This window comes from Oricola cellulosilytica, assembly GCF_019966575.1.
GTDB classification, from domain to species: domain Bacteria; phylum Pseudomonadota; class Alphaproteobacteria; order Rhizobiales; family Rhizobiaceae; genus Oricola; species Oricola cellulosilytica.
Map to the genome: position 1 here is coordinate 309,449 of NZ_JAINFK010000005.1, position 57,671 is coordinate 367,119.

Sequence of the window (57,671 nt, forward strand, 5' to 3'; positions counted from 1 at the left end):
TTGTCTCGTATCCAGCGGATGTCGAGCATGGCTCAAGTCCTGTCGAAAAAGAATTCTGGGAAATGGCAGGTGCATCGCCCGAAAGAAGGCGATGGTCAAGGGCGGCGCCTACTGCAACGTACTCAGGATGATTCAGATACGGCAGCGGCCTCGGCTTCGCGCTCAAGTCGTTTTCGTTCGACATAGCGCGCCGCCAGGATCGAGAGTTCGTAGAGCAGGATCGTCGGAACGGCGAGACCGAGTTGGGTCAACGGGTCGGGAGGCGTCAGGATGGCCGCCGCAATGAAGGCGATCACGATCGCGTATTTGCGCTTGTTCGCAAGCCCCTCGGTGGTGACAAGGCCTGCCCGCGCCAGGAGCGTGATCGCAACCGGCAACTGGAATACGAGACCGAAAGCGAAGATCAGCGTCATGATCAGGCTGAGGTATTCCGAGACCTTAGGCAGGTGCTGAATCGACGCCATTCCCTCGCCGCCGGTCTGTTCCATCGACAGGAAGAACCACATCGCCATGGGGATAATGAGGAAGTATACCAGCGCGGAACCCAGCAGAAAAAGGATTGGGGTCGCAATCAGATACGGGAAAAAGGCACTGCGTTCGTTTCGATAGAGGCCCGGCGCCACGAACCGGTAGATCTGGGATGCGATCACCGGAAATGCGAGAACCAATCCACCGAACGCGGCAATCTTGATCTTGGTGAAGAAAAACTCCTGCGGTGCGGTGTAGATGAACCGCACCTGGTCGTTGGAAAGTTCTAGCCAGTCAACAGCCCACTGAAACGGCACCACCAGCAGATTGAATATCTCCGTCGCGAATGTGTAGGAGATCACGAAAGCGATAAAAAAAGCCCCGACGCACCACATCAGGCGGGTGCGCAACTCGATCAGATGCGACATCAACGGCGCAGCCGTGGCCTCCATCTCGTCGTCTTCGGTCGCAGCGCTCAAGTCTTTTCTCCGGTGTCCGCGCCCTTGGGCCTGGCAGCACCGCGCGCACTACCCGTGGCCTTGGCCGCCGTTTTGGACTTGGGAGAGGAACCCGTTCCGGTCGCCGGTTTCATCGACGATCTCACACTTGTTGCCTTGGTAGTGGCCGGTTTCGCCGCTCCATTACCCTTGGCTGGAGCCAAACTGCCGACTTTCTCTTTTGCGGATTTTGCCGGCGTCCGCGCTCTGGATCCGCTCGCCTTCCGCCCGCCTGCCCTGGACGCCGGCCTTTCGACCGGTTTTCCAGCCTGCTCCGACATTGTGGGTTTTTCCGGCTTTTTCTGCGCAGCACGCATCTTGTCGCCCGAATTTGCCAGGGAGCGGTCAGCGGCGCTCGTCGGCTTGTCACTCTTGTCGAGATCCCTGGTCGCGCGTTTGAGGTCCTCGTTCAGGTCTTCACCGACCTTGCCGAGCGGATTGAGCGCGCTCTTGATCTCGTTGCGCGGATCCAGACCCTTCATGTCACGAGCAAGACTCCGGACGTCGTCCAGTTCCGCCTCTTTCAGCGCTTCGTCGAACTGCTTGCGGAAGTCTCCCGCCATGCGCCGCATGCTGCTCGTCGCCTTGCCGAAGGTGCGAAGCATTTTCGGCAGGTCTTTCGGGCCAACCACAACGATCAGCACGATGGCAATGACCAGTAGTTCACTCCAGCCAAAATCCGGCAGCATATCGGGTGTCCATAATTCCTGCGAGCGCACAAGCCGTAAGGCCGGTGCGCGCAGGAAATCCTAGGCGTTTCAGCTCTTTTCGTTGGCGGCGGTTTTGGTGTCGACCGATTCCTCGGTTTTATGCTCAACCGTCTTGGGCGAATCGTCCTTGGCCTCGGCGGACTCGTCGGACAAGCCCTTTCGGAAGTTCTTGATGCCCTTGGCGACGTCGCCCATCAGTTCCGGAATTTTGCCGCGACCAAACAGCAGCAGCACGATGACCAGCACGATGACCCACTGCCACCAGCCTGTAATACCCATCTAAGACGTCTCCTCAAGCAAGCGTTGTCACCGGACACTTAGGCGCTTTCGTCGTCAGATTCAAACAGCATTATGTCCCGCTTCCGAACATTTATGACGACATCCTTTACACCCGGCGGAAGCTCGTCGGCGCGGATCCGTGCCCTCACCCGCTGGTCGGTTCCCGGTACCGCGAGAACCAGCGCTTCGGTCGACCCAAGGAACCGCCTGCTGACGATCCGGCCGGGGATGTGGCCGCTTGGCAAAACGTCACCATTGGCGCGCACATTGAGACCGACGGTCCGGATGGCAACCTTCAAGGAACTTCCGTCCGGGTAGCCGCGACAATCGAAAGCTCCGATCGGGGTTTCGGCCACGCCCTTGTGGCTGGTTGCGTCGAAAACGTTCAGCTCCGCGAAAAAACCGGCGACAAACAGGCTCTGCGGTCCGTGATATATTTCCTGGGCCGTCCCCGACTGGACAATTTCTCCGCGATTGAGCAGTGCGATGCGGTCTCCCATTCGCATCGCCTCCTCGGCGTCGTGGGTGACGACGATCGCCGTCGCTCTGGTTTCGCGGAGAATTGCCAGCGTTTCGGCACGCACGCTGTCCTTGAGACGGGTATCGAGCCCCGAGAAAGGCTCGTCCATCAGAATGACCGAGGGTCGGGGTGCGAGCGCGCGCGCCAAGGCAACGCGTTGCTGCTCACCGCCCGAAAGGACATGGGGAAAGCTTCGCGCATGGTGTTCCAGACCCACCCGGCGGATTGCCGCCATCGCTTCGCGGTGCGCGTCGGCCGGCTTCATGTCGTGCAGCCCGAAACGCACATTGTCCAGAATGGACATGTGCGGAAACAGCGCGAAATCCTGAAACATGAGTCCGACTGAGCGCTCCTCCGGGGGCAGGAACGTCGCCGGCCCGGCAATCAATTGACCGTTCATCGTAACCCGGCCGGAGGTCTGCGCCTCAAGGCCTGCGGCGAGCCGCAGCAACGAAGTCTTGCCGGATCCCGACGGACCGAGCAGACAAAGAATTTCGCCAGGGTTTGCGACCAGCGAAATCCCTTTCAGGGTGTGCACGGCCCCGTAATGGAGATGAATGTCCTCGAACGCCAGCTCGGCGGCAAAGGAAACACCGGTGCGCGGAAAAGAGGGGGTCTGGGCCTGAGCCATCGAGATCGAACAAAAGAACCATGGACGCGCGCCCGGAATGGACGCGCATCGTGTCAATCATCGCCGCCCTTGGGTGTCAACAGACCGAGTTCCTCGAGATCGATGTCAGTCAGCTCGTCTTCTTCTTCCGTCAGTTCGTCTGAATTGACACCCGGCATCGGCATGGAAAAGTTTGCCGGCATCCGCGACGATAGCAACCCGGCACCCTTCAACTCCTCCATTCCAGGCAGATCGCGAACTTCGCTCAGGCCGAAATGATCAAGAAATGAAGGTGTCGTACCGTAGGTGACCGGACGACCGGGGGTCTTGCGCCGCCCCCGCATCTTGATCCAACCGGTCTCCATCAGCACGTCGAGGGTTCCTTTGGATGTCTCCACGCCGCGAACCTCTTCCATCTCGGCGCGTGTAACCGGCTGGTGGTAAGCGATGATTGCCAGCACCTCCAGCGCCGCGCGAGACAATTTGCGCTGCTGGGTCTCCTCACGCTGCATCAGGAATCCGAGATCTCCGGCCGTTCGAAAAGCCCAGGAATTCTCGATACGGAAGAGGTTTACACCGCGCTTTTCGTAGAAAGACTGAAGCTCTATCATCAATTCATGCACGTCGACGCCGTCCGGCAACCGATCCGCAAGCGCCCTTTCAGTGACAGGCTCGGCAGAGGCGAAAACCAGCGCCTCGGCCATGCGCATCGCCTCTGCCTCCATAAGCTTCCGGGCCGGATTGTTGGCATCAATCGACACGACGTTTCCGTCATCGGCCATCGGCTCCGAAAAAATCCCGTCGTCTATCGCCTCGGTGCCCCGCCCGTCGCCCATGTCGTCCATGCTGTCGGTCATTGTTCAGTCTCCGTGGGGGGAACGTCCCGCATGTACAGTGGGGCGAACGGCGCGTCCTGGCGCATTTCGACCACCCGCTCACGCACCAGTTCGAGACTGGCGGCGAAAGCGCTGGCCACCACAGTGCGTCGCATCTCGGGACTAGCCACATACGCAATTATGTAGCTGTCCAGCGCAGTCCAGTCGCTCATCTCGCCGATCAAATTCCGCAGCATGTCCCGCGCTTCGGTCAGCGACCAGACTGCGCGCCTCGCGATCTCGACATGGTTGTCCGCTCCCCGCTGCCGCTGCTGCGCGTAGGCAGTCAGCAAATCATAAAGGGACGCGCGGAACTCGTTCGTTTTCTCGACGATGACGGTTTCCGGCATTCCGCGGGCGAAAACATCCCGGCCAAGCCGGTTCCGGTTCACGAGCCGCGCCGCAGCGTCACGCATGGCCTCAAGCCGTTTCAAGCGAAACTGCAGCAACGCGGCCATTTCCTCGCCGGACTGCTCCCCCTCGATCTCGGGTTCGGGAACAAGCAGCTTGGACTTCAAAAATGCCAACCATGCCGCCATCACCAGATAGTCTGCGGCAAGTTCGAGCCTGAGCGCGCGGGCCTTCTCTATAAAGGTGAGATATTGCCGCGCCAGTTCGAGAACCGATATCTGGGTTAGGTCGACCTTTTGGCTTCGCGCAAGGTGAAGCAGCAAATCGAGCGGACCTTCGAACCCCTCGACATCGACCACCAGCGCCGGCTCAACCGTGGCACGTTCGGTGTTTTCCTCTTCCCAGACAGCATCCATGGGTACGGGAGAACCCTTTGCCCCCTGTGCACCCGCCCTGTTTGTCTGGTTCGATATGACCACCTAGGCCGCTCCTAAAGATCGATAGGCCGTTAAATGCCGAAACTCACGCGGCCGCAGCCAAAAACCCGGCCAACTCGTTTCTCAGCTCCGCTATATAAGCGGCGTCGCCCAGATGGCCATCACTTGACCCAAGATGTCGTAGCGCTCGGGCTGCTCGGTTGGCCGCCTCACCCTCCAGAACCGGTGTTTTCGAGGCAACCGCCAGCATCTCCTCCATCATGCCGTTGCAATGTAGGACAACATCGCAGCCAGCGCCAAAGATGCTTCCGGTCCTGGCTGCGAAATCCCCAGAAAGTGCTTTCATGGAGACATCATCGCTCATCAGCAGGCCGTCAAATCCGATTTCTTCGCGGATAATATCCCGGACAACTGTCGGCGATGTCGTTGCAGGCTGCTCCGGGTCAATCGCCGAGAAAACGACGTGTGCGGTCATGGCCATTGGAATATCCTTCAGTCCCCGAAAGGGAGGGAAGTCGTGGCTGCGCAGATCGTCGAGCGGCGTATCGACGACCGGGAGAGCTAAATGGCTGTCGGAAAATGCCCGTCCATGACCGGGTATATGCTTGATCACCGGCAATACTCCACCCGCCATGAGCCCGCGAGCCGCTTCGCCGCCTAGCGTCGCTACCGTCTCCGGTTCATATCCGTAGGCACGATCCCCGATAACGTCGTGCGCTCCTTTGACGGGAACGTCGAGCACCGGAAGACAATCGGCGTTTATTCCGAGCGGCAAGAGATCTGCTGCGTGAAGGCGCGACATCACCCATGCCGCACGCCGGCCTGTTTCGGGATCGCGCTTGTAGAGTGCGCCGATCGAGGCACCGGATGGATAGGGTGGCGCAATCGGTTCGCGAATCCGCTGAACCCGGCCGCCCTCCTGATCGATGAATACGGGTGCGTCCTCACGACCCGTCAGATCGCGGAAACGCGCCGTCAGTGCACTGATCTCTTCTGGCAACCCGACATTGCGTGCAAAAAGGATCAGGCCCCAAGGTTTTTCCTCGCTGATAAACGCGACTTCATCCACCGTAAAACGGACGCCGGCACAGCCGATTATCATTGCTTTTGATTCGCTCATGTTCACACCGTAGCCTGATTGCCCTCAAACCAAAAAGGGCGGCCCATGGCCGCCCCCCGAGTTCGGTGCCCCGGATCTTATCTGGCCACGAAGCAACTGCCGCCGGCTTGCTTGAACCGCTCACAGAGTGCGACGGCGTCGCTACGGCTTGTCGCTGCGACGCGGACCCGGTGAAAAGTCCCACGACCCTCGATCTCAGCTTCCTGGATATTGATCGACCGCCCACCCAGAACGGTCGAATACCTCTGTTTCAGATTCGCAGCAGTCGACTGCGCGAGAGCTGCGCTCGGAAGCGATGCGATCTGCACCGAATACTCGCTGGCGTGCGACGCTGCAGCAGATTGCGCAAGCGGTGGGGGGGCCGCCTCAGGGCGTGTAGCAACCGCAACCTCCGTTGCGGGCTGGTTGACGATCGTGACGGGCTGCTCAGCAGGCCGCTCCGGAATCACTCGAGGAGCGTTGAACCGTCGCGGAGCTTGGGCCAGCGCTGGCTGCTCACCGAGCGGCTGTTCCTCGCCGGAGGCAATCAGCGCATCAGTTGAGGCGGCATCGCTCGTGACGGTCGGCGGTGTTTCCGCCAGCCCCGCCGGCGCGGTCGGCGTATTTTCGTCCGGGACCGCGCCCGCAATCTCCGGTTCCGCCGGTTCGGGTTCAATTACCTCCGATACCGCGGTTGAAAGAGCCGCAGACGCATCCTGCGGAGGCGTTTCAACCGCTTCGGCCTCCGGGACATCACTTTCTTTTACAAATTCGGATGCCTCCCCGGCCTGCGTGAGCGTCGGCGACGCTCCCAAGCTTGGTGACGGAGCTGCGGAGTCGGGAGCCTTCGCGACCAGTGTGCCGTCCGGTTTCACGACGACGGTGCGAACGCGCCGCGGCGCAAGCGCACCGGAATTGTCGCGCGCCGTGATCGTCTGGCCGTCATCCGCTTCAGGTGCCAGCCTGTCTTCAACCTTCACACCTTCGCTGAGGCCGGAGGGCAGGATCGCTGAACCGCCGTCGCTCAGGTCAATCGGCTCCTCCGAAGTCGACACCAGGGTTTCCTGCATCGGAGCCTCCGGCGCATTTCCGTCGACCTCGCCATAAACTGCCCGGTCCTGGTTCGGCACCTTTGCCCCTCCCGGATCGTCGGGCACTACCTTCACCGGATCAGGGTCGGCCTTGACCAAAACCGGTTCGCCCTGGCCACCGGTTCCGCCGCCGGAAAGACCGAACGCGCCGATCGTGCCAAGAATGGCGACGCCACCCACGATGGCGGCGATAACAAGCCCCCGCCGCGACCGCCCTTCGTCCCGAGAGCGTTCGCCCTCGCCTTGGCTTGCGGAAAATCCGGCATTTTCGTCCTTTTCCCCGGCTGCCAGGTCGTGCTGCGCGTACTCGAAATCGCGAGCGAGGTCATCCTCAAACGCGTTCATGTCGATGTCGAGATGTTGTGCGGCAGTTGCCGCTCCGGCCGGCGCAGCGAACGCCGCGCGGCGAAATTCATCGTGCTCTGCCTCGCCACCATCGTAATTGTCGAACCCCGCCAGGGCCGCGTCGAGTTCGCTCTCTATATCCTCCGCCTCCGTGCGAATTTTTTCTACAGAAGGAAGTTCGGGAAGATCGAGCGGTGCCATTGGTTCCACGCCGCCAATCGGCATCTCACTGGTCTCCAGTTTCGGAGCGTCATCGCGCCGATCAGGCGTGCCATCGAAACCGAAAGAGGCCGCTTCGGTTATTTCGGAATGTTGCGGATCAATTTCCGCAGCCGCCGTGTCGCCTTCGCTAATCGCCGCCTCATCTGACTCATCGAATGAAAGTTCCAGATCGCTCATCAGCGCGGTCTCGAACTCATCGAAAATCGCGAAATCATCCGCATCGGCTTCAACGTCATCATCATGGCCGCCATCGACAAGGTCGCGCTCCCAATTCGAAGCGTCGTATGAGGCAGGCTGCGGATCCTCGGGCTCGTCAAGTGAACGCCATTCGCCAGCGGCCCCTTCCGGGTCGGACACGGATTGCGGGATGTCGCTCGACACGTTGCCGGTCTCGCCCTCGACTTCGGCAGGTTCGCTCGTCCAGGCCTGCGCCACCGGCGTTTTTTCCCCGATACCGCCGAGCAGTGCGAGAAGTTCATCCTCAAGGACATCGGCAGAACCATCGGCACGTGATTGCGCTGAATCAGGATTACGCACTTCCAAGCCGTCACGCGAAAACGTCTCTGCCGAATGAACTGGCGCATCAGCTTCCGAGGCCACATCCCGGGCTTCCGCCTTACCGTCATCGGGCTCGTGGGGCTCGGCCGGTGCAAACGCGGAAATCTCCGCCCCACTGTCTAGATCGGAGCCGTCCCCTTCAAGCTCGCGGAGCAGAGCATCTTCCAGATCGATCTGAGCATCGCCAGCTTCGTGATCCGCAACTTGCTCGTCACTCTCCTCCGAAAAACCGATTATCTGGGAAAGCTCAAATAGAGGATCATCCCGGCGAATGTCCCCTGTATCGATATCGTCGACGTCCAATTTGCGATTGGTAGCGTCCGTCATGTCTGTACCCCGTACGCTTTACCCCCAGGGACCTCGGCCCCCAACGTGGCTCCATGCCAGCGTATTGTGGGTAAATGGTGACAGGGTACTACCGCATTTCAGCAGGAGAATCAGCCCCAACGATCGCAAGTCCGGACCGCAGCACGTTGAGAACACCCTGCACCAGACACAATCTGGCACGGGTCAAGTCTGTATCGTTAACCTTAACAAAGCGTAAGTCGGGATTGTCGGTCCCCTTGTTCCAATGAGCGTGAAACACGCTCGCGACATCGTAGAGATAAAACGCGATCCGATGCGGCTCATGCGACTGCGCTGCCGCCTCGACGACACGAGGATACTCCGCCAGTTTCCGAATGAGCGCGATTTCCGTCTCGTCTGTTAGCAGATGTATCTTTTCAGGGTCCGCTGACATCTCCTTGCCGAACTGCTCCGCCGCCTGGCGGAATATCGAATGACAGCGCGCGCTGGCATATTGGACGTAGAATACGGGGTTATCCTTAGACTGCTCCGTTACCTTGGCGAAATCGAAATCGAGCGGCTCGCTATTTTTGCGGTAGAGCATCATGAAGCGCACCGGGTCGCGCCCGACTTCATCAACGACATCACGCAAGGTTATGAACTGCCCCGACCGTTTGGACATCCTCACCGGTTCGCCGGCACGAAAAAGCTTTACCAACTGGCAGAGCAGCACCGCCAGCGTCACCCGCCCGCCGGAAACCGCGCGGGCCAGTGCTTCAAGCCGCTTGACGTAACCGCCATGATCCGCGCCAAGCACGTAGATCATCTCGTTGTAGCCGCGTTTGTACTTGTCGATGAAATACGCAACGTCCGCCGCGAAATAGGTATACGTACCGTCCGACTTGACAAGCGGACGATCGATATCATCTCCCACCGCCGTCGAACGGAAGAGCGTCTGCTCGCGATCTTCCCAGTCTTCCGGCAATTGCCCCTTCGGTGGCGGCAGAGTGCCCTTGTAGACATGTCCGTTGAGCGTCAGTTCGTTTATCGCCGTCCGAATCCGCCGCGCACCGTCTTCATGCAGCGAGCGCTCAGAGAAGAAGACATCATGATGAACGTTCAGCGCAGTGAGGTCTTCGCGGATCAGCGACATCATCGCTTCGATTGACCGGTCTCGCACGATGGCAAGCGCCTCGTCTTGCGGCATCTCGGAAAGCTCGGAGCCGAACTCCCTGGCAAGCGCCTCGCCGACCGGCACGAGGTATTCGCCAGGATAGAGCCCCTCGGGAATTGCGCCGATATCCTCCCCCAGTGCTTCGCGGTAGCGCAGCATCACCGATCGGGCAAGCACATCGATCTGAGCGCCCGCGTCGTTGATGTAATATTCCTTCACCACCTCATAGCCCGCGAAGGCAAGCAGATTGGCCAGGGCGTCGCCAACGACTGCGCCGCGGCAGTGGCCGACATGCATCGGACCCGTCGGATTGGCGGACACATATTCCACGTTGACGCTCTTCCCGTCACCCATCGCCGAACGGCCGAAATCGGCTCCAGCAGCCAGCATCCGAACCAGCAATTTGAACCAGAACCCGTCGGCGAGCCGCAGGTTGACGAATCCGGGCCCAGCCAGTTCGGCGGTTGAGACATCGTCGTCTTTGGCGAGGACGGCGGCTAGCCGTTCACCGAGTTCGCGCGGCGCGATACCAGTCTGCTTGGACAACACGAGCGCAGCATTGGTGGCAATATCGCCATGGGCTGGATCGCGGGGCGGTTCGATGCCAAGTTTGGAAAAATCGAGTTCACCGCCGTCCCGGGAACGTATCTCAAGCGCGTTGACGGCCTTGATGACCCGATGTCGGAACTCGGTGAAGATATTCATTGTGACTTTCCTGGATGGACGACAAACCGCTGCGGGTTCGGAGGCGGTGGCTACCGCAATTCCGGGGTGCGGTCAAACAAGCGCCGGTGCTCCGAGAGCGCGAATGTGTCCGTCATGCCCGCCAGATAGTCGGCTACATGGCGTTCAATCGACTCCACACGATGGCGCCGCAACTCTTCGCTCCAGACACCGCCCATTCGCTTGGGGTCTGCGCGAAAGACCTGGAACAAATCGCGCACTACCTGCTCCGCATCCGCACGCAGCCGCATAACCGAAGGATGACGGTACATGTTGGCGAACATGAACGCCTTCAACTCCCTTTCCAGCGCAGCCATATCAGGGGAAAAACTTCCAAGGGTCTCCCCAGCCGCATAGATGTCGATCACCGATTCTGGTCGAACGCGGTCAATGTTCTTCTGCGTTTGCCTGATCACGTCTTCCACCATCCGGGTCATCAGCCTGCGCGTCGTTTCGTGACCGCGTCGCGCGTCGTCCAGTTCCGGATAACGCCCGTCCACCTCATCGAGAATGTCGCGCGTGAGACGGACGTCGCGAAGCATTTCAAAGCTCAGCAAGCCGGCCCGCAGGCCGTCATCGATGTCGTGTGTATTGTAGGCAATATCATCGGAAATCGCAGCAAGCTGTGCCTCCAGGCCCGCGCGGCAAGCAATCTCCAGATCCTGCACTTCACAATAGCGCAAGACAGTATCTGGTACCGGTTCAGCAGGCGGTCCGTTGTGCTTGACCAGTCCCTCCAGCGTTTCCCATGTCAGATTGAGACCGTCGAAATCGGCGTAGCGGCGCTCTAGTTGTGTAACGACCCGCAGCGCCTGGGCATTGTGATCGAAGCCTCCATGCTCAGCCATGCAGGCGTCGAGCACATCCTCACCTGTGTGACCGAACGGCGTGTGACCGAAATCGTGGACCAGTGCAACCGCTTCCGCGAGGTCCTCGTCAAGCCGGAACGCGCGGGCAAGCGCGCGGGCAATCTGCGCAACTTCAATCGTGTGGGTGAGCCGGGTGCGGTAGTGATCCCCCTCGTGGCTGAAGAACACCTGTGTCTTGTGCTTCAGGCGTCGAAAGGCGGTTGAATGGACGATCCGGTCGCGGTCGCGCTGGAAATCAGTCCGCGTTCGGCTTGCAGGCTCGTCGACCACACGCCCCCTGCTTCGCGTTGGGAAGCTTGCAAAAATCGCACGCTGTCCGCCACCAAAACCGATATCCTCGAATCCCTCAATCGCCTCCGGGGTCATGACCGCTCCATATTGTTCTCGTTCCTCGACGATGTTGACGACGGGACCACCACTTCATACCTATTGCGCAGTAGTCTTCCATACCCTTGGAGACAAACAGATCGGAAACCCCATGACCGCCCACGCAACCGATATCGCCCCAAGGAACGTGACCGTCACCGACGCGTGCGCAGCGCGGGTGGCGAAGATCGTTGAAGGCGAGAGCGAGAACACCGTGCTTAGAATTTCCGTCGAAGGTGGTGGCTGTTCTGGTTTTTCCTACAAGTTCGATCTCGTTCCCGCTGCGGAAGACGATGATGTCGTACTTGAAAAAAACGGCGCAACCCTAGTCATTGACCCTATTTCGATGGTTTATCTCGCCGGATCCGAAATCGACTTTGTCGACGATCTTATCGGTCAGTCGTTCCAGATCAGAAACCCCAACGCCGTCGCGAGTTGCGGCTGCGGAACCAGTTTTTCAGTCTGAAAACTGAGGGTCGGGCAGCGCACCCCGCGCAAATTGGAAGCGATAGACTCGCTGGCCAGCTGAGCCCGGATTTGCTGGCGTCAAATTCCCGGCGTTGAAAACGTTTGCCGAACATGAAAGCTTCGCAAGCTGCACCCGCGAGCAAAGGAATCTGTCGGCACATGAAGATTGCGACTTGGAACATTAACGGCGTCAAAGCGCGCCTCGACACAGTGTTGAGCTGGCTTGAACAGAGCCAACCTGACATTACCTGCTTTCAGGAAATCAAGTCGGTCGACGAGAACTTCCCGCGAGAAGCATTCGAAGCGGCAGGATACCATTTGGAGACACACGGCCAGAAGGGATTCAACGGGGTAGCAATTCTCTCGAAGTTTCCGTTTGACGAAGTCAATTGCGGCCTTCCCGGCGACGACGACGATGAGCAGTCGCGTTTCATCGAGGGCGTATTTTCCACCGACCGTGGTGTACTGAGAATCGTTTCGCTCTACCTGCCGAATGGAAACCCTGTCGACAGCCCGAAGTTTCCGTACAAACTGTCCTGGTTGGAGCGCCTCCACGCGTGGGCGGAGGCGCGGCTGGAACTGGAAGAACCTCTGGTTCTCGCAGGCGACTACAATGTCATCCCCATGCCGAAGGATTGTCACGATCCGGCAGTATGGGAAGGCGATGCCCTTTTTCGCCCAGAATCGCGCCGGGCTTTCCGGCGTCTCGCGAATCTCGGCTTCACGGACGCTGTCCGCGCGGTGACCGACGAACACGGAGTATATACGTTCTGGGACTATCAGGCAGGCGCGTGGCAAAAGAACAACGGTATTCGCATCGACCATCTGCTCCTCTCACCAGAGGCAGCGCGACATCTCGAGGGTGCCGAGATCGAAAAATACGTGCGCGCCTGGGAGAAGCCGTCCGATCACGTACCTGTCGTCATCGATATCGCGGCTTAGGGGGCGCGGGACCAGCTAGGCGCGATTTCGCGATCGTGATATTCTTGGGTCGAGGAGGACGACCTGATGTCGAGAATCCGCTCGCTATTCGTGTCAGCCGCAATCGCACTTCTGTTGGCCGCGCCTCCAGGCATCGCTGGCGAAAATTGCACGTGTCGCGGCAACGGTGAGGACGTGGAGGAAGGCCGGGTTGTTTGCTTGCGCACCGCAAGCGGTGAAAAGCTTGCCCGCTGTGAGCGAGTGCTCAACAACACCTCCTGGAAAATTCTTCAGGAGGATTGTCCTGTTGCCGCCTCGCCCGCAAGTCGCGGAGCCCTCGGCATCTCCAGCTAGATCAGTTTGCAGCCTGAACCACGGACCGGCGGTCGGCCTCCGAAGCAAGCGCGAACGCTTCTTCCTGCAAGGTCCGGATCCAGTGAAGGTCAGCGCCCTGAGCCTTGAAGAGCGCACTGGTGAGAATCGCCAAACCCTGCTTCGTTCGCCCGGAATCGAACAGTGTCTTGCCCAGCATCGCTTCCGCTCCGACGTGGCCCTTCTGCGCCGCAAGCTTAAACCACCGAGCGGCCTGGAGGGCATCGGCTGCCCCACCTTCGCCCATAAGATACATCCGGCCGATCTCGAACTGCGCGTTGGGATCACCGAACTGGCTTGCAGACTGCAGGTAAAGTTGCCGGGCACGCAACGGGTCGGCGGTAATGGGTGAATTCGGAATCCCGCGCCTCAAATAACTTGCGAGGGAAAAGAGCGCACTGGAAACGAACGTCTCGTCACCCGTCCCGGGTACCGCGCCATCATTCACGAGGCCTTCGTAAAGCTGATAGGCCTGATAATCGTCTTCCCGCACCCCATCGCCCGATGCATACATCGTTGCGAGCTTCCAGCGGGCTCCCGCATGCCCCTGCTCCGCCGCATCCCGGTAAGCCTTCAATGCCTCGTCCTTGCGCCCGTTCTTGTAGGCGGAGAATCCGAACCGGAACCGGCTCCACGGACTGGAAGGCCCGGCGTCCGCAACCTCTTGCGCCAAGGCAGGCACAGGCGTCATCGCACCGACACCAATCCCAGCCACCGCAACGGCGGCCATTGGCGCGATAACGGCGCTCAGCATTCTGTTTTTCGACCGGCCAATGGTCATCTTCTCACTCGATACTCTATATGTCGGCGTAACAATGTTTCTCGGCCGCACCACCCGGATGGGTCAGTGCGCCCTTTCTCGCGTCGCCAACAGTCTGGGCGTATTTCCAAAGCACGCCGGATGTGTAGTCCGTTTCGCGCGGCTTCCATTCCGTGCGGCGCGCAGCAAGCTCGTCGTCGGTCAGATCGACTTCGATCGCTCCCTTCACCGCGTCGATCGAGATGATATCGCCATCACGAAGGAGCCCGATCGGACCGCCGACTGCGGCCTCGGGGCCCACATGACCGATACAGAAACCGCGTGTCGCACCGGAAAAACGGCCGTCGGTTATGAGCGCCACCTTGTCGCCCATGCCCTGCCCGTAGATGGCTGCGGTCGTCGCCAACATCTCACGCATTCCCGGTCCACCCTTGGGACCCTCGTAACGGATAACCAGCACCTCACCTTCCTTGTAGGAGCGATTGCTGACCGCCTCGAAGCATTCCTCCTCGGAGTCGAAACAGCGGGCGGGTCCCGAAAATGTCTGACTCTTCATTCCCGCAACCTTCACGATCGCACCGTCGGGAGCGAGATTGCCCTTCAGTCCCACCACACCACCCGTTTTGGTGATCGGCTTGTCAGCCGGACGGACCACATCCTGCTCCGCATTCCAGGCAACGTGCTCCATGTTTTCGGCTAAAGTACGGCCCGTCGCTGTAATGCAGTCACCGTGAAGATAGCCGTGATCGAGAAGTGTCTTCATCAGCAAGGGAATGCCGCCGGCCTCGAACATGTCCTTGGCAACATATTTTCCGCCGGGCTTGAGATCAGCGATGTAGGGCGTCTTCTTGAAGATTTCCGCCACGTCGAAAAGATCGAACTCTATGCCGCATTCGTGGGCGATCGCCGGAAGGTGCAGGGCGGCGTTGGTCGACCCCCCCGAGGCCGCGACAACGGAAGCGGCGTTTTCGAGAGCCTTACGGGTTACGACGTCGCGCGGACGAATGTTCCGGGCAATCAGTTCCATCACCTTCTCGCCCGACGCGAAGGAAAACCGGTCGCGCATTTCGTAGGGTGCGGGCGCCCCGCAAGAATAGGGAAGCGCCAGACCTATAGCTTCCGCCACCGTCGCCATCGTATTGGCGGTAAATTGCGCCCCGCACGATCCGGCCGAGGGGCAGGCAACCTGCTCGATCTCCGCGAGATCCTCGTCGGACATGTCGCCAACCGAATGCTGTCCGACGGCCTCGAAAACGTCCTGCACCGTAATCTGGCGCCCGCGGAAGCTGCCCGGAAGGATCGACCCCCCGTAGATGAATACCGAGGGAACGTTGAGGCGCACCATTGCCATCATCATTCCCGGCAGGGATTTGTCGCACCCGGCAAGGCCCACCAGCGCATCGTAGCAGTGGCCTCGCATGGTTAGTTCCACGGAGTCGGCAATCACGTCGCGCGAGACAAGGGACGACTTCATTCCCTGATGACCCATGGCGATCCCGTCGGTCACGGTGATCGTGCAGAACTCGCGCGGCGTTCCATTGGCGGCGGCGACGCCTTTCTTGACGACTTGCGCCTGACGCATGAGCGAAATATTGCATGGCGCGGCCTCGTTCCAACAGGAGGCAACCCCGACAAGCGGCTGATTGATCTCCTCAGTCGAAAGACCCATCGCGTAAAGATAAGAGCGGTGCGGCGCTCGCGCGGGACCGACAGTCGTATGGCGGCTGGGCAAATTGGCTTTGGAAATAACTTTGGCGTCCATCAATTCAATCCTGGCCCGCAGGCGCGGTACTTTCGTTGGGTACGAGCGCACCTTCACGGGAAAAGTGCGGATGCGCCCGCTTTGTGGCGGCACGGGGGCATTATATGCCGGAAGCTTTCTAGGGTATTTCTTCGCCGAAATGTGTTGCCAATTCGTCACAAATTCCGCGATTTCACGAAACTTGTCGCAGCGCAACCGACGGATATGACAAAAAAAACCCCGCCGGAATGCAGCGGGGCCTAAAGGGAAATTATGCCGATAGTCTTACCAATTGACCTTGAAGTTTGCCCCTACTGCGTATGACCAGTCTCCGTCGACCGAATAAGCAAACGTGTTCCCCGTTCCCGGTGTCAGCGGCGTGGGGTCGGCTGCAACAGAGCCGGCTGCCAAGTAGCTGATCGCCCCACCCAGCCTCAACTCCGTTCCTCGTTCGCCCTTCAGTGACACGCCGCTAGCCACTGTCCACGTATCGGTATGTACATCCTCGGTCGTTGAAACGCCTTTGTCCCAAGTCAAGCTGACCGAACCGGCGACCATCTCGTTGAACTGCCGCGCGAGACCGCCACTGACGGTCCATCCATCTTGCCAGAAATACTCCAAGACTCGAGCTCCCCCAATGGGAGCTGGGCCAACGATCGTGTAGTTTAGCGTTTGGAGCACTGACCAATCAGTCCACTTCACCGAAGCAAAGGCAAGCGTTCCCGCAGCGATGCCAGTCTGGAACTTTGCCTCAATCGACTGCGGAAGGGTACCGTTACCGAAGGTAGGAAACACACCGGCTACCGTAGTAAATGACCCTTGCGAGGTGTTGGGTGTGTGGTCAACTGCCGACCGGTATATGACTTGCCCGCGCAAAGCGATTTCGGGAATTTCGTAAGCCGCACCAATGCGGTACCCGAGCCGATACTCATCATTGAACGCTAACGTCGCCCGAGATCCCGCAAGAGGTGTCAAAGGGGCAAATTCGACGGTCTGGGCGTATTTGAAATCCTGCGCAAAAACACCACCAATGAGCCAAACTCGCCCCTTCCCAGCTTGGAAATTGGCACCGCAGGTCAACCCAAATTCATTCGACGTGAAACCTTCGCTGACCGTTCCGGTTCCGTCTGCGTATCCGGCCGTAATCGCCTGCGTGCCGTAGGTTGCGCCGGCTCCAAACGACTCTGTATACGTTCCGGCACAAGAGCCGCGCTCCGACAACTGCAATTTGAATGCAGCTGACGGCACCACGTAGCTGTCGCTAAAATTGCCATCGGTACCGCTTACCGTTCCACCCAAGAGCGGGGATGTAATAGTATCATATCCCCGACGAGGCGAAACGATCACAGCGCCCGCACGCATCGAAAAATTCCCCTCTTCGAACAAAATATCGGTATCTGCGGTGCCGCGGTTAAAGCCGCCGGCCTGCCCGGCGCTTGCCGTTGCTGTCGCGCAGGCAAGCGCTATCGCGATCTTCTTAAAAGTGTTTGGCATTCCCGTCCTCCGCCAGTCGTCGGCACGTTCATGCGGGAAACGAGGCTCGGATTTCAAGCACATTTTGGACAGATCTTTGCCGCAATCGCGTCGCGCATGCGTTGAAGAGAAATCGTGGGGCGAAAATCGCAAATCTTACGTTAACGTCAAATAGGTTTACGTTACGAAAGGACCGCGAAAATCCGCCCGAAATAGCGTAATTTTTACCTCGCCGTGCTATAAATCGGACCCAAATTCGGAATGTTGCAAAACTGACACATTCCGCCAGTTTGTGAGCTAACGGCCCGGCCGACATCGATCAGAGGCCGCCGATTTCCTCGATCCGGGCAAGCGCCGCCCTGAGCGAATCACGTTCAGGCACCGCAGCGGCGAGTTTCTCGCGCTCGCCGGTGACAACTTCCGGCTTGGCGTTTGCAACGAATTTTTCGTTCTTCAGCTTGCCCTCGAGCTTGGCGATATCAGCTTCCGCCCTCGCGATCGCCTTTTGCAGGCGCGCACGTTCCGCTTCAACATCAATCAAGCCTCCCAAAGGCAGACAGGCTGTCGCTTCACCGATCACGATTTGCGCCGATCCGGGAGGAACGTTGCTCTCCAGCACAATGTCCTCAACGCGCGCCAGTTGCTTCAGCGCCGGATCGTTGCGCAACAGGCGTCCGCACGTTGTGTCATTGGCGTTGACCACGACCAGGGGAGCGGTCGCCGACGCCGGAACGTTCATCTCCGCGCGAACCGAGCGAATACCGGTGACCAGTTCAATCAGCCAATTGATTTCGTCGGCGGCGTCGCGATCTTTCAGTGTGGGCGATGGCCAGGCCGCGTGACAGACAAGAGTCTCCCGGCTATCGGAGGTAAGCGCCCAAAGCTCTTCCGTCATGAAGGGCATGAACGGATGCAAGAGCTTGTAGATACCATCCAGCACATATGCCGCGCAGGCCTGCACTTCCGCCTTCGCGTCCTCGTCGTCACTGTTGAAGACAGGTTTCAGCAGTTCCAGATACCAGTCGCAGAACGTGTTCCACACGAACCGATAGGCTGCGCCGGCGGCATCGTTGAACCGATAACCGTCGATGCCCGCGGAAACGTCACGCGCCGCGCGAGTGAATTCGGTCAGGATCCATCGATTTATCTGAAGCTTTGCGTTTTCCGGTTTGAAGGAAGGATTGGTTTTCACCCCGTTCATCTGGGCGAACCGCGTTGCGTTCCAGAGCTTGGTGCCAAAATTGCGATAGCCGGCAATGCGGGAGGGATCGAGTTTCACATCCCTGCCCTGCGCCGCCATGATCGCGAGAGTGAAGCGAAGAGCGTCCGCGCCGTATTCGTCGATCAATTCCAGCGGGTCGATGACATTGCCCTTGGACTTCGACATCTTCTGCCCGAACTTGTCGCGTACCAGCGCGTGAACATAGACCGTTTCGAATGGCTCGACCGGCTTCCCCTCGCTGTCCTTCATGAAATGCAGACCCATCATCATCATCCGCGCAACCCAGAAGAAGATGATGTCAAAACCGGTAACGAGCACGTTCGTTGGATACCACGTCGCGAGTTCTTCGGTCCGTTCCGGCCAACCAAGTGTTGAGAAGGGCCAGAGCGCCGACGAGAACCACGTATCGAGCACATCCTCGTCCCGGGTCAGATCGACGGCTCGACCATAATGAGCTTCCGCCGCCGATCGGGCTTCCTCCTCGCTCTTCTCCACGAAGACTTCCCCGTCCGGTCCGTACCAGGCGGGGATCTGATGTCCCCACCAAAGCTGGCGTGACACGCACCATGGCTGGATGTTCTCCATCCAGTTGAAGTAGGTATTCTCCCACGTCTTCGGTACGAATTTGGTGCGGCCCTCACGGACCGACGCAGTGGCAGGCTTGGCCAGGGTCCCGGCATCGACATACCACTGGTCCGTCAGATACGGCTCTATCGGCACGCCGCCTCGGTCGCCATGGGGCACCTGGTGCTTGTGCGGTTCGATCTTGTCGACCAGTCCGCGCGCCTCCATCAGCGCCACGACACCCTTGCGTGCCTCGAAGCGGTCGACTCCATCGAGCGCCGCAATCGTCTCCGAAAGCTCAGAGACCTGATCCAGGTCATTGAGAAAATCAGGGTTCTCCTTAAGCGAAATCATACCGTCCGGGGTCAGAACGTTGACGGCCGGAAGGTTCTGCCGCTTGCCAACCTCGAAGTCGTTGAAATCGTGAGCAGGCGTCATCTTCACTGCTCCGGTCCCGGCTTCAGGATCGGGATATTCGTCGGCCACGATGGGAATGCGACGGCCGACAAGCGGCAGGATCACATGTCTTCCGACAAGCTCCCGGTAGCGCGGATCGTCAGGATGCACAGCAACCCCGGTGTCGCCGAGCATCGTTTCCGGCCGTGTCGTCGCGACCACCAGATAATCGCGTGCTTCATACCCGGCCGGATCGCCGTCGGAGGGTTTCCAGGCGGCGCGATTACCCTCCTCGTCGAGATTGAACGGATGCTCGTAGGTTGCGCCATCGGCCAGCGGATAGCGGAAATGCCAGAGATTGCCCTCGACCTCGATCTGCTCGACCTCGAGATCCGAGATCGCCGTCAGCAGCTTCGGATCCCAGTTCACCAGGCGTTTGTCCTTGTAGATCAAACCTTCCTTGTAGAGGCGAACAAAAACTTCCAGAACGGCCGCGGACAAGCCGTCATCCATGGTGAAACGCTCGCGCGACCAGTCGCATGACGCGCCCAGTCGCTTGAGCTGGTTGAAGATCATCCCGCCGGACTCGTTCTTCCACTGCCAGACGCGCTCGATGAACTTCTCGCGGCCCATTTCCCGCCGGCTCGCGTTCTCGCCCGATTGCGCCAGCTGCCTCTCGACCACCATCTGGGTCGCTATGCCGGCATGATCCATGCCCGGCTGCCACAATACGTTGAAGCCCTTCATCCGGTGATATCTGATCAGTATATCCTGGAGGGTATTGTTGAGCGCGTGGCCCATATGCAGGGAGCCGGTGACGTTCGGCGGCGGAATGACGATGCAGTATGGGTCGGCGCCTTCCGTCGCCCCCGCACCCGCCCTAAATGCGTCCGCCTCTTCCCAAGTTTTGGCAATTCTCGGTTCAACGCTGGCGGCGTCAAAAGTCTTATCGAGCATGAGGAATGGTCCGCAAACAAGGTCGGTAGTGTCGCGCTCGTGTAAAGCCGCCCCCAACCGCCTGTCAACAAAGGGCGTCGCCGGTGATCCGCTCAGGCGCCGCGCGGCTCTCCGCGGGCAATTCGCTCAATTTCAGCGCGAACGAGCCGCTCTACCAGCGAAGGCAAATTATTGTCCAGCCATTCCTGAAGCATGGGCCTCAGCATCTCCTCCGCAACCGAGTCGATATCGACCCGCGTGCGCTCCAGGCGTCGGGAAAAATCGGAGAAGGACTGAGTGACGGCTTGCGTCACAGCACTCGACATCAACGACGGAACTTCCTGGGACTTGGCCACATCTTCGCGTGTCCCCTCCTCCAGGGATCCCCGCAACAGGCTTGCGACTTCCTGAAATGCGCCGTTGTCGGACTCCGAAAATCGCGATCCGTATTTTGCCCGACGCTCCGCAATGAGCAGATCTCTGTCGAGCCCGCTGAACTCTGCTTCGAGCGCGGCCTCGATCTCAGAAATATCCGGCTCGGGAAATGGGCTCTCAAGAGGTTGCCGCTCGGAAGCCTCAGCGCCGTCACGGCCGACCGCTGCTTGCCCGGAGGTGCGTTTTTGACTTGCAAGATAATCCTCAATCGCCGCGGTGATATCGTCCCCAGGCGTTGCTACCGTCTGAAGCGGCTCGCTTGAGGAGCTTCGTGAAAACTCCCCGAATACCGGAACGGCTGCTTGATCTCCCGCATCATTCGCCGGTGCGGGCACAACGGTCGCCGGCGCAAACTGCATGCCCGTGTCGCCGGGCGCTTTCTCGACCCTCTCTGTTGTGACGCCCCGGCTTTTGCTTTCGCCAGCATCAATGATCCGGCGGATCGAAGCCAGAATCTCGTCCATTGATGGTTGTTCGCGAAGTGCGTTACTCTGTCCCATCGATTTTCCCCAGCGTGCCGTAACTACGGCGAATCACGCTGCAACGATAACTTATGACTTGCCCATTGAGAATCCTCGGGGGCGCAAGCGCGAGCGTGACCCACAGCAATTACGCGGCAAATTTATTGCAGCGACGGTAGACGTCCGTCAGGCGGCAAACATGCGAATCGCGGTTCCCTTCGGGAGTGCGGAGTGATCTGCACAACGCCGACACCACGTCCAGAACGGTCGTGCGGGCGGTCAGCACGCTAAGCGCTTCGGATCAACCGACCTTTCTCGACCAAACGAAATTGCCCAGAGCGAACCCGGCGGCACGCAAGTTTTTTCTGGAGCAGCGGAGCGCGCAGCTTCCAATTTGACCCGGCAGTTCGATTGGAATTCGGCGGAGTTGCCGCCGCGCTACCTTACCGGTTCAAAATACGAAAGCCGGCTCCTTTTGAAATCCGGGCAGCGGCTTTACGCTCAGATTGAAGGCCCTTCGGCCGGAGATATTTTTGCCGTCGCGAACGAAGAGGTTAGCGAAGGCCCCTAATCCGTGCCCCACGACCGCGACCATCCGTCCGCCATCCTTGAGTTGATCGAACAGCGCCTCGGGCACCTCCTCGATTGCTCCGCCGATAAAGATGACGTCATAAGGGCCCTCGGCAGGATAGCCCTCACGCAACGGCCCGGTCACTACGGCCACATTGTCAAAGCCGTTATCGACCAGAACCTCAGTAGCACGCCCAGCCAGATCCTCGTCGCTTTCGAGGGCAATCACGGCGCCGCCCAGCTTGGAAAGGACCGCGGAGGAATAACCGGTGGCGCAACCGATATCCAGAATCAGATCATCCTCCTGCACATCGGCAAGCTGGACGAGCTTTGCAAACGGCGAAGGCTCCATGAGATACCGTCTCACCCCGTTCGTCGTTGCCAGTTCGATGTCGTCGTCGATGTAGGCGAAGGGTTTGCGCGCGTCGGACACAAACTCTTCCCGCGGAACGGCAAGAAGGGCTTCCACAATCCTCAAATTGGTGACGTCGGTCGTCCGTACCTGTGTATCCACCATTGATTGGCGCAAATCGGCGTAATTTTGCCCCATGGCTTCAAACCCGTTTCTCTTTTCCGGTCCATGCCTCGGCGAGACCTCGCCGAGCGATCACAATGAACTTTGGCTTCTATGGTCTGTGCAACCGACGATCAAGAGCAATGGACAATAAGGTGTCGACCGCAATTGCCAACATATCTTTACCAAGCAGCACGGAGCTTCGGGAAACCGCATTTGAGACCGTAGCGCACCCTCACTGACACTCCAGAACCAACGCGCAGTCGAAATGCGCCTCGACGTTTGCCGGAGGTTGTGGAGGCCTCGCCCGGAATCGAACCGGGGTGCAAGGATTTGCAGTCCTCTGCGTAACCACTCCGCCACGAGGCCATTCCATGGATGTGGTGTATGGCGCGTCCTGTTAACAGAGGGATTTTCGCCCGGCAAGCGTCCTTATCATTGGCGTCCCTGTTTTTCCTTCCGACCGAAGAACTTCACGGCAAGCTTGCGCCGCCAACGCCGCACGGCGGGAATATCCTGGGAGAGGACAAGTACCCCCAGAGGCAGCATCCAGAAGCCGACAACGGGCAGAAAGCCGACGACGCCACCGATGATCAGGAAAGAGCCGAGAACCATTCGCCCCTGCCGACTGCCCGGTACAGGCATGTCGCGGCCAAACACCCGAATTTTTCGCCGGCGAGGCTTTCCGGACTGGGGCGACGCTTCATCGGATGTCTTAGTCATCTCAAATCGACGCCCACGAAAAAGAAAGGTCGCCGGGCCGGGCTTGATTTACGCTCGAGGAGTAATTGCACATGTCTCTCATCACGGTAAAAAAAGTTTCTTTCTCGCCTTGGCAAATCGGAACGACCTTTGATATAGGCTCGCTCCAGCTTGAGCGCTATTCCCCGGTAGCTCAGCGGTAGAGCAACCGGCTGTTAACCGGTTGGTCGCTGGTTCGAATCCGGCCCGGGGAGCCACCTCTCGATGGACGGTCGCCATGTCAACGCATTGGCGGCCGTTTTGCATTGCCCCTCCACATGTCCGTTCCATTTCTGCTGATCCAGAGCGCAGGCTACTGCGTAAGGCGCTGCAATAATTGTTTGCAAGTGATTGGTGAACGACATTCCCGCCGGTGAACCCCGCCACGCTCCCATAATCGTCTGGTTCCGCAACGATTTGCGGACTGGAGACAATCGTGCGTTGTCCACGGGGTCTAGAACCGGCGTACCGGTAATTCCGCTTTACATACTTGAGGACGAAGAGGACGGTTCAGCAACCCTGGGAAGCGCGCAGAAATGGTGGCTGCATCACTCCATTGAAGCGCTTGCTTCGCGACTGGCGAGTATGGGCACTCCTCTGATACTGCGCCGCGGGCGGGCGCTCGAGGTTCTTCACTCGGTCGTTTCCGTTACAGGCGCTCGGACGGTTCTGTGGAATCGTCGCTACCTGCCGTCACATTTAGCGCGCGACGCGGAGATCCAGCAGGCCCTTCAAATCGACGGTGTGACAATTGAAAGCTCCGAAGGGCACATTCTCCATGAGCCGACACAGATGCGTACCGTCTCGGGGGGGCCGTACCGGGTTTATACACCGTTCTGGCGTGCGTTCTCCAGCGGCATGGAGCCACGCCCGCCGCTAGCGCGGCCTGAAAGCCTGATGCCCATTGGCATGTCACTGCAGTCCGATCGTCTCGAAGACTGGGGGCTATTGCCCAACGGACCGGATTGGTCTGCCGGCATCGCCGCGCAATGGACGCCCGGCGAAGACGGTGCCATCACACGCCTTGACGCCTTCCTGGCAAAGAGGCTCGCGGGCTATGGTGAAGACCGTAACGTTCCTTCGATTGACGGCACGTCGCGCCTGTCCCCCCACCTGGCGTTCGGCGAGATAACGCCGTTTCAGATCTGGCACGCAACGGAAATGTCCCGGGACGAGGTCCCGACAGCTGACCTTCAGACATTCCGCAAGGAGCTTGTGTGGCGCGAATTCTCCTATCACCTCCTGGTCAACTGTCCGGATCTGCCGACCGCGAATTACAATTCCGATTTTGACAAGTTTCCGTGGAGAGAACCGGGCGACCTCCTGTCCGCCTGGCAGCGCGGACGCACCGGTTACCCGATCGTCGATGCAGGCATGCGTCAGCTCTGGCAGACCGGCTGGATGCACAATCGTGTACGCATGATCGTCGGTTCGTTTCTGGTCAAGCATCTGCTGATCGATTGGCGCCACGGCGAAAAATGGTTCTGGGATACGCTGGTCGACGCCGATCCGGCATCCAACAGTGCCAGTTGGCAGTGGATCGCGGGTTCCGGCGCCGACGCATCTCCCTATTTCCGCATCTTCAATCCGATATTGCAGGGCGAGAAATTCGACCCCACCGGAGAATACGTCAAACAGTTTGTCCCGGAGCTGGCGGATATTCCGGCGAAGTACATCCACAATCCTTGGGAGGCTCCCGCTTCCGTACAGAGTGAAGCGGGTGTGAGGCTGGGAGAGACCTATCCCCGTCCAATCGTTGAACATCGGCGAGCACGCGAGCGTGCGCTCAACGCCTATCACGCGATGAAAGGAAAAACTGCTTGACCGTGAATTTCGTTGCGCCGCTGAAGGCGGAAACCAGGGGGGCCAGAAAGAAGATTGCCGTGATAGGCAGCGGCATATCGGGCCTGGCCGCGGCATGGTCGCTTTCCAAGCGTCATGACGTCACCCTCTATGAGGCCGAAGACCGACCCGGCGGCCATACGTGTACAGTCGATGTAGACTATGACGGCTCGCAAATAGCCGTGGACGTCGGATTTATCGTCATGAACGCCCGAAACTATCCAAATCTGACCGCCCTGTTCGAGCACTTTGGTGTACCGGTCGAGAACTCGAACATGAGCTTCTCACTCTCGCTCGACAACGGATGGCGTGAATGGTGCGGCGAGAACCTGCTTACGCTGTTCGCCCAGAAGCGCAATCTGCTATCACCCTCATTCTGGTGGATGCTGAAAGAGATCCTCCGCTTCAACCGCCAGTGTCTCGTCGACCGCCAAGCCGGCCATTTGGACCGGATATCGATCGGTCAATATCTAAAGGCGCGACGATTCTCCGCGCGCTTCCGAGACGATTATCTGATCCCTATGGCGGCGGCCATCTGGTCGACGCCGCGGATCAGAATGCTGGACTTCCCCGCGCGGTCCTTCGTCAACTTCTTTGAGAACCATCGCCTGCTCGAGACAACGCCGCCGAGTTGGCAAACCGTCTCCGGAGGTTCGAGGACGTATCTCGGGAGGGTGTTGTCGGACTTTGAGGGCGCGCTGCTTACGGGGACACCTATCCGATCCGTGAAGAAGGTTGTTGGCGGAGTGGCGGTGACAAACATGTCAAGATCGACAGCGCTCTTCGACAGTGTGGTTCTGGCTTCGCATACGGATCAGAGCCTCGCCATGCGCGGCAGCGACGCGTCTGACGAGGAACGTAGCATCCTCGAGGCAATTCCTTACAAGTCGAACCGGGTCGTTCTCCATCGCGACCCATCGTTCATGCCACGTCGCCCGGGAGCCTGGGCCGCTTGGAATTACCTGCGCGACGCGAGCACCGGTGACGAGAGCGAAATCTGCGTCACCTACTGGATGAATCGGCTTCAAAATCTGGACAATACCAGGCCGCTCTTCGTAACGCTCAACCCCGTCCGCGATCCGGCGCCGGGAACGATTTTCGGCGAGTGGATCTTCGACCACCCCCAGTTCGACGACAGTTCGTTCGAAGCCCAATTGCGGCTCAATCGGATCCAAGGTAAAGGCGGAATCTGGTACGCAGGCGCATGGACTGGCTACGGCTTTCACGAAGACGGTCTGCGATCCGCCCTGGAGGTCGCATCGGCGCTAGGCGGCGTCATACCCTGGCGGGTCGATGCCCCCGCTGCCGCTCCCTCAAGTGCTCATCTTCCGGCGATTCAAGCGGCAGAATAGGCAACGATGATGGAGACCGACCACGCAGCCTTTTTTCCTCCGGTTCCGGAGGCCGCGCGCCTCTATCCCGGGAAGGTCATGCATGCCCGGTTGATGCCGTTCGGCCACCGGTTCACGTACCGTGTCTTTTCGCTGCTCATAGATCTCGATCGACTTTCCGAAGCGGAGGGAATGTCCCGTCTTTTTTCCGTCAATCGCCGCAATTTCGTTTCGTTTCATGAACGCGACCATCTCGACGAGAAGGCTAACCGGGACGGACTTCGGTCATACGTCGACCGGTTGTTGGGAAATGCGGGCGCCAATCCTGCCGGACGCATACAGCTCCTCTGCTATCCACGCATCTTCGGCTATGTCTTCAACCCCCTCTCAGTCTATTACTGTTACGGTGGGGACGGGACGCTCAGCGCGCTGATCTACGAGGTGCGCAATACCTTTCGTGAGCGCCATACCTATGTGTGCCCGATAGAGCCCGGCGAGATTACGGCTAGCGGCCTGCGCCAGGAGCGCACCAAGATCTTCTACGTTTCACCCTTCATCGATCTCGGCACCCGATACCTCTTTCGGATGACTCCGCCGGGCGATACGGTACGCCTCCGGATACTGGAAACCGAGGGCGGCAAGCCGCTCCTTTCAGCCACGTTTAGCGGCGAAGCAGAAGACCTGACGACAGCCAATTTGTGCCGTCAATTGATCCGCTTGCCGTTCATGACGATGAAGATTCTGCTCGGGATCCATTGGGAGGCCCTGAAACTCTGGATCAAGGGCGCGAAATTCCACTCACGCGGCACGCCCCCCGCGCCAGTCAGCTATCGCGACGCTGGGCATGGGTTGGACCCCGCCGAATGATGAAGTTAGTTTGTTCCAATGACTGACAACGACGAGGTTGCCATTCGGGGACGTGGCGAAACCATCGCGGACGAGCTGATCAGTAATGCCGTGCACATCACCCCCGAGAACATACGCCACTGTCTTCGCGGAATTCCGCTGAAGGCGCGCCTCGCCCTTGGGGCTATCACACAGCTTCCGTTCGGATCCTTGATACTTCGCCTGCCCGACAAGCGAGTGATGAAAATAGGCGGAAACAATCCCGGCCCCGATGCGGTCGTGATCCTGCATAACTGGAATCTGCCCAAGCGCGCTATCTCCGCATCCACCGTGGGTATCGGCGAAAGCTACATGGATGGAGATTGGGAAAGTCCGGATGTGACCACCTTTCTGGAGCTGTTCGTTGCCAACGAAGATCTCGGTTACAAGATCGCCGAGGCAAGCCCGATTGTCCGCGCCGTCCACAGTTTCCGCCACTGGCTTAATCGCAACACCAAGACAAGGGCGGCGAGGAACATCTCCGCGCACTATGATTTGGGCAACGAATTCTACAGCCACTGGCTCGACCCGAGCATGACCTATTCCTCTGGACTGTTTTCGGAAGGTGCACACGATCTCGAAAGCGCGCAGGCGGCCAAGTATCGAGCTCTCGCTGAGGCCACCGGGATTCGGCCTGAGGATCACGTTCTCGAAATCGGTTGCGGCTGGGGCGGCTTCGCGGAATTCGCGGCTCGCGAGATCGGCTGTCGCGTGACAGGACTCACCCTCAGTCGCGAACAGCTCCGTTTCGCTAACGAACGCGTCTACGCTGCGGGCCTCTCGGACAAGGTGCGCCTGAAGTACCAGGATTATCGGGACGAGACAGCAACATATGACAAGGTGGTTTCAATCGAGATGTTCGAGGCTGTCGGCGAAAAATATTGGCCGAAGTATTTTTCCAAGGTAAGCAGCGTGCTGGCTCCGGGAGGGCGTGCCGGCCTTCAGATCATAACCATAAATGAGAAGGCCTTTCCCGATTACCGGGCGAGCCCGGATTTCATCCAGCGCTATATCTTTCCAGGCGGCATGTTACCGACGCCACAAGCTCTGCACCGCCTCACATCTGAAAATGGCCTGGCCCAAATCGGCGAGCGCATCATGGCCCAAGACTATGCACGCACCCTCAAGCTGTGGCGCGAGCGGTTCTGGGAGGCTTGGGACACGATCAGCGCGCAGGGTTTTGACGAGCGTTTTCGCCGCATGTGGGAGTTCTACCTGCACTATTGCGAAGCAGGCTTCCGCGACGAGTTCATTGACGTCCGGCAACTCGTCTACGCGCGAACGTAGCGCGAGGCCGATGCAGAGGCCGCAATTTATTATCCCGTTCGAGTTTGCGCCGCGGGCGTGGTGTCCCGAAAATCGAGTTGACGCTTGTGCCATCCCGTCATGCGCTTCATAAGCCAGAAATATACCGGATGCGGCAGCATTCGCAGAAACTTCAGCGTGTAGGTGAACCGGCGGGGGAACGTTATTTCGAAGCCGCCGCCTTCGATACCGGCAATCATCTGATCGACGGCCTTCTCGACAGGCATGAGCGCCGGCATCGCGAAGTCGTTCTTCTCCGTGAGGGGGGTATCGATGAAACCCGGATTCACGATCTGAATACGGATGTTCATCTTTTCGAAGTCGAACAGCAGCGATTCCGCCATATGAGTGAGTGCAGCCTTGGATGCGCCGTAGGCCGATGCAGCGGGAAGCCCGGAGTACCCGCTTACGGACCCCACGAGGACGACCTGCCCCCTACCGGCAGCCTTCATGCGTTCAATAAGCGGCACAAGACCGTTCAAAACTCCAAAAACATTGATCTGGTAGGTCTTGACGAAATTTTCGATCTTCATCGCCTCGCCGTGCGTCGGAAAGTAATTTCCGGCGTTGAAAACCGCCAGTCGGATCGGCCCGACTTCGCTCTCGATCCTATCCACTAACTCGGCCATCGCCTCGCGATCGGTAACATCACAGGCAAATGGATGGATCGAACCGTTCATCCCCTCAGTCCCGTCTGCAAGCGACTGGAGCTTGTCCTCCCCGCGTGCGGTGGCCGCGACAGTGTAGCCCCTACGCGCCATCTGCAGTGTGAGTTCCCTCCCTATCCCGGAACTCGCACCTGTGATCCAGGCCACACCTTCGCCGGCCATTACGCGATAGAGCGTCATCTCACAAAGCTCCCTTTTGAAACCAACACCCGCTGCCGGCCCTGCGTGGCAAAAAAACGAATTCGATTGCTGATTTTCGCGGGGTTTCAGCCCAAGCCAATAATGTCGCTTATCCGCTGGTGCAACGGGCCAGTCAGCCGCAGAGGCCCGTCAGTGACCGCAAATCCGATGCACGCTCGGCCGGCTTCCGCAATCGGCCGGTGGGAAACGGCATCGTCTGCAATCGAAATATCACCGCGTCCATACCGTCCCCGGTTGTCGTTGAAAGCACCGTCCAACACCAGCGTGAGCTCTATCCCCTCATGGGTGTGGGCCGGGATTGGACGCCCCGCCTTGAGCCAGAACATCGAAACGTGACAGCCGTCGATATCGCCAAGTTCGAATTCCCGAAAGCCGGGCATTTTCGTCCGCCAGGGGATCGTGTCGACGGTATGGCCTACGAATTCCTGAAGCGCCTTCGGAAGAATCGCGCAGCCCGCTTCCTGGGAGCGGGACGTATCGGAACCCCTTGCCTCCTGAGTCGAGGATGCGAAGACGGTGTCCAGCATAGTTTCCCGCGACGCAAGCGCAGCCGGAATTTCGCTGAACAGGAATTCACCCGCCGCGCTTTCAACTCCGCTGAGGAGCGCACGGCTGGGCGCCGACAATTCCAGGTGCGACGATACCAAAACCTCCACAGGTTTGGGCAGCCTACCAGCCGCGTACCGCGCGAGTAACGCGTCTAAATTCTCGAACTTGTGCTCGACCATGACGTCACATCGATTTTGGACGAACTCCGCCCACCCGTTTGTTTGACATCGATACGCGGGCTGATGCAATCCGGATCACTCTGGAAACGGATGTGGCAATATCATTTTTTCCAACGTGTTCAGGGGCATTAACTGCCGGTTCTCGCAAAGAAATGTGCCTTGATGCGCTTCCTGCAAGACCATAGTGTCCGGGGAAATCGAAAGGGACGGATCATGCATGACTCGGTGATCGGCGCAATCGGCAGCACACCACTCATCAAACTCAGGCGGGCATCCGAGGAGACCGGTTGCACAATTCTCGGCAAGGCGGAATTTCTCAATCCCGGGCAGTCGGTCAAAGACCGTGCGGCCCTCTACATCGTCCGCGATGCGGAGCAGAAAGGACTCCTGCGCCCCGGCGGAGTGATTGTCGAGGGAACGGCAGGAAATACAGGCATCGGCCTGTCGATGGTTGCCAAGGCTCGCGGCTATCGCACCGTGATTGTTATCCCGGAGACGCAGACGCAGGAAAAGAAGGACGCGCTACGCCTCGCGGGCGCCGAACTCGTGCAGGTCCCGGCGGTACCCTACCGCAATCCCAACAACTACGTCCGTCTCTCGGGCCGCTTGGCCGAGCAGATCGCAGCCAGCGATCCGAACGGCGCAATATGGGCGAACCAGTTCGACAATGTGGTCAACCGTCAGGCGCACGTCGAAACGACAGCTTCCGAAATATGGCGCGATACCGACGGCAAAATCGACGGCTTCATCTGCGCGGTCGGATCGGGCGGAACGCTGGCCGGCGTCGCAGAAGGGCTTCGCGCCAGCAACAAGGATGTGAAGATTGGCATCGCTGATCCGATGGGTGCGGCGCTTTATTCCTTCTACACGACCGGCGAACTGAAGTCCGAGGGATCGTCGATCACCGAAGGCATCGGCCAGGGCCGGATCACCGCGAACCTTGAGGGCTTTACACCGGACTTCGCCTACCAGGTCCACGACAATGAAGCATTGAACATCGTCTTCGCACTGGCCCAGGAAGAGGGCATGGTGATGGGCGGATCGACTGGAATCAATATCGCAGGCGCCATTCGAATGGCGAAGGAACTGGGCCCCGGCCACACCATTGTGACGATCCTGTGCGATTATGGCATTCGCTACCAGTCCAAGATGTTCAACCCCGAGTTCTTGCGCTCTAAACACCTGCCGGTTCCGGAATGGATGGAACATACGGCCAATATCGACGTACCCTTTCAGGATGTTGCATGATGCCTCGTGAGGTGAAGGCATTGTTTCGTGACGATGCTTATCTTTCAACGGCAGAGGGAACGGTTTCTGCAGTGAACGATCGCGGCGGGATAATTCTTGATCAGACATGCTTTTACGCTACCTCAGGAGGCCAGCCCGGTGATACGGGGTTCCTTGAACGCGCCGACGGCTCGAAAATCGCGATCTCGGCAACCGTGTGTGGCGAGAACAAGGACGAGATAATCCATGTTCCCTCGAACAATCAGCCTCCGCCGTCAGTTGGCGAGAAGCTGGTGACCCATATCGATTGGGACCGCCGTTACAAGTTGATGCGTATGCACACCGCCTGTCACTTGCTAACGGTCGTGTGCCCCTACCCGATCACGGGTGCCTCGGTAGGCGAGGAGGAAAGCCGCGTTGACTTCGATATTCCCGAGATGGACGGCGACAAGGCAAGCGTCAGCGCTGCCCTGATGAATCTGGTATCTGCGAACCATCCGGTGTCCACGAAATGGATCACGGAGGAAGAGTTGGCTGCCAATCCCGCCCTGATCAAATCGAAGAATGTCCGACCGCCTTCCGGCGCCGGCCGCATCCGCCTCGTATGCATCGGCGACGCGGCTTCGGTCGATAGCCAGCCCTGCGGCGGAACGCACGTCACCGAAACGCAGGAAGTGGGCGACATCCATATCGGCAAGATCGAAAAGAAAGGGCGCGAAAACCGCCGTTTCCGCATTCGCTTCGGGCCGCTGCCCGCAAATTGACAGGCTGGAACATGAGCAAGAAAAGCCCCTTTGTCGTCTCCGCCGAATGGCTGGTGAAACACCTGAAGGATCCCGGCCTCTCGATCATCGATGGCTCCTGGTATCTGCCCGCTCAAAACCGTGACGCACGCAATGAATACGATCAGGCCCATATACCTGGCGCGGTCTTTTTCGATCATGACGAGGTGGTCGACCCTGACAGTGCGCTGCCGCACGCCCTGCCCTCGCCCTCGACCTTCGAACAGCACGTGAGTGCAATGGGAATAAACCGCGAGGACACGATTGTCGTCTATGACGGCCCGGGCATGTTCACCGCGCCCCGGGTCTGGTGGATGTTTCGCGTGATGGGCGCCGATAAGGTCTTCATTCTCGATGGCGGCATCGACAATTGGAAAGCGAACGGTCACATCGTCACCGACAAGCCGACCAAGATTGCGCCGACCGCTTTCGTACCGAAGCCCGACTTGTCGCGCGTTGCCACCTTCTCCGACATGTCGGCAATCGTCGGCGATCCGACGTTCCAGATTGCCGATGCGAGGAGTCCCGGCCGCTTCAGTGGAGAAGAGCCCGAGCCACGAACCGGAGTGCGATCCGGCCACATGCCCGGCGCTCGCAACGTGCCGGTAATGACGCTATCTAACAACGGCTATTTGAAAGATTTGGAATCCCTGCGCAAAACGCTAGAACAGGCGGGAGTAGACCCGAACAGGCCGGTGGTCACCACCTGCGGATCGGGGGTTACGGCAGCCGTGATATCGCTGGCTCTGGAGTCGCTTGGCGCCGTCGATCACCGGCTCTATGACGGATCATGGTCCGAATGGGGCATGCGTGACGACACGCCTGTCGAAACAGGCCCGCCAAAAACATGACTGGATCTATGAACGCCAGGTCGGTGCCCCTCGAAACCACCGTCACCTTTCTCGAGATGACCAGTCCCCCGGCGAAACGCTACGCCCTGCCTCTCGGTGTCAACGCCGTCGTCTTGCGGGCCGAGAAGCCCCCGCTGCCCTTCTACCGCTACCTGCAGTTCCACGTCGGATATCCGTGGAACTGGGAGCAGCGCCTGCGCATGAACGACGACGCGCTGGCGCGTCAGGTCCATGCCGACGCAACTGAGATCTACGTTCTCTACCTGGACGGCGCCCCCGCAGGCTTTTTCGAAGTGAACCGGCGGGATCGGACGCGCCCGGATCTCGCCTATTTTGGCCTCATGCCGCATGCGAGCGGCCGCGGTCTCGGCCGCTGGTTTCTGGGCCGAGCTCTCGAGGCATGCTGGTCGGACGATGCGACTAAGGTGACCGTCAATACCTGCACACTAGACCACCCCGCCGCACTGCCTCTTTATCAAAAGTTGGGGTTCCAACCCTATCGCCAGGCACCGGGCCAGGTGACGCCGCTTGCGGCCCTCGAGCTGCAAAAATTGGCTGAACAAGGTGTGGTCCAGCGCTGAATCGTGGTTCAGGGCTAGATGACGGCTTTGGCATGAAATCGCCTGACGTAATGCGCGTCAGGAATCGGGTGGCCGCCGAGACCCTCGTGCGCCAAACATTCGCGGGTATTTCATCGTGAGCAAGGTTGGAGCGATGTCCGCAATCCGTTTCCTGCCAATCGAAACCGGGACCGCGCGCGCCCTCCAGCGAGGCGGGCCGGATGCCTACGGGCGACCGCCGGAAATTGCGATATCCCGGGGCACGGAACGCCTTGCCGCCTTTGCATGGAGAATATTGCAGCTGGTGAGGAATACCTCATCCTTGCCCATCGCCCCTTTCCGGAAGCGCAGCCTTATGCGGAAACAGGCCCGATCTTTCTCCACAGGCGTGAATGCGAGGCAGCCGCCCCAAGCGGCGATTTACCCCAAATCCTGCGCCAATCCGAAGAATACATTCTAAGGGGCTATGGGGCCGATCAGCGAATCCGTTACGGCTCAGGCAAGGTCGTCTCGCGCGCGCAGATGATCTCCTACGCCACCGCACTCTTGGGCGATCCCGAGACCGCTTTTGTCCATGTACGTTCCGCGTCTAACAATTGCTATCAGGCACGCATCGAGCGTGCCTGACAGGATTTTCGCAGTCAGGCGACCTTGAGCAGTTCCTGCGGCGCGGCCATTTCATAGCCGAGCGCCTCGGCAACCGCCTTGTTGGTGATCCGTCCACGATGCACATTGAGGCCGTTGCGAAGGTGCACATCGTCGACAAGCGCCTTCAGCCCCTTGTTGGCAAGCATCAGCCCGTAGTGCAGCGTCGCGTTGTTCAGCGCATTGGCCGAGGTGACCGGGACTGCACCCGGCATGTTGGCGACACAATAATGCACGATGCCATCGATTTCGTAGGTCGGTTCGGAATGCGTCGTCGCCTTCGAGGTTTCGAAGCAACCGCCTTGGTCGATCGCGACATCGCAGAGCACAGCACCCTTCTTCATGCCGCCCAGCATTTCGCGGGTGACAAGTTTCGGAGCCGCAGCGCCGGGGATCAGAACCGCGCCGATAACGGCATCGGCTGAAAACACTTCTTCTTCCAAAGCTTCGACGGTCGAATAGCGGGTATGAACCCGGCCATTGAAAATGTTGTCGAGTTCACGCAGGCGCGGCAGCGAACGGTCGAGAATGGTCACGTCCGCACCCAGTCCGACGGCCATCTTGGCGGAATTGATTCCGACGACACCGCCTCCGATGACGGCGATCTTCGCCGGCAGTACACCTGGGACGCCGCCCAGCAGAACACCGCGGCCGCCATTGGCCTTCTGAAGCGCGGTCGCCGAGGCTTGTATCGCCAACCGCCCGGCGACCTCGGACATCGGTGCCAGCAGAGGAAGACCGCCACGCTCGTCCGTCACCGTCTCGTACGCGATTGCAGTGCACCCGCTCTCGACCAAGCCCTTCGTCTGCTCTGGATCCGGCGCGAGGTGCAGATAGGTGTAGAGAATCTGACCCTCGCGAAGCATCTTCCATTCCGAAGACTGAGGCTCCTTGACCTTTACGATCATGTCGGATTGCGCGAAAACATCTTTGGCGCTGTCGACGACCTTGGCGCCCGCTGCGGAATATGCCGCGTCGTCTGCGCCGATACCTGCCCCGGCATTGGTCTCAATGATTACCGTGTGGCCATTTGCGACATACTCTCGAACCGACCCTGGGGTCAGCCCCACCCGGTACTCATGATTTTTGATTTCCTTAGGGCAACCGACGCGCATGTCTCTACTCTCCCGTGGCATTGCGAATGCTGATCCGTCGGGAATGATCCCGTATTTGCCCTCGAATGTCCTTGCAAAAGCATGTTGGCACCACCAGCATGCTCGAATATAATTGCGCCAAACGGGACGTTATTCGGGGAAGCTTGCGGCAATGGATTTTGATGCAATCGATCTCGCCATTTTGACGACGCTTCAACGCGACGGCCGCATTTCAAATGCCTCGCTTGCCGAAACCGTCGGCCTGTCGCCTTCAGCCTGTTCGCGGCGCCTCGATCACCTGGAGAAATCGGGCGCAATCCGGGGCTACCACGCCAGGGTCAGCAACAGCACCCTCGGCCACACAATGACGGCCATCGTACATATCTCGCTGTCCGGCCAGTTTCAAAAGACGCTGCGCGACTTCGAAGAGGCCGTAAAGCGCTGTCCGAATGTCCTCGTCTGCTACCTGATGAGCGGGGAATACGATTACATCTTGCGGGTCGCAGCAAAGGATCTTGCGGACTACGAACGGATACACCGCGACTGGCTTTCCGCTCTCCCTCATGTGGTGAAGATCAACTCGTCCTTTGCGCTTCGTGAAATCATCGATCGGCCCAACGTCGGAATCGATCCTTCTCTTGCCTGAGCGGTCTTCGCAGCCGCAGCACACATTTCGCCGACGCAGCGAGATATTTTGTGAAGTCAGTAAGGTTCCACTTTATGGTGTAGTTACAAGGGTCGCGGGAGGACACCTGTCCAAGAGAGCAGATATTATCTCCCCGCCGGGTGAACGCCTTTGGGAGGATATCATGACGATTTTCAGAACGTTGCTTTGCGCGTCAGCGATACTCGCGTGCACGGGGGTGGCGGCCCACGCTCAAGCGGATCTGGAGCGGCTGAGCCAATTCAAGTCCACGGGCACGACGGAATTCAAGGTCATCGAACAAGACGGTTCCAAGGCCGACGCGATACGTAAGACCCTTGAGCGCATAACGCTTCCGCAGGGCTTCAAAATTGACTTGTACGCGATTGTGCCGGATGCCCGACACATGGCCGTGGGACCGCAGGGCATCGTTACTTTTGTTGGCACACGGAAGACCGAAGTCTGGGCTGTAACCGACCGCGACAAGGATCGCGTCGCCGATGAGGTGAAAAACTTTGCCCCGTCGCTCGCCAAAGCGATACCCAACGGCCCGTGTTTCTCAAAGGATGGATTCCTGTATCTCGCGGAGCAAAACCGCGTGCTGCTTTTTCCGGCCGCCGAGTTTTTCTATGAAAGTCCCGACGTCGCGGCTTTCGCCGTGATCGAACAAGGCGAACTGATCCCCCCGGAAGCTGAGAGCTACAACCACACTGCGCGAGTCTGTCGCGTCGGCCCTGATGGCAAGCTTTACATCTCGCTCGGGCAACCACTGAACGTCGCCGCCCCCGAAGATCTTGACAGGAACACAAAATGGGGTATCGGCGGCATAATTCGTCTCAATACGGATGGCACCGGACGCGAGGTTTATACCTACGGTGTCCGAAACTCGGTCGGCCATGATTTCCATCCGGTTACGGGCGAGCTCTGGTTCACTGACAATCAGGTCGATGGAATGGGAGATGACATTCCGCCCGGAGAACTCAATCGCCAAACCGCCGCCGGGCAGAATTTCGGTCATCCGTGGTATGGCGGCGGAGACGTGCGCACCAACGAATATAAGAGCGATGAGGTGCCTGTCGAGGTCGTGATGCCAGCGGTCGAAACGATCGCGCACGCGGCCGATCTCGGAATGACCTTCTACACCGGTGACATGTTTCCGGCCAAATATCGTAACGCCATCTTTTCCGCCCAGCACGGGTCGTGGAACCGCACCGAACCGGTCGGCGCGCGGGTGATGGTCACCTTCATCGACGATGAGGGCAATGCGAAAATGGAACCATTCGCGGAAGGCTGGAAGGACGAGAACGGAGAGTATCTGGGCCGTCCTGTCGATGTTGCGCAACTTCGAGACGGTTCTTTGCTCGTGTCCGATGATCTGGCCGGCGCACTCTATCGCATTTCCTACGAGGCGCCATGAGGGGCATTTCGTGTTATCAAGCTTCGGCGGGAGGGAGCAGCGTGCAACGCACAGTGATCTGTGCGTTGTTCGCCGTGCTGGCTGCGTCGGGTCTCGCCAATGCGGCGGACCCGACGGCCGGCCGCGAAAAGGCATCCGCCTGCAGCACCTGTCACGGCATCGACGGCATCGCCAAGATACCGATCGCACCGCATATCGCTGGCGAGAGTGAGGTCTATCTGCAGACTCAGCTCAAGGCATTTCGTTCGGGGAAGCGCGAACATGAGATCATGAGCATTATAGCGAAGGATTTGAGCGACGAGGATATTGCCGATCTGTCGGCATGGTATGCATCAATCGAGATCAGCGTGCAGATGCCGGACTCATAAGCCTTCCGGACACCGCAAGCCTATCATCCGGCTCGCTTGCAAGGGAAAGGGACCGAACTTGGAACGGGAGGCGTCCAGCACTTACGTGGCGGCGCCGTCCACTCAGACCATCCGCTCCTCGCCCTGCCAAAGGCTCTCGCCGTTCTGATCGATGATCATATGGGCTTTGCCGAGCGCAGCCGTCTTTGCTGAAGCCTCATCCGGCAACAAATCGGCGCGCATGAACTTGCGTTCGAGCATCGCGCCATCCTTTTCCCGCCGCAGCGCTCCTGCGACGCGCCACTGTCCGCTTTCCTTCACGGGACGGGCGAAAACCTCAACACCCTTGTAAACCTCGTCTGGAGCGCCTGCCGGGGGCGTGTTTTCGTTTGCGGCAGTGCCTAACAGGCGCTTGAAAAAACCGGCCATGAACATTCTCCTTCCCCGCAAGGATGTTGGGTCTCATTTCCTGTGTCAATGGCAGTAGTTCGGCCACGAGGAGCGCTTGACAGCCATCAAGAACCGGTCTGCAATCCGATCGGCAGACCGAACTCACCGCCGACGGCAGGAGCATATCATGGTTGCGTTTCAGAAAATTCAGGCACTTCATCCGATCACACGCCGCTCGCTTCTTGCGGGCGCGGCGGCAACGAGCGGACTGATCGTCCTTCATCCCTTCGCCGTTCGAGCGCAGGCCAACCAGGCGCATCTCCGTATTATGGAGACGACCGACGTTCACGTTCACGTCTTCCCCTACGATTACTACAGCGACAAGCCGAACGACACGATGGGCCTTGCCCGCACTGCCTCGATCATGGACGCGATCCGCGCGGAATCAACCAATTCAATGCTGGTCGACAACGGCGACTTCCTGCAGGGCAACCCGATGGGCGATTACATCGCCTATGAGCGCGGCATGAATGAGGGCGACATGCACCCCGTCATCTCCGCGATGAATACACTCGGCTACGATTGCTCGACACTCGGCAATCACGAATTCAATTATGGCCTCGACTTCATGTTCAAGGTGCTTGACGGAGCAAATTTTCGCTTCGTCTGCGCCAATGTTACAAAGGGCGCTCTCGCGGCAAATCCGCGCGACGACGAACTGTTCCTCAGGCCGTACATCATCGTCGAGAAGATGGTGAAGACGGGAGACGGTTCCGAACATCCGCTCAAGGTCGGTCTCATCGGCTTCGTCCCGCCGCAAATCATGCTGTGGGACCAGCGCCATCTGGCCGGGAAGGCCAACGCCCGCGACATTGTCGAGGCCGCCCGCGCCTGGGTCCCCCAGATGCGCGAAGACGGCGCGGAAATCATCGTCGCGCTCTCGCATTCCGGCATCGGAGATGCGCAACACGTTGAAGGTATGGAGAACGCCTCGGTGCCGCTTGCCGCGGTCGACGGCATCGACGCGGTGATGACCGGTCACAGCCATCTCGATTTTCCCGGACCGAAATACGAAGGCTTCGATGCAGTGGACCACGTCAGGGGAACGATCCACGGAAAGCCGGCTACAATGGGCGGGTTCTGGGGATCGCATCTTGGTCTGATCGACCTGATGCTCGAGCGCGACGGAAATGCTTGGCGCATTGTCGATTTCACCAGTGAGGCGCGCCCCATCTACGCACGTGGCGAGGACCGGAAGGTTATGCCGCTCGTTGAAAGCAAGCAGGCGGTGCTCCAAAGTGTGGAGGATGTTCACGAGGCGACGCTTGCTTATGTCCGCACAGCCGTAGGCAAGACCTCGGCGCCGCTGCATTCCTATTTCGCGCTCGTCGCCGATGATCCGTCGGTCCAGATCGTCAGCCAGGCGCAGACCTGGTACGTCACCGATCTTATGAGCGGAACGGAACATGAGGGACTTCCCGTCCTCTCCGCGGCTGCTCCTTTCAAGGCTGGCGGCCGCGGCGGACCGGAATATTATACTGAAGTCCCGGCGGGCGACGTTGCGATCAAGAATGTTGCGGATCTCTACCTTTATCCGAACACCGTACGCGCAATGGTGATCACCGGGGCGGACGTAAAGGAATGGCTGGAAATGTCTGCCGGAATTTTCAGGCAGGTGAAGCCGGGCGGATCGGACCAGCCGCTTATCGCGGACGATTTTCCTTCCTACAACTTCGATGTCATCGACGGTGTTACTTACGAAATAGACCTTTCGCAGCCTCGGAAATACACGGCAAAAGGGGAACCGGAAAACCCCGACGCAAACCGGATTCAAAATCTTCGATTCAAGGGTGAACCGATTGATCCGGAACAGCAATTTGTCATCGCGACCAATAACTACCGTGCAGGCGGCGGTGGCAATTTTCCGGGGGTCACACCGGAAAAGATCATCCTCGAAGCACCGGACACCAACCGCGATGTCATCGTCCGCTATATCGTCGACAAGGGGACAATCAATCCTTCCGCCGACGCCAACTGGCGGTTCAAGCCCTTGGAGGGAACGACGGCGATATTTGAAACCGGTCCGCGCGGCGCGGAATACATTTCGGATGTGAAAGGGGTTGAGATCGAACCCGCCGGAGGAGGGTCCGACGGCTTCGCGAAATACCGGATCACGCTCTAGAAGGCGTCAGAAGAGGCGCAGCACACGCAAGATTGCCAGTTCGATCACGGCGATCCCAAGGAGGATTGCCGTAATGAACCAGAACGCGTTAGGACTGTCCTGTCCAGGAATCCCGCCGACATTGATACCCAGCAATCCCGTGATCAGACCGAGCGGCAGGAAAATCACTGCGACGATCGCCAGATACAGCATGTTGCGGTTCATTACTTCGGATCGCCGGTCCATTATCTCGTCATAAACAATGGCCGCCCGATCACGGATTGCATCCAACTCTTCGGCAAGCCGTGTGGTTCGTGACGCCGCCTCCCGGATCCGGCTGCGCTCATGCTCGCCCAGCCATTCCAGATCCTCGATTTCTAGTGTGGTGAGGGCGTCCCGCTGGGGAAACATGAAGCGCCGCAGGTTGATCGCATCGCGGCGAATTTCAGCCAGATCGCGCCGAAGCGCGGGCGGCAAATCTTCGGCCACCCGCTCCTCAAGCGCATCGATCTGTTCACTAAGGTCGGTAACGACCGGTTCCGTCCGGTCGGCAAGCCGCAGCGCCACCTTTGCGATGAGATCGCCAGGCGTACGCGGCGCCTGTCCCCGTGTGGTTGCAGCCAGAATTTCCTCGATTGCGAGGAGCGGACGCACCCACACGCCAATCACCTGGCTGTCTTCAATCCAGAACCGCACCGAAACCATGTCGTCGGGCTCGGCGCCGGGATTGAGATTGACGCCCCTCATGATGACGATGGCCCCGTCGCCGTGAACCGTGCAGCGCGGCCGTGTATCGTCCGCAGTCAGGGCATCGCGCACGAACTCATCGCAATCATGGTCTTGCAGCAGTTCTTCGATGGAAAGAGCATCGCGATGAATGTGCACCCAGGTAAATCCCCCGGACGCCGCCGCTGTATTTGACGCCGCCTCGGCAACAAATCTACTGCCGCCCTTACCGTCAAACTCCAGGGCAATCGTGCCTCCGGGTTCCAGACGTGGCGCTGGCACGGATGTATCGTCCTGCATGATCTGAACTGGATCCCCGATGGTCGAATTGTTCGGGCACGATTCTTGCTGCACCGTTCTTGTGTTTGTGTGCCGCGATCCCCGCCCGGTCAAGGACGGGTATGTGCAGATTGCCAGCGTGAAAGTTGGCGGTTACCAGTATCGCAGCGATTTTAAGGGGGCTGGCGTCCGTGCGATGAATGATTGCGACAAGCCGATATGACCGACCACAGGCCGAAATCACGGCGCTCACGGGTAAAGTTCGTGCTCTATGCTCTTCTTTTGATTGCCGCCGCCGTAGCGCTCGCCTGGCTATTCGGTCCGCGTGAACCGGTCAAGGTGAACGGATCCTTCGATCCTGCGGTTATCGGCAGCGATGTCGATGTCTACCTGGAAGAAACCGAGGCGCGCGTCGCCGACCTCCGAAGCAATGCAGCCAAGGAGATCGTCTGGGCATATCCTGAGTCGCGCGCCAAGACTCCGCTTGCGCTCGTCTATCTGCATGGATTTTCGGCGGCGAAAGGTGAAATTCGTCCTGTGCCGGACCTGGCCGCCGCAGAACTCGGAGCCAATCTGTTTTACACCCGTCTTGCGGGCCACGGGCGCGACGAGCGCGCGATGGCGAACGTCACCGTGGCCGATTGGGTTCGCGATTTGCGTGAGGCCGTCGCCATCGGAGAGCGCATCGGTGAAAAAGTCATTCTCGTGGCGACCTCGACAGGCGGAACACTGGCGGCACTCGCGGCGACCTTGCCGGACATGAAAGACCGGATTGACGGCATCGTCTTCGTATCACCCAACTTCGCCATTCAGTCGCGAGCGGCGCCGCTGCTGACCATGCCATTCGCGCGTTCGATCCTGCCCGTTGTCGTCGGTGCCGAGCGCAGCTTCGAGGCCCGGAACGAGGAACACGCGGCCAACTGGACAACGCGCTATCCAACCGTATCTCTGCTGCCGATGGCGGCGCTGGTCAGACATGTTCGTACTCTGCAATTCGAGGCAATCGATGTTTCGGCCCTGTTTATTTTTCACCCTGAGGACGAGGTCGTCGATCACGCCGTCACCGCCGAGGTCGCGGAGCGCTGGGGCGGTCCGTCCGAGATCGTCCGGATGGAGACGTCGGACGACCCGTCCAACCACGTGGTCGCCGGCGACATCATGTCGCCATCCAACAACTCTGCGGTCCGTGACGCCATTATCGAGTTCGTTCGTGACCAGTGACTCCGAAAATGGCTCGCAGCCCCACAGGACGACCCGGTTGAAAACTCGCGCGCAATACTCACAATATCAGCCTGTTGTCTGAAGAACGGAACACCATGCAGGCCTACGATCGCTTTCGCAATTTCGTCTACGGCATGGCGCTTGCGATCATGATCGGCTGGATTCTTCACGTCGGCCGCAATGTCTTCGTCCCGGTCATCGCCAGCGTCATTCTCGCCTATATCGTGGTCGCGCTGGCGCGGCGCATGTATCAGCTGCCGCTCGTCGGCCACATCCTGCCCGGTCCGGTCCGCTACACAATCTCGATCCTCATCATCGCGTTCATTGTCGTCGCATTCGTTTTCCTGATCATCAGCAACATCAACCAGGTGATCGCTTTGGTGCCGCAATATCAGGTCTCGCTGCTGCGGATCATTCAGGGTCTCGCTGTGCAGTTCGGCTTCGAGACGGAGCCGACCTGGGCAACGATACGCCGCGACGTTTTCGGCGAGATCCGGTTGCAGTCGCTGATCGGCTCGACCGTGACCTCGATTTCCGTTCTTGTCGGCTCGGTATTCGTTGTGGTGGTTTATACCGGCTTCGCCCTGGCCGAGCGCCAGTTGTTCGCCCGCAAGCTCAGTCGCCTGTCGAGCGATCCCGCCGATAGCGCGCTGATCGCCCAGATCGTCAACACCATCAACGACCGGATCGGCGATTATCTTGCCGCCAAGACCTTCGTGAACCTCGTGCTCGGCCTGATAAGCTATGTGGTGATGATCTTCATCGGGTTGGATTTCGCGGCGTTTTGGGGCGTTCTGATCGCACTGCTCAACTACATTCCCTATATCGGCTCGATGGGCGGCGTACTGTTCCCCACCGCCATTGCCATCGTGCAGTTCGAGGGCGACTGGAGCATGATCGCGACGGCTTTCGTAGGCCTCACCATCTGCCAGATATTCGTCGGCAGTTTCCTCGAGCCAAGTCTGATGGGCCGCCAGCTCAACCTCAGCCCGTTCGTCATCCTCGTATCGCTCACAAGCTGGGGCATGCTTTGGGGCATTCCCGGTGCGCTGTTGTCTGTTCCCGTGACGGCGATCATGGTGATCGTCTTTTCCGAGTTCGAGGGCACCCGGCCCATCGCCATTCTCCTGTCGCGCTCCGGCCGCATTCCGCCGCAACGCCACAAGGTGATCCGAAAGCTGGTCGAGACCGACGGCGCCTATACGATTGAGCCGGACAAGGAAGACGACGAAGATATCTGAAACACTTCGCTAGACCAGAAGTCCGGCCATGAGGTCATTTTCCGAAATGTCCTGCCAGGCAAGCCCACTGTCGTTCATGCGGGCCATCAATCCAGCAAAATTGCCCGGATTTTTGGTCTCGATCCCGATCAGAACCGAGCCAAAATTGCGCGCCGACTTCTTCAGGTATTCAAAGCGCGTGATGTCGTCATCCGGACCGAGAAGATCGAGGAAGTCCTTCAGCGCCCCGGGCCGCTGCGGCATGCGCAACACAAAATACTTCTTCAGCCCATCCGAACGAAGCGCCCTTTCCTTGACTTCCGCCAGCCGCTCGAAATCGAAATTCCCGCCCGAGGCGATGCACAATATCGTCTTGCCCCGGCGCTCCCGCTCCGGAATGTCCTTGAGCGCATCGACTGTCAGGGCACCGGCGGGTTCAAGCACGATGCCCTCCACATTGAGCATCTCGATGATTGTCGTGCAGAGCCGGTCCTCCGGTACGAGCGTGACATCGCCCGGTGCAAAGCGCTTGAGGATGGCATGGGTCGCCGCACCAATCTGGCCGACGGCGGCCCCGTCGACGAAATTGCTGAACGTCTTCAGTTGAACCCGGTCGCCGGCCTCCAGGCTCTTGCGCAAGCTCGGCGCGCCAGCCGGTTCTGTCAAGGTAAAGCGTGCGCCCTGGCTGCTATCCTCGAAATAGCGGGTCAATCCGCTCGCCAGCCCGCCTCCCCCGACCGCCACGACGACACGATCGAGCGAAACGCCTGCCGGCGCTTGTGCCAACACCTCCTCGGCAACGGACGCCTGGCCTTCGATGATGTCGGCATGATCAAATGGCGGCACCATCACCGCACCCTCCGCCTCGGCATAAGCGAGCGCCGCGCGGTTGCAGTCGTCGAAATAGTCTCCCACCAGCCGGATCTCGATATTATCGCCGCCAAACGCACGGGTCTTGTCTATCTTCTGTTGCGGCGTGGTGACGGGCATGAAGATGACGCCGTGCTTCCCGAAATGGCGGCAGACGAAGGCCAAGCCCTGCGCGTGATTGCCGGCCGACGCGCAGACGAACGGACCGTGGGCTCCTTCAGCCAGACGCTTGCGGATGAAGTTGAACGCGCCGCGGATCTTGTAGGATCGCACCGGCGACAGGTCCTCGCGCTTCAGGAAAATCCGGCAGCCGTGCTTCTGGCTGAGAAATACGTTTTCCTGCAGCGGCGTCTCGGGAAACAGATCGCGCATGGCGCGCGTCGCTTCGGCGACATCCTTGAGAAATCCGGTCATGCCCGCACTCCTGCCATGGACGCGGCGGACAGGGAAGCTTTGGCGGTTACGGGCATCAATTTTATCGTCGTTCTCCTTGTCTGTCGCCTTATCGGAAAGTGTGGGCATTGCGCCCTGTATCACCATCGTCATTCTCCGGGCTTGACCGGAGGATGACGATGCTGGGTTTGGCTGCGGCCGGGATTTCGATATCGCCACATGCCTCACCATTGCCACGCCCTGTCTCCAGTCTGGCCATTGTAACATTCATGGGAAGCGGGCGGTCGTCGTCACGCTTCTATGAATGGTTTGGTGCGATCGGATCGACCGCCCGCCGGTTGCTCACCCGCCTCCCGGCCACGGCTCGCGGTCCCGTGGGACCGGCCGAAAAGCTGAAGGCTAGGGCCCGGCCGTAAGCTCTTGCCAGGCGTGAACCGCACGCCCCAGCCGGCACCGCATCCCTCCGCCTGGCCATCCGGTCCATGAACCCGGCTTCCCGTGGAGGAACGTGCCACAAGTATGCGGGAGACTTCAGAGGTGTGGATAAGTTTTCGGTAGAAAAAATAAAATAACTAGACGGGACAAAGGGTTATAGAAAACCGGGTAAAAAACTTATCAACGTTTTTCGGACCGCCGGGGGCGATTAGCGCTCGCCATCATTTCCAGAGTTCAGGCACAGTGGCGTGCGGATACTCAGATTGGTGCTGAATTTCCGCCACCGGCATTATGAATGACCCGTCCCGGCGTAAAGGGCGTCCGGTTCAGGATGGTTTTTCGGCACATCGCGATTTATAGGCATGCGTCCGGTTCAACCGGACAGGCCGATCCCGGGTCGAGGTGCAACAGGCAAGTGGCGCAATAGAGAAGACATACCGGCAATGAAAGGCAGGAACCTCCACGCTGCAATTCATGTCAGCGCCGTGTTTGCGATCTGGCTTGCCGCCCTGATGCTCATTCCGGCTTTGACGGATCTCTATTATGGCAATCCGGACTGGCTGGTGTTTGCCATTTCGGCGCTCCTGGTTGCGGTTCTCGGCATCCTGACCGCCGTCGCCACGCGGGACTTCCGTCCAACCTATTCTGTTCGTTTTGCATTTCTCCTCGTCAACATTCTGTGGCTGACATTCGCAGTGGCAGGCGCCCTGCCCTTCATCGAATCGTCCCAGAAGATGACGGTCGCCGATGCGTTCTTCGAATCGATGTCGGGCATCACGACAACCGGGTCGACGGTCATGACCGGCCTGGACGGATTGCCTCCCGGCTTGCTTCTCTGGCGGTCCATCCTGCAGTGGGTCGGTGGCCTCGGCGTCATCGTGCTCGGCTTGTTCATCCTGCCCTATCTGAAGATCGGCGGCTCCTCTGTGTTCAAGCTGGAATCGTCCGATCGGTACACGCGTCCATTCTCGCGTCTGTCCACCTTTGCGACCAGTCTGCTGGGAATTTACGTCGCGTCGACCCTAGTCTGCGCCGTTCTCTATGCCATGACCGGAATGTCGATATTCGACTCCATCAATCACGCCATGACGACGGTATCGACCGGGGGGTTCTCCACGCATGACACATCGTTCGAATACTTCACCAACCCGCTCACGCACTGGGTCGCAATCGTTTTCATGCTGATCGGAGGGATCCCCTTCACCGCCCTCATCGTGCTGATGCTCCGCGGACGGTTCGACACCTTCCGCGATAATCAGGTTCTGGTCATGCTTGCCTATGCGGGCGCACTTTCGCTGGCAGTCGCGGTCTATCTTGAACTGTCGAAAACCGAGGATATCGTTCCGGCGATCACCCATTCCACTTTCAACATCGTCTCCCTTGTCACCACCACCGGCTATGCAAGCGCCAATTACCTGCAATGGGGCTCCTTCGCGATCGCCATCGCGTTCATGGCCACATTTCTCGGCGGGTGTTCGGGCTCGACCGCCGGGGGCATCAAGGCCTACCGCTGGATCGCGCTTTACGGCGTCCTACGCCGCGCGATCGACCGGTTCATCTATCCGCACGCGGTTGCCAGCGTGCATTCGGGCAAAGACAAGGTCAGCGAGGAAACGCTTGACACCGTTCTGCTCTTTTTCGCGGCCTACATGCTGCTTTGGGCGCTGCTTACGGTGGCCCTGACTCTGACAGGAATAGACTTCCTGACCGCAATATCCGGCGCTCTTACCGCGCTCTCCAATGTCGGGCCCGGCCTCGGCGACGTGATCGGACCGACCGGCAATTTCGATAGCCTTCCGGATTCCGCAAAGTGGATCCTGTCCTTCGCCATGCTGGTTGGCCGTCTCGAGATTTTCACCGTGCTGGTGCTGCTGTCGCCGACTTTCTGGCAGGAATAACGGCAGACAAAGGCCCCACCCCCCTCGTGCGCGGAGGAGCGGAGCACTCTGCCCTTGTTTTATTACCGCGCGATCCCTACGCCGCCTTTTTCACCTCCTGCTCGCGCAGCGGCTTCAGCGTCTCCGCCCAGTCATGCAATTCGGCAAGCATGGCCTTCGCGCCCTCCTCGACCTCCGGCGCCGGCGCAAACCCGTCCTCGGAAAGGAAGTCGAAGACAAATGGGATCGGCACTTCTTGCGGCAGCGGCATCAGGTTGACGCCGGTCATCAGCACCTTCGTCGTCTGCATGGCCCGCATGCCGCCCGAAACGCCGCCATAGCCGACGAGGCCGACGGGCTTCTTCTGCCACTCCCGGTGCAGCGTCTGGATGGCGTTGACCGTCGATGCCGCCGGGAAATAGTCGTATTCCGGCGAGACGAAGACGAAGGCGTCGGCCTTGCCGTTGACGGCGCTCCAGCGCTTCGTGTGGTCATGTTCGTATTGTTGCATCGCCGGGTGGTTCGGTTCGTCGAGCAGCGGCAGATCGTAGTCGGCAAGATCAACGAGTTCGACGTCGAACTCGCTATTCTCGCTCGCGAAATCGGCCATCCACTTGCCGACCTTGATGCCGTTGCGGCCGGGCCGCGTCGACGTGACGATAACGTTAAGCTTGAGTTTCATAATGATCTCCTGGGTTTCGACTGTTGGGGTGTGAACGTTCGCCTGGACAAATCGGTCCCCTTCCCGCGCACGGAAAGCGCGGGTCCGGCTCGTTGCCCTGTTCGGATTGGGAAGCGTCTTCCGGCGATCAGGCCGGCGCGCGCCAGTATTCTTTCGATACGATGGTGTTCATGCGATACCGCCGTGTTATTTTGATACCGACAATCTATTTAGACACGTGAATGCGCTGCACAAGACGGCACTTTTTTGCAACCGGAGTTACCGCGATGAAACCGCAGCACATCAACGAGCTGGGCGAACTTTGCCGTCCCGTAGGCGATCTCCTTGCCGCGATCAGCTCCAAATGGGTGGTGCTAATCCTCATCCGATTGTCGGAACGGCCGAAGCGCTTTTCGGAATTGAAGCGCGAGATCGGGACGATCAGCCAGAAAGTGTTGACCTCAGTGCTGCGCGACCTTGAAAAAAACGGCATCGTCGAGCGCGTGGTGACGCCGACCGTGCCGCCGCGGGTCGACTACAGCCTCACAAGACTTGGCCAGTCGCTGCTGGAGCCGGTGCGCGCGCTCGGCCGCTGGGCCGTGGCGCACGAGGACGAGGTGGCGGAAGCCCGGACGCGCTACGAAGAGAGCGCCGAGGGGGCGTAAGGCTAAACGAACAAATCCACCTTTTCGAAGCTGCGCACGTCCACCAGACCCACATCGGAAATGCGGAGCTCCGGGATCACCACCAGCGCCAGCAGGGAGTGCTGCATGTAGGCGTTGTTGAGGGTGCAGCCCATCTCGCGCATTGCAGCGCCCAATATGTCGGCCTTGGCCGCGACGATCTCGGCGCGTTCATCCGACATCAGACCGGCGATCGGCATTTCGATCAGCGCCAGTTCCTCGCCCTTCGAAATCATTACCACGCCGCCACCGATCTCGCCGAGCCGATTGGCGGCCTGTGCCATGTCGGCATGGTTGGTGCCGACGACGATGATGTGGTGACTGTCGTGAGCGACAGTTGATGCCATCGCGCAATCCTGCGTGTAGCCGAAGCCCGAAACGAAGGCATTGGTGACGCCGCCCGTGCCGCGATGCCGCTCCACCAGTGCAATCTGGCAGACATCCTGCGGGCGGTCCATCTCGACCACGCCGCCGGCGACGGTCAGACGCGCCTCCATCGCGCGCGTCGGCGCCTGGTTCTCGATGACGCCGATCACGCGAACGTCCACCTCGTCCGCACCCTCCGGAGCAGCGATGACGAAGTCGTCCGCTGCGAGAGTCTTGCCGAGCCTGACGGTGTTCTTCGCTCTCTCCGGATAGTCGTACTTGCCGATCTCCACCGACAGCTTACCGTCACGGGCCAATTGCACGCCGCGGCCATACACCTCGTCGATCGTCAGTTCGGCGAGGTTCGAAACGATGAGAAAATCGGCGCGGCGGCCGGGAGCGATCGAGCCCAATTCACGCTCCATCTTGAAGTGTTCGGCGGTGTTGACTGTCGCCATCTGGATCGCCGTGACCGGCGGCAAGCCCTGGTGGATCGCATGGCGCACGACGCGGTCCATGTGGCCGTCACGCACCAGCGTGCCGGAGTGGCTGTCATCGGTGCACAGGATGAAATTGCGCGGTTCGATCCCCTGCTCGGTCACCGCCTTGATTTGCTCGGCAACGTCGTACCACGCCGACCCCAGCCTGAGCATCGCCTTCATGCCCTGGCGCACCCGCGCGATCGCGTCCTCGGCGCGCGTGCCCTCGTGGTCGTCTTCCGGCCCGCCCGCGACATAGCCGTGGAAGGCGCGCCCGAGATCCGGCGAGGCATAGTGGCCGCCGACGGTCTTGCCGGCGTTTACGGTCGCCGCGATCGCGCCAACCATGGTCTGGTCGTTGGCCGCAACGCCGGGAAAGTTCATCACCTCGCCGAGGCCGACGATGTTCGGCCATGCCATCGCCTCCGCGATCTCCTGCGGCCCGAGAGACGCGCCGGCATGCTCCAGCCCCGGCGCCGACGGCACGCAGGAGGGCATCTGGACGAACACGTTGACCGGCATCGCCTCTGCCTCGTCATGCATCAGCCGCACACCCTCGAGACCGAGCACATTGGCGATCTCGTGCGGGTCGATGAACATCGAGGTGGTACCATGCGGCACGACCGCGCGGGTGAACTCGGTCACCGTCACCATGCCGCTCTCGACATGCATGTGCGCGTCGCACAGCCCCGGTACCAGATAGCGTCCCCGCGCATCGACAACCTTGGTCCCCTCACCGATGCAGTGGCTCGCATCCGGACCGCAATAGGCGAAGCGGCCGTCGATAATCGCAAGATCGGTGGCCGGAATCACCTCGCTCGAATGCACGTTCACCCAGCGGCCGTTGCGCACCACCGTCTCGGCGGGTTTGCGGCCCATCGCGACGTTCACCAGATCGCGGGCGCATTCGGTCCAGGGCTTGGGGGGCTCGAAGACGGGTTTCTTGTCAGGCATGTGGATCTCCGGAAAACTGGCGCGACCATGCCCGCACGCGCGTCAAATTGCCAGCCGCTTTGCTATGCGAGCGCGCGCCAGATCAGCAGCAACGCCGACAGTCCGCAGACGACCAGCAGCATGGTGCGGAAATTCCGGTCGATCACACCCTCGAACGCCGGGGCGAGCTTGATCCCGATGAACAGCGCCGGGAGCAGAACAATGGAATGCACAAGGTCAGCCGTCGTGTTGAACCCGTTGACCTGCCGCACCGCCAGCACGATGACGCAGCCAAGCGCGAAAAAGGCCGACATGTTGGGGCGCGCGCGCTCCGGTTTCTGATCCTGATAGGCAATCGCCATCGGCGGCCCGCCAACGGAGGTGATGGTCGCCGTCAGTCCGGAAATGGCGCCCATGGTGAACAGCAGCCTGCGGGTGAAGCGGAACCGGAAACCGGCCAGCGACATCGCGACGGCGAGCGCGATCAAAAGCCCGAACACCAGCATGAACTGCTTCTGATCGGTGAGTTGGGCCAGGATCGCCACGGCGACGAGGGACCCGGCAAAACGTCCGGCAACCGACCACCCGATTTCACGCCAGTCAAATCCGTTGCGCTGGTTCACCATCGCGGCCGTGGCTGTGAAAAGCGTCAGCGCGATGATTGGAACCGGAACCAGTTCCGGAGCGAAAAGGGCAATGACCGGGGCTGCGAACAGGCCGAAACCGACGCCGATTCGATATTGCACGATCGCCGCGAACGCGATCACGCCATAAGCGAGCGCGTATTGCCAATATGCGATCGTGGAGAAGGCGTCGGAGAGAGCGGATGTAAGAGACAATCGCGTGTCGGCTCTTGTTGGCAGGATGGCAGGGGCGTCTGGAGTCCGGAGACGCTCCTATCCGTTTTCCCGGCCTCGATCCAGAGCGCGAGATGGCGAGTGGAACCCGGATACCCCCGATCAGGGCAGGAAATTCGTGATTGACCTGCGAAATCTTTGCCTGTCAAAGTCCCGCCCGTCGCCAGACATGCCGCGAATGCAGCGCCATAAGCTGCAGCGCACGGGGAGGTGCAGATGGTGCAGCAGATCGCCTTCGGGCCGCGGATACGCAAATCGCCGTTCTTCAAGGCGACACAGGCCGCCGGCGCATCGCATTTTTCGATCTACAACAAGATGTATTTTCCGGTCGCCTATGGCGATCCGGCCGCCGAATACGACCGGCTGGTCAATGCCGTTGCCCTGTGGGACGTGGCAGTCGAGCGTCAGGTCAGGGTCAAGGGCCCCGACGCGCTGACGCTGGTGCGCGCACTGACGCCGCGAAACCTCGCTTCGGTCAAGACCGGCCAGGGACGCTACGTTCCAATTTGCGACCATCGCGGGACGCTGATCAACGACCCCGTCCTGCTGCCGATTTCCGACGATGAATACTGGCTCTCGATTGCCGACAACGACCTGATCCTCTGGGTCCGGGCGGTTGCGTTCGAACGCGGGATGAAGGTTGAAGTCTCCGAGCCGGACGTATCGCCTCTAGCCGTGCAGGGCCCTAAGGCGGTCGAGGTGATCCGCGACCTTTTCGGAGACTGGGCGACCGAGATGAAGCATTTCGCGTTCACCGAGAGCGAACTCGACGGAATTCCGCTGATCCTCGGACGATCGGGTTGGAGCCGCCAGGGGGGCTACGAGCTATACCTCTTGGAAAGCCGGCGCGGCACTGATCTCTGGAACATGGTCGGCGAGGCGGGTGTGCCCTATGGCATCGGTCCCGGCGCGCCAAATTACATCGAGCGAATCGAGAGCGGGCTCCTCTCCATGGGCGCGGATACCGACCACCGCACGAATCCATTCGAGGTCGGCATGGACAAGCTGGTCGATGTCGATCAGGAGACCGATTTTATCGGAAAACAGGCGCTCCGCCGCATCCGCGATGGCGGCGTCCGGCGTCTGCGTTGCGGCTTCTTCGTTCACGGAGACCCGTTCCAGGGCCCCAACCAGCAGTGGTGGAAGGTGATCGCCGACGGGGCGCGGATCGGGTTCGTGTCGGCGGCGGCCTACTCTCCCCGGATCGGGCGGAACATCGGTCTCGGCCTGATCGATGCGAGCCAGGCCGAGCCGGGAACCAAACTGATTGTGGAAACGGAACATGGCCGCCGCAGCGCCACAGTGAGCGAGTTGCCTTTCGATATCCCGAAAGGCTAGGTGGCGCCCGGAGGAACCCGATGGCTGATTTCTACGGATTCGATACGCTGAGCCTGCATGCGGGCCACACGCCCGACGAACGGCACGGCTCGCGCGCCGTGCCCATCCACCAGACGACTTCCTACGTCTTCCGCGACAGCCGGCACGCTGCCGCCCTCTACAATCTCGAGGAAGGCGGACATCTCTATTCGCGCATTTCCAACCCGACGGTGGCGGTGCTGGAGCAGCGGCTCGCCGCGCTGGATGGCGCAGCAGCCGCGACGGCCACCGCGTCCGGCATGGCGGCGCTGCACACCGCCGTCGCATGTCTGCTGAGCGCGGGCGACCACATCGTCTCGACCGCGCAGCTTTATGGCGCCAACATCAACCTGCTGAAGAACACCCTGCCGCGCTTCGGCATCGAAACCACATTCGTCAGCGCCAATGACATCGACGGGCTCGAGGCCGCGATCCGCCCGAACACCAAGCTGATCTTCGGCGAGATCATCGGCAATCCCGGGCTCGACATTCTCGACCTTCCGCGCGTCGGTGAGATCGCCAGCGCACGTGGCATCCCGGTGATGATCGACGGCACGTTCAACACCCCTTGGCTCTGCAAGCCTCTCGAAATGGGCGCCAACATCGTCATCCACTCCGTAACCAAATGGCTCGGCGGCCACGGAGTGGCAATCGGCGGAGCGATCGTGGATGGCGGCAATTTCGACTGGGGCGTCAAGGATGCGGACGGCAACGTCAAATTCCCGACGCTCGCCGCGCCGCACTACGCGCTCGACGGCATCGTGTTCTGGGAAGAGTTCGGCCCGGCCGCCTTCACCCAGCGCGTCCGCATGGAGGGCATGTACAATTTCGGCCCGTGCATGAGTCCGCAGACGGCGTTCTATCTGCTGCAGGGGTTGGAAACCCTTCCCCTGCGCATGAAGCGTCATCAGGAAAACACGGCCGCCATGCTCGATTTCCTCACCGCCCACGAACAGGTGACCTGGGTGCGCCACCCGTCCCTACCGGACCATCCGAACCATGAACTTGCCGAGCGCCTTCTGCCCAGGGGGGCCGGCTCTGTCGTCGTTTTCGGGGTTGCCGGCGGGCGCGAGGGCGGCGCGGCGTTCATCGAAGCCCTGGAGCTTGCCTCCCACCTCGCCAATGTCGGTGACGCCAAGACACTTGTCATCCATCCGGCCTCGACCACCCACTCGCATATCAGTGCGGAGGACATGAAGGCCGGCGGCCTGTCGGAAGACATGATCCGGCTGTCGATCGGGCTGGAAGATATCGACGACCTGAAAGCCGATTTCGAGAAGGGACTGCGGGCCGCCAAGCGGGTCGCGAAGGCGAAATCCGTTTCCGAGGCCGCCGAATAATGCGTGTTTCGGTCAACGGCCATGAAGCCTTCGCGGCGACCGGCGGCAAGCCCCACCGCGACGGCCTTCCCTGGATCATCTTCCTGCACGGCTCCGGTCAGAGCCACATCACCTGGACACAGCAGGTGCGCGCCCTCGGCTATGACGGCTTCAACACGGCGGCCGTCGACTTTCCCGGCCACGGCCTGTCCAATGGTGCACCGTTGACCTCGATCGGGGCGATGGCGGACTGGCTCATCGCCTTCATGGATGCCGCCGGCATTCCCGAAGCGCATATCGTCGGCCATTCGCAGGGCTGTCTCGTCGCGCTCGAATTGGGCGCGCGATATCCCGAGCGGGTTTCCAGCATCGCCTTCATCGCCACCGGCGCCGCGATACCTGTGAATCCCGGCCTCGTCGCGCTGGCCGGCAAGGACGAGCCGCGCGCCATCGACGCGATGCTCTCCTGGGGCTTCGGTGCGTTCGCCCACCATCAGGACAACTCCGTGCCTGGCTCATCGCTGATTTTCGGCGGCGTCCGCACCATGCAGGGAAACGTGCCTGGCGCGCTCGAAACCGACCTAAAAGCATGCAACGCCTATGATATCGGAGCACAGCAGGCCGCGAAGATTGCCTGCCCTACGGCGTGCATTCTGGCCGGCGCGGACCGGATGACGCCGCTGAAGGCCGGGTTGGCGCTCGCCGAAGCGCTCGACAAGCCCACTGTGACCATTATCGATAATGCCGGCCACATGCTGCCGGGCGAACACCCGCACGAGGTAAATCGCGCCTTGCGGGCATTTCACGCCTCATTCAAAACACCTGCATAGGAAATCCAGCCATGGCCTCACATCCCGGCAACTCGCTTCGGCGCGTCTGCGTGATCGGCGCGGGAACGATGGGCAGTGGCATTGCGGGTCAGGTCGCCAACGCCGGCTATCCGGTTCTGCTGCTCGACATGCCCGGCAATGATGGCAACCGGAACGCCATCACGGAAGCCGCACTCGAACGCCTGCGCAAATCCGATCCCCCCGCGCTTTTTTCCGAAGATGTGCTGAACCGCATTTCCATCGGGAACATAGAGGATGACCTCGCCAGCGTCGCCGATTGCGACTGGATCGTAGAGGCGGTCGTGGAAAGGCTCGACATCAAGCGTGTGCTGTACAGGAGTCTCCAGCCCCACCTGAAACCGGAGGCTATCGTTACCTCCAACACTTCCACCATTCCGATTTCGCTTCTCGTCGAAGAGATGGACGACGAGTTCGCCCGCCGCTTCGCGATCACCCATTTCTTCAATCCTGTGCGCTACATGCGCCTGTTGGAACTCGTGCGAGGAGAAAAAACCGAGAACGAAGTGGTTGAGACACTTGCGGATTTCTGCGACCGCGTGCTGGGCAAGGGTGTGGTGCGCTGTGCGGATACGCCGGGCTTTCTCGGAAACCGCGTTGGCGTCTTCGCGCTGCAGGTCGGTATCGCCGAGGCAACGCAACTGGGCCTCGATATCGAGACCGCCGACGCGCTGATGGGCCGACCGATGGGCATTCCAAAGACCGGCATCTTCGGTCTCTACGATCTCATCGGGCTCGATCTGATGGCCGATGTCGTGCGCTCACTGCGTGCCATTCTCCCGGCGGAAGACCCGTTCCATGCGGTCGGCGGCGAGAACGCGCTGATAAACAAGCTGTGCGAGAGTGGACTCACCGGCAACAAGGGCCGCGGCGGCTTCTACCGGCGCGGCGAGGACGGAGCGAAGCTCGCGATCGATCTTTCCACGGGCGACTATCGTCCTCGCAACCGCGGGGTTCCCGAGCGGGCGGAATCCGGCGGCCTAGCCGAACTTGTCTCCGGCGACGATCTCAATGCGAAATTCTGCTGGAACGTCCTCAATCGGATTCTGCGCTATTCGGCATCGCTGATCCCCGCCGTGACCGAGAACCCGCAGGACATCGATGATGCGATGAAGCTCGGCTACAACTGGATCAAGGGTCCTTTCGAGATGCTCGACGAGATCGGCGTCGAAACCTTCGTCGCGCGCTGCCAGGCCGAGGACCTGACCGTGCCCGACTTCCTGCGCAATAATGCGTCAGGACCGATCTACCGTGTCGATGATGGCGTGCTGCAGGTGCGCCGGGCCGACGGCGCCTATCGCCCGCTCGACTTGCCCGAGGGAGTTGTCCGTTTCCATCTGAAGCGCCGTGAACTGGAGCCGGACAGCGAAAACCCGTCCGCAAGCCTGTTCACGCTTGAAAGCGGTATCCGTCTGGTTGAATTCCACACCAAGGCGAATGCGCTCGACGCCGACTCCATGGCCCTAGTACGCGAGGCGGCGGAGAACCCGGGCCGCGGCATCATCATCCACAATGACGGCCAGCACTTTTCCGCGGGCGTCAATCTGCAAAGATTTCGGGAGTTTATCGACGCCGGGGACTGGTCCGGTATAGATGCCTTCCTCGACGACTTTCAGCAGGCCTGCCGAGCCCTCAAATATTGCGCGGCACCAGTCGTCGGCGCGCCATCAGGCCTGTCGATCGGCGGGGGTTTCGAGGTGCTGGCACACTGCTCCAAGCTGGTGGTTCACACCAATGTCGTCCTCGGACTCGTCGAGAGCCTCGTCGGTCTGGTGCCGGGCGGCGGGGGTGTGAAAGAAACATTTCTGCGGTGGTATCGAAAATCCGGAGACTGGGAACAAGCCGCGTGGAACGCGTTCAAGCAGATCGGATATGGGCGGACAGCCTCCTCCCCGGATCAGGCGAAATCGCTCGCCTACTTCCTCCCCGACCGCGACGAGACGGTCATGAACCGCGACCGTTTGATGTCGGCCGCAACGCGGGTCGTTGGCGAGATGGAGAGCGGCTATCGCCCTCCCGAAAAACCTGAGTTCCAGCTACTTGGGGGGGACTTGCACGGTCGGATGCACGCCTTCCTCGAAAAAGGACTGGCAGACGGAACGTTTCACCCTCATGATGTCACGGTCGGGAGCGAGATCGCCGCCATACTGACCGGCGGCGAGCAGGCGGAGCCGCGCCGAGCGAGCGAGCAGGATCTGTATGATCTCGAACGCTCGAGCTTTGTGCGGCTGGCCCGGACACCCCAGACCCGTGCCCGCATCGAGGCCATGTTGTCCGGAAAGGGAACTCTGCGCAATTGAGTGGCGAGTCCGGGGAACAATTGCAATCGGGTTTCGTTGGGGATCAAAGAGAGGATTAGAGAGATGACCAGCGAAGAAAAATACGAGATTGTCGAGCGGGATGGCGGCTGGGCCTTCAGGGTCGGGGAGCGCTATTCGACGGTCTACGCGACAAGGCAGGATGCGGAAACGGCCGCACGCGAAGATCAGTCGACGGAACTCCCGCACGATGAGGATGATGGGGAGTTGCAGGAAGGGCTCGAAGACACGTTTCCTGCCAGCGATCCGGTTTCCGTCACCAGCACCTCGACGCCGGGCAAACCCTCTCACTGACGTGGGCGAGCCAGGTTCCTCCGGGCTTTCCCACCACCAGACCCGGCCGGAAAGCCGTGTCTTGAGCGATGACGAGCGCGATGCGGAAGCGCTGCCGCATTCCATTACGGCGGTGCTCGACCGCGTCTGCGAGGCGAGAGACGGCAACAGCACCTCCGTCGGCGATCTGGTTGAGGGGCTCGGGCAGCTGGGGCACAGCGTTCTCGTGCTGGTGCCCGGCCTTCTCGTCATCACGCCGCTGAGCGGCGTACCCGGACTGTCGTCGTTTTTCGGCCTTACGATAGCGCTCGTTTCCCTGCAGATGCTGGTCGGCCGCCATCACCTTTGGCTTCCGGGATGGCTGCTAAAGCGCAGGATACCAACTTCAAGGATCGAAAAAGCGGTCAGCTATCTCAGAGCGCCGGCC

The 57,671-nt window shown here is 59.9% G+C and carries 53 protein-coding genes and 2 tRNA genes (2 of these 55 running past the window's edge); 27 read left to right on the top strand and 28 right to left on the bottom strand.

What is annotated here, in order from left to right:
* The 11 genes from serS to LC298_RS13955 all read right to left on the bottom strand — a co-directional run.
* A protein-coding gene (serS, locus tag LC298_RS13905; RefSeq protein ID WP_131570471.1) for a serine--tRNA ligase crosses the window boundary here: on the bottom strand, positions 1-29 show its 5' portion. Its footprint begins 1,249 nt before the window's first position; 29 of the gene's 1,278 nt are visible here — the first part of the coding sequence; its start codon is at positions 27-29; its stop codon lies beyond the left edge, outside the window.
* 93 nt (positions 30-122) lie between these two features.
* Entirely contained in the window at positions 123-920 is a 798-nt protein-coding gene (gene tatC / locus LC298_RS13910) for a twin-arginine translocase subunit TatC (RefSeq protein WP_131570661.1), read from the bottom strand.
* Positions 921-943: 23 nt separating this feature from the next.
* Complete coding sequence (gene tatB, locus LC298_RS13915) at positions 944-1,654, bottom strand: Sec-independent protein translocase protein TatB (protein ID WP_131570468.1); 711 nt, start codon at positions 1,652-1,654, stop codon at positions 944-946.
* Between the two features lie 69 nt (positions 1,655-1,723).
* Positions 1,724-1,954: a twin-arginine translocase TatA/TatE family subunit gene (locus LC298_RS13920; RefSeq protein ID WP_131570466.1), complete on the bottom strand. Its 231-nt coding sequence runs from the start codon at positions 1,952-1,954 to the stop codon at positions 1,724-1,726.
* A gap of 38 nt (positions 1,955-1,992) precedes the next feature.
* Positions 1,993-3,105: an ABC transporter ATP-binding protein gene (locus LC298_RS13925; RefSeq protein ID WP_131570463.1), complete on the bottom strand. Its 1,113-nt coding sequence runs from the start codon at positions 3,103-3,105 to the stop codon at positions 1,993-1,995.
* A gap of 53 nt (positions 3,106-3,158) precedes the next feature.
* On the bottom strand, positions 3,159-3,866 hold the full coding sequence (gene scpB / locus LC298_RS13930; RefSeq protein ID WP_131570659.1) for an SMC-Scp complex subunit ScpB: 708 nt from the start codon (positions 3,864-3,866) through the stop codon (positions 3,159-3,161).
* Between the two features lie 71 nt (positions 3,867-3,937).
* On the bottom strand, positions 3,938-4,726 hold the full coding sequence (locus tag LC298_RS13935) for a segregation and condensation protein A (RefSeq protein WP_131570657.1): 789 nt from the start codon (positions 4,724-4,726) through the stop codon (positions 3,938-3,940).
* Between the two features lie 106 nt (positions 4,727-4,832).
* A complete protein-coding gene (gene nagZ, locus LC298_RS13940; RefSeq protein WP_131570461.1) occupies positions 4,833-5,867 on the bottom strand; it encodes a beta-N-acetylhexosaminidase in 1,035 nt (344 codons plus the stop codon).
* A 77-nt stretch (positions 5,868-5,944) separates the two neighbouring features.
* A complete protein-coding gene (locus LC298_RS13945; RefSeq protein WP_131570459.1) occupies positions 5,945-8,389 on the bottom strand; it encodes an SPOR domain-containing protein in 2,445 nt (814 codons plus the stop codon).
* 88 nt (positions 8,390-8,477) lie between these two features.
* A complete protein-coding gene (argS, locus tag LC298_RS13950) occupies positions 8,478-10,226 on the bottom strand; it encodes an arginine--tRNA ligase (RefSeq protein WP_131570457.1) in 1,749 nt (582 codons plus the stop codon).
* Between the two features lie 50 nt (positions 10,227-10,276).
* On the bottom strand, positions 10,277-11,479 hold the full coding sequence (locus LC298_RS13955; protein WP_131570454.1) for a deoxyguanosinetriphosphate triphosphohydrolase: 1,203 nt from the start codon (positions 11,477-11,479) through the stop codon (positions 10,277-10,279).
* Between the two features lie 133 nt (positions 11,480-11,612).
* Here LC298_RS13955 and erpA point away from each other — a divergent pair, with 133 nt between their 5' ends.
* Positions 11,613-11,945 carry an iron-sulfur cluster insertion protein ErpA gene (gene erpA, locus LC298_RS13960; protein ID WP_199223329.1) on the top strand — a complete coding sequence of 111 codons (333 nt, stop codon included), beginning with the start codon at positions 11,613-11,615 and terminating at the stop codon, positions 11,943-11,945.
* A 161-nt stretch (positions 11,946-12,106) separates the two neighbouring features.
* The gene (gene xth, locus LC298_RS13965; protein ID WP_131570450.1) at positions 12,107-12,889 is read left to right on the top strand and encodes an exodeoxyribonuclease III; all 783 of its coding nucleotides are present in this window, start codon (positions 12,107-12,109) and stop codon (positions 12,887-12,889) included.
* 334 nt (positions 12,890-13,223) lie between these two features.
* Here the strand turns inward: xth and LC298_RS13970 are convergent, their stop codons facing one another.
* The 8 genes from LC298_RS13970 to LC298_RS14005 all read right to left on the bottom strand — a co-directional run bounded on the left by LC298_RS13970 (position 13,224) and on the right by LC298_RS14005 (position 22,927).
* On the bottom strand, positions 13,224-13,994 hold the full coding sequence (locus tag LC298_RS13970; protein WP_131570448.1) for a tetratricopeptide repeat protein: 771 nt from the start codon (positions 13,992-13,994) through the stop codon (positions 13,224-13,226).
* 43 nt (positions 13,995-14,037) lie between these two features.
* On the bottom strand, positions 14,038-15,762 hold the full coding sequence (ilvD, locus tag LC298_RS13975) for a dihydroxy-acid dehydratase (protein WP_131570445.1): 1,725 nt from the start codon (positions 15,760-15,762) through the stop codon (positions 14,038-14,040).
* A 264-nt stretch (positions 15,763-16,026) separates the two neighbouring features.
* Positions 16,027-17,235 (bottom strand): long-chain fatty acid transporter, encoded by a 1,209-nt coding sequence (locus tag LC298_RS13980; protein WP_131570443.1) that lies wholly within the window; start codon positions 17,233-17,235, stop codon positions 16,027-16,029.
* Positions 17,236-17,533: 298 nt separating this feature from the next.
* Positions 17,534-20,353: a valine--tRNA ligase gene (locus tag LC298_RS13985; RefSeq protein ID WP_131570441.1), complete on the bottom strand. Its 2,820-nt coding sequence runs from the start codon at positions 20,351-20,353 to the stop codon at positions 17,534-17,536.
* Positions 20,354-20,445: 92 nt separating this feature from the next.
* Positions 20,446-21,267 (bottom strand): PopZ family protein, encoded by an 822-nt coding sequence (locus LC298_RS13990; protein ID WP_131570439.1) that lies wholly within the window; start codon positions 21,265-21,267, stop codon positions 20,446-20,448.
* A gap of 412 nt (positions 21,268-21,679) precedes the next feature.
* Complete coding sequence (locus LC298_RS13995) at positions 21,680-22,348, bottom strand: protein-L-isoaspartate O-methyltransferase family protein (protein ID WP_131570437.1); 669 nt, start codon at positions 22,346-22,348, stop codon at positions 21,680-21,682.
* Positions 22,349-22,607: 259 nt separating this feature from the next.
* Positions 22,608-22,681 (bottom strand) — tRNA-Cys (locus LC298_RS14000).
* Between the two features lie 66 nt (positions 22,682-22,747).
* A complete protein-coding gene (locus LC298_RS14005) occupies positions 22,748-22,927 on the bottom strand; it encodes a hypothetical protein (protein ID WP_317851179.1) in 180 nt (59 codons plus the stop codon).
* 269 nt (positions 22,928-23,196) lie between these two features.
* Between LC298_RS14005 and LC298_RS14010 the strand changes: the two genes are divergently transcribed.
* The 5 genes from LC298_RS14010 (at position 23,197) to LC298_RS14030 (ending at position 28,398) form a co-directional block, all read left to right on the top strand.
* Positions 23,197-23,271, top strand: a tRNA-Asn gene (locus LC298_RS14010).
* 145 nt (positions 23,272-23,416) lie between these two features.
* Entirely contained in the window at positions 23,417-24,877 is a 1,461-nt protein-coding gene (locus LC298_RS14015) for a cryptochrome/photolyase family protein (protein ID WP_131570655.1), read from the top strand.
* Positions 24,878-24,897: 20 nt separating this feature from the next.
* Positions 24,898-26,247 (top strand): NAD(P)/FAD-dependent oxidoreductase, encoded by a 1,350-nt coding sequence (locus tag LC298_RS14020; protein ID WP_131570653.1) that lies wholly within the window; start codon positions 24,898-24,900, stop codon positions 26,245-26,247.
* Between the two features lie 6 nt (positions 26,248-26,253).
* Entirely contained in the window at positions 26,254-27,093 is an 840-nt protein-coding gene (locus tag LC298_RS14025; protein WP_131570433.1) for a DUF1365 domain-containing protein, read from the top strand.
* A gap of 18 nt (positions 27,094-27,111) precedes the next feature.
* Positions 27,112-28,398: an SAM-dependent methyltransferase gene (locus LC298_RS14030; protein WP_131570431.1), complete on the top strand. Its 1,287-nt coding sequence runs from the start codon at positions 27,112-27,114 to the stop codon at positions 28,396-28,398.
* 29 nt (positions 28,399-28,427) lie between these two features.
* Here LC298_RS14030 and LC298_RS14035 read toward each other — a convergent pair whose 3' ends face one another.
* Both LC298_RS14035 and LC298_RS14040 read right to left on the bottom strand, forming a co-directional pair.
* A complete protein-coding gene (locus LC298_RS14035; protein ID WP_131570429.1) occupies positions 28,428-29,264 on the bottom strand; it encodes an SDR family NAD(P)-dependent oxidoreductase in 837 nt (278 codons plus the stop codon).
* Between the two features lie 86 nt (positions 29,265-29,350).
* Positions 29,351-30,013, bottom strand: a complete 663-nt coding sequence (locus tag LC298_RS14040) for a ChrR family anti-sigma-E factor (RefSeq protein ID WP_131570427.1) — start codon at positions 30,011-30,013, stop codon at positions 29,351-29,353.
* A gap of 213 nt (positions 30,014-30,226) precedes the next feature.
* Between LC298_RS14040 and LC298_RS14045 the strand changes: the two genes are divergently transcribed.
* The 5 genes from LC298_RS14045 to LC298_RS14065 all read left to right on the top strand — a co-directional run bounded on the left by LC298_RS14045 (position 30,227) and on the right by LC298_RS14065 (position 34,060).
* Positions 30,227-31,261, top strand: coding sequence for a cysteine synthase A (locus tag LC298_RS14045; protein ID WP_131570425.1), 1,035 nt, complete (start codon positions 30,227-30,229; stop codon positions 31,259-31,261).
* A complete protein-coding gene (locus tag LC298_RS14050) occupies positions 31,261-32,004 on the top strand; it encodes an alanyl-tRNA editing protein (protein WP_131570651.1) in 744 nt (247 codons plus the stop codon). The genes LC298_RS14045 and LC298_RS14050 overlap by 1 nt, the downstream gene beginning before the upstream one ends.
* Before the next feature lie 11 nt (positions 32,005-32,015).
* Complete coding sequence (gene sseA / locus LC298_RS14055) at positions 32,016-32,873, top strand: 3-mercaptopyruvate sulfurtransferase (protein ID WP_131570423.1); 858 nt, start codon at positions 32,016-32,018, stop codon at positions 32,871-32,873.
* Positions 32,870-33,454: a GNAT family N-acetyltransferase gene (locus LC298_RS14060; RefSeq protein ID WP_131570421.1), complete on the top strand. Its 585-nt coding sequence runs from the start codon at positions 32,870-32,872 to the stop codon at positions 33,452-33,454. Before sseA ends, LC298_RS14060 begins: the two co-directional genes overlap by 4 nt.
* 264 nt (positions 33,455-33,718) lie before the next feature.
* A complete protein-coding gene (locus LC298_RS14065; protein WP_317851180.1) occupies positions 33,719-34,060 on the top strand; it encodes a DUF1203 domain-containing protein in 342 nt (113 codons plus the stop codon).
* 14 nt (positions 34,061-34,074) lie between these two features.
* Here LC298_RS14065 and ald read toward each other — a convergent pair whose 3' ends face one another.
* On the bottom strand, positions 34,075-35,193 hold the full coding sequence (ald, locus tag LC298_RS14070; RefSeq protein ID WP_131570419.1) for an alanine dehydrogenase: 1,119 nt from the start codon (positions 35,191-35,193) through the stop codon (positions 34,075-34,077).
* 151 nt (positions 35,194-35,344) lie between these two features.
* On the opposite strand from ald, the gene LC298_RS14075 reads away from it, so the two are divergent.
* The 3 genes from LC298_RS14075 to LC298_RS14085 all read left to right on the top strand — a co-directional run bounded on the left by LC298_RS14075 (position 35,345) and on the right by LC298_RS14085 (position 37,600).
* Positions 35,345-35,818 carry an Lrp/AsnC family transcriptional regulator gene (locus LC298_RS14075; protein ID WP_131570417.1) on the top strand — a complete coding sequence of 158 codons (474 nt, stop codon included), beginning with the start codon at positions 35,345-35,347 and terminating at the stop codon, positions 35,816-35,818.
* Positions 35,819-35,981: 163 nt separating this feature from the next.
* On the top strand, positions 35,982-37,232 hold the full coding sequence (locus LC298_RS14080) for a PQQ-dependent sugar dehydrogenase (RefSeq protein ID WP_131570415.1): 1,251 nt from the start codon (positions 35,982-35,984) through the stop codon (positions 37,230-37,232).
* A 41-nt stretch (positions 37,233-37,273) separates the two neighbouring features.
* Complete coding sequence (locus LC298_RS14085) at positions 37,274-37,600, top strand: c-type cytochrome (RefSeq protein WP_223385675.1); 327 nt, start codon at positions 37,274-37,276, stop codon at positions 37,598-37,600.
* Positions 37,601-37,702: 102 nt separating this feature from the next.
* Here the strand turns inward: LC298_RS14085 and LC298_RS14090 are convergent, their stop codons facing one another.
* Positions 37,703-38,008 (bottom strand): HlyU family transcriptional regulator, encoded by a 306-nt coding sequence (locus LC298_RS14090; protein ID WP_158284795.1) that lies wholly within the window; start codon positions 38,006-38,008, stop codon positions 37,703-37,705.
* A 166-nt stretch (positions 38,009-38,174) separates the two neighbouring features.
* On the opposite strand from LC298_RS14090, the gene LC298_RS14095 reads away from it, so the two are divergent.
* Complete coding sequence (locus LC298_RS14095; RefSeq protein WP_199223328.1) at positions 38,175-40,151, top strand: bifunctional 2',3'-cyclic-nucleotide 2'-phosphodiesterase/3'-nucleotidase; 1,977 nt, start codon at positions 38,175-38,177, stop codon at positions 40,149-40,151.
* Positions 40,152-40,157: 6 nt separating this feature from the next.
* Here LC298_RS14095 and LC298_RS14100 read toward each other — a convergent pair whose 3' ends face one another.
* On the bottom strand, positions 40,158-41,156 hold the full coding sequence (locus tag LC298_RS14100) for a zinc transporter ZntB (RefSeq protein WP_131570407.1): 999 nt from the start codon (positions 41,154-41,156) through the stop codon (positions 40,158-40,160).
* Positions 41,157-41,175: 19 nt separating this feature from the next.
* Between LC298_RS14100 and LC298_RS14105 the strand changes: the two genes are divergently transcribed.
* From LC298_RS14105 to LC298_RS14115, 3 genes are all read left to right on the top strand, one after another.
* On the top strand, positions 41,176-41,358 hold the full coding sequence (locus tag LC298_RS14105) for a hypothetical protein (RefSeq protein ID WP_131570405.1): 183 nt from the start codon (positions 41,176-41,178) through the stop codon (positions 41,356-41,358).
* Entirely contained in the window at positions 41,355-42,356 is a 1,002-nt protein-coding gene (locus LC298_RS14110; RefSeq protein ID WP_131570403.1) for an alpha/beta hydrolase, read from the top strand. The genes LC298_RS14105 and LC298_RS14110 overlap by 4 nt, the downstream gene beginning before the upstream one ends.
* Before the next feature lie 95 nt (positions 42,357-42,451).
* The gene (locus tag LC298_RS14115; protein ID WP_131570400.1) at positions 42,452-43,597 is read left to right on the top strand and encodes an AI-2E family transporter; all 1,146 of its coding nucleotides are present in this window, start codon (positions 42,452-42,454) and stop codon (positions 43,595-43,597) included.
* 9 nt (positions 43,598-43,606) lie between these two features.
* Here the strand turns inward: LC298_RS14115 and ilvA are convergent, their stop codons facing one another.
* A complete protein-coding gene (gene ilvA / locus LC298_RS14120; protein WP_131570398.1) occupies positions 43,607-44,860 on the bottom strand; it encodes a threonine ammonia-lyase IlvA in 1,254 nt (417 codons plus the stop codon).
* Between the two features lie 857 nt (positions 44,861-45,717).
* Between ilvA and LC298_RS14125 the strand changes: the two genes are divergently transcribed.
* Complete coding sequence (locus LC298_RS14125; protein WP_131570396.1) at positions 45,718-47,172, top strand: TrkH family potassium uptake protein; 1,455 nt, start codon at positions 45,718-45,720, stop codon at positions 47,170-47,172.
* 76 nt (positions 47,173-47,248) lie between these two features.
* Here LC298_RS14125 and LC298_RS14130 read toward each other — a convergent pair whose 3' ends face one another.
* Complete coding sequence (locus LC298_RS14130) at positions 47,249-47,833, bottom strand: NADPH-dependent FMN reductase (RefSeq protein WP_131570394.1); 585 nt, start codon at positions 47,831-47,833, stop codon at positions 47,249-47,251.
* 266 nt (positions 47,834-48,099) lie between these two features.
* Here LC298_RS14130 and LC298_RS14135 point away from each other — a divergent pair, with 266 nt between their 5' ends.
* Complete coding sequence (locus LC298_RS14135; protein ID WP_131570392.1) at positions 48,100-48,477, top strand: winged helix-turn-helix transcriptional regulator; 378 nt, start codon at positions 48,100-48,102, stop codon at positions 48,475-48,477.
* Between the two features lie 2 nt (positions 48,478-48,479).
* On the opposite strand, the gene ade is transcribed toward LC298_RS14135, so the two are convergent.
* Both ade and LC298_RS14145 read right to left on the bottom strand, forming a co-directional pair.
* Positions 48,480-50,294, bottom strand: a complete 1,815-nt coding sequence (gene ade, locus LC298_RS14140) for an adenine deaminase (protein WP_131570390.1) — start codon at positions 50,292-50,294, stop codon at positions 48,480-48,482.
* 62 nt (positions 50,295-50,356) lie between these two features.
* A complete protein-coding gene (locus LC298_RS14145) occupies positions 50,357-51,112 on the bottom strand; it encodes a sulfite exporter TauE/SafE family protein (protein ID WP_158284794.1) in 756 nt (251 codons plus the stop codon).
* Between the two features lie 234 nt (positions 51,113-51,346).
* Between LC298_RS14145 and LC298_RS14150 the strand changes: the two genes are divergently transcribed.
* From LC298_RS14150 to LC298_RS14175, 6 genes are all read left to right on the top strand, one after another.
* Positions 51,347-52,468 (top strand): glycine cleavage T C-terminal barrel domain-containing protein, encoded by a 1,122-nt coding sequence (locus tag LC298_RS14150; RefSeq protein ID WP_131570386.1) that lies wholly within the window; start codon positions 51,347-51,349, stop codon positions 52,466-52,468.
* A gap of 20 nt (positions 52,469-52,488) precedes the next feature.
* Complete coding sequence (locus LC298_RS14155) at positions 52,489-53,826, top strand: O-acetylhomoserine aminocarboxypropyltransferase (protein WP_131570384.1); 1,338 nt, start codon at positions 52,489-52,491, stop codon at positions 53,824-53,826.
* On the top strand, positions 53,826-54,635 hold the full coding sequence (locus LC298_RS14160) for an alpha/beta fold hydrolase (protein WP_131570382.1): 810 nt from the start codon (positions 53,826-53,828) through the stop codon (positions 54,633-54,635). Before LC298_RS14155 ends, LC298_RS14160 begins: the two co-directional genes overlap by 1 nt.
* 11 nt (positions 54,636-54,646) lie before the next feature.
* Positions 54,647-56,953, top strand: a complete 2,307-nt coding sequence (locus LC298_RS14165) for a 3-hydroxyacyl-CoA dehydrogenase/enoyl-CoA hydratase family protein (RefSeq protein WP_131570379.1) — start codon at positions 54,647-54,649, stop codon at positions 56,951-56,953.
* Between the two features lie 63 nt (positions 56,954-57,016).
* On the top strand, positions 57,017-57,265 hold the full coding sequence (locus LC298_RS14170) for a hypothetical protein (protein WP_131570377.1): 249 nt from the start codon (positions 57,017-57,019) through the stop codon (positions 57,263-57,265).
* Positions 57,266-57,326: 61 nt separating this feature from the next.
* Positions 57,327-57,671 carry the 5' portion of an exopolysaccharide biosynthesis protein gene (locus tag LC298_RS14175; RefSeq protein ID WP_199223325.1) on the top strand. Its footprint extends 258 nt past the window's final position, so only the first 345 of its 603 coding nucleotides appear in the window; the start codon lies at positions 57,327-57,329; its stop codon lies off the right edge, out of view.

Excerpts from the sequence above, each read along its gene's own strand:
- LC298_RS14125 (WP_131570396.1), top strand. The coding sequence starts at position 45,718 with ATGAAAGGCAGGAACCTCCACGCTGCAATTCATGTCAGCGCCGTGTTT.
- ilvA (WP_131570398.1), bottom strand. The coding sequence starts at position 44,860 with ATGACCGGATTTCTCAAGGATGTCGCCGAAGCGACGCGCGCCATGCGC.
- LC298_RS14065 (WP_317851180.1), top strand. The coding sequence starts at position 33,719 with ATGGAGAATATTGCAGCTGGTGAGGAATACCTCATCCTTGCCCATCGC.
- LC298_RS14040 (WP_131570427.1), bottom strand. The coding sequence starts at position 30,013 with ATGGTCGAGCACAAGTTCGAGAATTTAGACGCGTTACTCGCGCGGTAC.
- LC298_RS13945 (WP_131570459.1), bottom strand. The coding sequence starts at position 8,389 with ATGACGGACGCTACCAATCGCAAATTGGACGTCGACGATATCGATACA.
- xth (WP_131570450.1), top strand. The coding sequence starts at position 12,107 with ATGAAGATTGCGACTTGGAACATTAACGGCGTCAAAGCGCGCCTCGAC.
- tatC (WP_131570661.1), bottom strand. The coding sequence starts at position 920 with ATGGAGGCCACGGCTGCGCCGTTGATGTCGCATCTGATCGAGTTGCGC.
- LC298_RS13985 (WP_131570441.1), bottom strand. The coding sequence starts at position 20,353 with ATGCTCGATAAGACTTTTGACGCCGCCAGCGTTGAACCGAGAATTGCC.
- LC298_RS14115 (WP_131570400.1), top strand. The coding sequence starts at position 42,452 with ATGCAGGCCTACGATCGCTTTCGCAATTTCGTCTACGGCATGGCGCTT.
- LC298_RS14045 (WP_131570425.1), top strand. The coding sequence starts at position 30,227 with ATGCATGACTCGGTGATCGGCGCAATCGGCAGCACACCACTCATCAAA.
- LC298_RS14090 (WP_158284795.1), bottom strand. The coding sequence starts at position 38,008 with ATGGCCGGTTTTTTCAAGCGCCTGTTAGGCACTGCCGCAAACGAAAAC.
- LC298_RS14050 (WP_131570651.1), top strand. The coding sequence starts at position 31,261 with ATGCCTCGTGAGGTGAAGGCATTGTTTCGTGACGATGCTTATCTTTCA.
- LC298_RS13995 (WP_131570437.1), bottom strand. The coding sequence starts at position 22,348 with ATGGGGCAAAATTACGCCGATTTGCGCCAATCAATGGTGGATACACAG.
- LC298_RS14030 (WP_131570431.1), top strand. The coding sequence starts at position 27,112 with ATGACTGACAACGACGAGGTTGCCATTCGGGGACGTGGCGAAACCATC.
- LC298_RS13990 (WP_131570439.1), bottom strand. The coding sequence starts at position 21,267 with ATGGGACAGAGTAACGCACTTCGCGAACAACCATCAATGGACGAGATT.
- LC298_RS14075 (WP_131570417.1), top strand. The coding sequence starts at position 35,345 with ATGGATTTTGATGCAATCGATCTCGCCATTTTGACGACGCTTCAACGC.
- LC298_RS14110 (WP_131570403.1), top strand. The coding sequence starts at position 41,355 with ATGACCGACCACAGGCCGAAATCACGGCGCTCACGGGTAAAGTTCGTG.
- LC298_RS14170 (WP_131570377.1), top strand. The coding sequence starts at position 57,017 with ATGACCAGCGAAGAAAAATACGAGATTGTCGAGCGGGATGGCGGCTGG.
- LC298_RS14155 (WP_131570384.1), top strand. The coding sequence starts at position 52,489 with ATGGCTGATTTCTACGGATTCGATACGCTGAGCCTGCATGCGGGCCAC.
- LC298_RS14080 (WP_131570415.1), top strand. The coding sequence starts at position 35,982 with ATGACGATTTTCAGAACGTTGCTTTGCGCGTCAGCGATACTCGCGTGC.
- LC298_RS14025 (WP_131570433.1), top strand. The coding sequence starts at position 26,254 with ATGATGGAGACCGACCACGCAGCCTTTTTTCCTCCGGTTCCGGAGGCC.
- LC298_RS14160 (WP_131570382.1), top strand. The coding sequence starts at position 53,826 with ATGCGTGTTTCGGTCAACGGCCATGAAGCCTTCGCGGCGACCGGCGGC.
- LC298_RS13935 (WP_131570657.1), bottom strand. The coding sequence starts at position 4,726 with ATGGATGCTGTCTGGGAAGAGGAAAACACCGAACGTGCCACGGTTGAG.
- LC298_RS13980 (WP_131570443.1), bottom strand. The coding sequence starts at position 17,235 with ATGCCAAACACTTTTAAGAAGATCGCGATAGCGCTTGCCTGCGCGACA.
- LC298_RS14130 (WP_131570394.1), bottom strand. The coding sequence starts at position 47,833 with ATGAAACTCAAGCTTAACGTTATCGTCACGTCGACGCGGCCCGGCCGC.
- ade (WP_131570390.1), bottom strand. The coding sequence starts at position 50,294 with ATGCCTGACAAGAAACCCGTCTTCGAGCCCCCCAAGCCCTGGACCGAA.
- LC298_RS14165 (WP_131570379.1), top strand. The coding sequence starts at position 54,647 with ATGGCCTCACATCCCGGCAACTCGCTTCGGCGCGTCTGCGTGATCGGC.
- tatB (WP_131570468.1), bottom strand. The coding sequence starts at position 1,654 with ATGCTGCCGGATTTTGGCTGGAGTGAACTACTGGTCATTGCCATCGTG.
- sseA (WP_131570423.1), top strand. The coding sequence starts at position 32,016 with ATGAGCAAGAAAAGCCCCTTTGTCGTCTCCGCCGAATGGCTGGTGAAA.
- LC298_RS14135 (WP_131570392.1), top strand. The coding sequence starts at position 48,100 with ATGAAACCGCAGCACATCAACGAGCTGGGCGAACTTTGCCGTCCCGTA.
- LC298_RS13970 (WP_131570448.1), bottom strand. The coding sequence starts at position 13,994 with ATGCTGAGCGCCGTTATCGCGCCAATGGCCGCCGTTGCGGTGGCTGGG.
- scpB (WP_131570659.1), bottom strand. The coding sequence starts at position 3,866 with ATGGCCGATGACGGAAACGTCGTGTCGATTGATGCCAACAATCCGGCC.
- ilvD (WP_131570445.1), bottom strand. The coding sequence starts at position 15,762 with ATGGACGCCAAAGTTATTTCCAAAGCCAATTTGCCCAGCCGCCATACG.
- LC298_RS13920 (WP_131570466.1), bottom strand. The coding sequence starts at position 1,954 with ATGGGTATTACAGGCTGGTGGCAGTGGGTCATCGTGCTGGTCATCGTG.
- LC298_RS13925 (WP_131570463.1), bottom strand. The coding sequence starts at position 3,105 with ATGGCTCAGGCCCAGACCCCCTCTTTTCCGCGCACCGGTGTTTCCTTT.
- argS (WP_131570457.1), bottom strand. The coding sequence starts at position 10,226 with ATGAATATCTTCACCGAGTTCCGACATCGGGTCATCAAGGCCGTCAAC.
- LC298_RS14005 (WP_317851179.1), bottom strand. The coding sequence starts at position 22,927 with ATGGTTCTCGGCTCTTTCCTGATCATCGGTGGCGTCGTCGGCTTTCTG.
- ald (WP_131570419.1), bottom strand. The coding sequence starts at position 35,193 with ATGCGCGTCGGTTGCCCTAAGGAAATCAAAAATCATGAGTACCGGGTG.
- LC298_RS14100 (WP_131570407.1), bottom strand. The coding sequence starts at position 41,156 with ATGCAGGACGATACATCCGTGCCAGCGCCACGTCTGGAACCCGGAGGC.
- LC298_RS13955 (WP_131570454.1), bottom strand. The coding sequence starts at position 11,479 with ATGACCCCGGAGGCGATTGAGGGATTCGAGGATATCGGTTTTGGTGGC.
- LC298_RS14150 (WP_131570386.1), top strand. The coding sequence starts at position 51,347 with ATGGTGCAGCAGATCGCCTTCGGGCCGCGGATACGCAAATCGCCGTTC.
- nagZ (WP_131570461.1), bottom strand. The coding sequence starts at position 5,867 with ATGAGCGAATCAAAAGCAATGATAATCGGCTGTGCCGGCGTCCGTTTT.
- LC298_RS14060 (WP_131570421.1), top strand. The coding sequence starts at position 32,870 with ATGACTGGATCTATGAACGCCAGGTCGGTGCCCCTCGAAACCACCGTC.
- LC298_RS14105 (WP_131570405.1), top strand. The coding sequence starts at position 41,176 with ATGGTCGAATTGTTCGGGCACGATTCTTGCTGCACCGTTCTTGTGTTT.
- LC298_RS14035 (WP_131570429.1), bottom strand. The coding sequence starts at position 29,264 with ATGACGCTCTATCGCGTAATGGCCGGCGAAGGTGTGGCCTGGATCACA.